General features: G+C 66.5%; 44 protein-coding genes, 1 other RNA gene and 1 pseudogene. 29 read left to right on the top strand and 17 right to left on the bottom strand.

Annotated features, from left to right (window positions below; genetic code table 11):
* Positions 1-272, top strand: a pseudogene (gene algP / locus HMPREF2914_RS32120) (alginate regulator AlgP); the annotation flags it as partial.
* On the opposite strand, the gene HMPREF2914_RS27920 reads toward algP, so the two are convergent.
* Entirely contained in the window at positions 269-748 is a 480-nt protein-coding gene (locus HMPREF2914_RS27920; RefSeq protein ID WP_003099227.1) for a TIGR02444 family protein, read from the bottom strand. The pseudogene algP and the gene HMPREF2914_RS27920 overlap by 4 nt on opposite strands.
* Before the next feature lie 45 nt (positions 749-793).
* Between HMPREF2914_RS27920 and HMPREF2914_RS27915 the strand changes: the two genes are divergently transcribed.
* The 6 genes from HMPREF2914_RS27915 to HMPREF2914_RS27890 all read left to right on the top strand — a co-directional run bounded on the left by HMPREF2914_RS27915 (position 794) and on the right by HMPREF2914_RS27890 (position 7,467).
* The gene (locus HMPREF2914_RS27915) at positions 794-2,710 is read left to right on the top strand and encodes an ATP-binding cassette domain-containing protein (RefSeq protein WP_009314490.1); all 1,917 of its coding nucleotides are present in this window, start codon (positions 794-796) and stop codon (positions 2,708-2,710) included.
* Positions 2,710-3,288 carry a mechanosensitive ion channel family protein gene (locus HMPREF2914_RS27910; protein WP_003123700.1) on the top strand — a complete coding sequence of 193 codons (579 nt, stop codon included), beginning with the start codon at positions 2,710-2,712 and terminating at the stop codon, positions 3,286-3,288. Before HMPREF2914_RS27915 ends, HMPREF2914_RS27910 begins: the two co-directional genes overlap by 1 nt.
* 6 nt (positions 3,289-3,294) lie before the next feature.
* Entirely contained in the window at positions 3,295-4,053 is a 759-nt protein-coding gene (locus HMPREF2914_RS27905) for a TerC family protein (RefSeq protein WP_003096367.1), read from the top strand.
* 229 nt (positions 4,054-4,282) lie between these two features.
* On the top strand, positions 4,283-4,912 hold the full coding sequence (locus HMPREF2914_RS27900; protein WP_003096365.1) for a LysE family transporter: 630 nt from the start codon (positions 4,283-4,285) through the stop codon (positions 4,910-4,912).
* A gap of 104 nt (positions 4,913-5,016) precedes the next feature.
* Complete coding sequence (locus HMPREF2914_RS27895; RefSeq protein ID WP_023980291.1) at positions 5,017-6,918, top strand: cytochrome c/FTR1 family iron permease; 1,902 nt, start codon at positions 5,017-5,019, stop codon at positions 6,916-6,918.
* A gap of 66 nt (positions 6,919-6,984) precedes the next feature.
* Positions 6,985-7,467, top strand: coding sequence for a YaiI/YqxD family protein (locus HMPREF2914_RS27890; protein ID WP_003136094.1), 483 nt, complete (start codon positions 6,985-6,987; stop codon positions 7,465-7,467).
* Here the strand turns inward: HMPREF2914_RS27890 and HMPREF2914_RS27885 are convergent.
* The 3 genes from HMPREF2914_RS27885 to HMPREF2914_RS27875 form a co-directional block, all read right to left on the bottom strand.
* Complete coding sequence (locus HMPREF2914_RS27885; RefSeq protein ID WP_003096359.1) at positions 7,452-7,925, bottom strand: thioesterase family protein; 474 nt, start codon at positions 7,923-7,925, stop codon at positions 7,452-7,454. The two genes, HMPREF2914_RS27890 and HMPREF2914_RS27885, sit on opposite strands and share 16 nt — an antisense overlap.
* Positions 7,926-8,020: 95 nt before the next feature.
* Positions 8,021-8,689 carry an isoprenoid biosynthesis glyoxalase ElbB gene (gene elbB / locus HMPREF2914_RS27880; RefSeq protein ID WP_023092747.1) on the bottom strand — a complete coding sequence of 223 codons (669 nt, stop codon included), beginning with the start codon at positions 8,687-8,689 and terminating at the stop codon, positions 8,021-8,023.
* A 164-nt stretch (positions 8,690-8,853) separates the two neighbouring features.
* Positions 8,854-9,444 (bottom strand): DedA family protein, encoded by a 591-nt coding sequence (locus tag HMPREF2914_RS27875; protein ID WP_003096354.1) that lies wholly within the window; start codon positions 9,442-9,444, stop codon positions 8,854-8,856.
* A 243-nt stretch (positions 9,445-9,687) separates the two neighbouring features.
* On the opposite strand from HMPREF2914_RS27875, the gene hemB reads away from it, so the two are divergent.
* Positions 9,688-10,701 (top strand): porphobilinogen synthase, encoded by a 1,014-nt coding sequence (gene hemB, locus HMPREF2914_RS27870; protein ID WP_003096352.1) that lies wholly within the window; start codon positions 9,688-9,690, stop codon positions 10,699-10,701.
* Between the two features lie 17 nt (positions 10,702-10,718).
* Positions 10,719-12,929, top strand: coding sequence for a polyphosphate kinase 1 (gene ppk1 / locus HMPREF2914_RS27865; RefSeq protein WP_003096343.1), 2,211 nt, complete (start codon positions 10,719-10,721; stop codon positions 12,927-12,929).
* Here ppk1 and ppx read toward each other — a convergent pair.
* On the bottom strand, positions 12,916-14,421 hold the full coding sequence (gene ppx, locus HMPREF2914_RS27860; RefSeq protein ID WP_003099207.1) for an exopolyphosphatase: 1,506 nt from the start codon (positions 14,419-14,421) through the stop codon (positions 12,916-12,918). The genes ppk1 and ppx overlap by 14 nt on opposite strands.
* Before the next feature lie 198 nt (positions 14,422-14,619).
* Between ppx and trxA the strand changes: the two genes are divergently transcribed.
* From trxA to HMPREF2914_RS27835, 5 genes are all read left to right on the top strand, one after another.
* Positions 14,620-14,946 carry a thioredoxin TrxA gene (gene trxA, locus HMPREF2914_RS27855; protein WP_003096336.1) on the top strand — a complete coding sequence of 109 codons (327 nt, stop codon included), beginning with the start codon at positions 14,620-14,622 and terminating at the stop codon, positions 14,944-14,946.
* Between the two features lie 244 nt (positions 14,947-15,190).
* The gene (rho, locus tag HMPREF2914_RS27850; RefSeq protein ID WP_003096334.1) at positions 15,191-16,450 is read left to right on the top strand and encodes a transcription termination factor Rho; all 1,260 of its coding nucleotides are present in this window, start codon (positions 15,191-15,193) and stop codon (positions 16,448-16,450) included.
* 70 nt (positions 16,451-16,520) lie between these two features.
* Positions 16,521-18,509, top strand: a complete 1,989-nt coding sequence (locus HMPREF2914_RS27845; RefSeq protein WP_003141952.1) for an acyltransferase family protein — start codon at positions 16,521-16,523, stop codon at positions 18,507-18,509.
* A gap of 78 nt (positions 18,510-18,587) precedes the next feature.
* Complete coding sequence (gene ubiD, locus HMPREF2914_RS27840) at positions 18,588-20,054, top strand: 4-hydroxy-3-polyprenylbenzoate decarboxylase (protein WP_003096332.1); 1,467 nt, start codon at positions 18,588-18,590, stop codon at positions 20,052-20,054.
* A complete protein-coding gene (locus HMPREF2914_RS27835; protein WP_003096331.1) occupies positions 20,054-21,022 on the top strand; it encodes a CDP-6-deoxy-delta-3,4-glucoseen reductase in 969 nt (322 codons plus the stop codon). Before ubiD ends, HMPREF2914_RS27835 begins: the two co-directional genes overlap by 1 nt.
* Before the next feature lie 33 nt (positions 21,023-21,055).
* Here HMPREF2914_RS27835 and glpT read toward each other — a convergent pair whose 3' ends face one another.
* Positions 21,056-22,405, bottom strand: coding sequence for a glycerol-3-phosphate transporter (gene glpT / locus HMPREF2914_RS27830; RefSeq protein ID WP_003110671.1), 1,350 nt, complete (start codon positions 22,403-22,405; stop codon positions 21,056-21,058).
* A gap of 249 nt (positions 22,406-22,654) precedes the next feature.
* A complete protein-coding gene (locus HMPREF2914_RS27825) occupies positions 22,655-23,632 on the bottom strand; it encodes an NADPH:quinone oxidoreductase family protein (RefSeq protein WP_003096329.1) in 978 nt (325 codons plus the stop codon).
* Between the two features lie 153 nt (positions 23,633-23,785).
* On the opposite strand from HMPREF2914_RS27825, the gene HMPREF2914_RS27820 reads away from it, so the two are divergent.
* From HMPREF2914_RS27820 to HMPREF2914_RS27805, 4 genes are all read left to right on the top strand, one after another.
* Positions 23,786-24,205, top strand: coding sequence for a flagellar basal body-associated protein FliL (locus HMPREF2914_RS27820; RefSeq protein ID WP_003096328.1), 420 nt, complete (start codon positions 23,786-23,788; stop codon positions 24,203-24,205).
* 206 nt (positions 24,206-24,411) lie between these two features.
* On the top strand, positions 24,412-25,485 hold the full coding sequence (locus tag HMPREF2914_RS27815; protein WP_003136086.1) for an HlyD family secretion protein: 1,074 nt from the start codon (positions 24,412-24,414) through the stop codon (positions 25,483-25,485).
* On the top strand, positions 25,482-28,232 hold the full coding sequence (rbbA, locus tag HMPREF2914_RS27810) for a ribosome-associated ATPase/putative transporter RbbA (RefSeq protein ID WP_023092746.1): 2,751 nt from the start codon (positions 25,482-25,484) through the stop codon (positions 28,230-28,232). The genes HMPREF2914_RS27815 and rbbA overlap by 4 nt, the downstream gene beginning before the upstream one ends.
* A 3-nt stretch (positions 28,233-28,235) precedes the next feature.
* A complete protein-coding gene (locus HMPREF2914_RS27805; protein ID WP_003110669.1) occupies positions 28,236-29,360 on the top strand; it encodes an ABC transporter permease in 1,125 nt (374 codons plus the stop codon).
* Positions 29,361-29,369: 9 nt separating this feature from the next.
* Here HMPREF2914_RS27805 and HMPREF2914_RS27800 read toward each other — a convergent pair whose 3' ends face one another.
* The 5 genes from HMPREF2914_RS27800 to HMPREF2914_RS27780 all read right to left on the bottom strand — a co-directional run bounded on the left by HMPREF2914_RS27800 (position 29,370) and on the right by HMPREF2914_RS27780 (position 31,548).
* Positions 29,370-29,828 carry an EVE domain-containing protein gene (locus HMPREF2914_RS27800; RefSeq protein ID WP_023092745.1) on the bottom strand — a complete coding sequence of 153 codons (459 nt, stop codon included), beginning with the start codon at positions 29,826-29,828 and terminating at the stop codon, positions 29,370-29,372.
* A gap of 366 nt (positions 29,829-30,194) precedes the next feature.
* Positions 30,195-30,806 carry a 5-formyltetrahydrofolate cyclo-ligase gene (locus HMPREF2914_RS27795; protein ID WP_003096321.1) on the bottom strand — a complete coding sequence of 204 codons (612 nt, stop codon included), beginning with the start codon at positions 30,804-30,806 and terminating at the stop codon, positions 30,195-30,197.
* A 9-nt stretch (positions 30,807-30,815) separates the two neighbouring features.
* Positions 30,816-30,994: non-coding RNA, 6S RNA (gene ssrS, locus HMPREF2914_RS27790), on the bottom strand.
* Between the two features lie 33 nt (positions 30,995-31,027).
* Positions 31,028-31,342 carry a cell division protein ZapA gene (locus HMPREF2914_RS27785; RefSeq protein WP_003096316.1) on the bottom strand — a complete coding sequence of 105 codons (315 nt, stop codon included), beginning with the start codon at positions 31,340-31,342 and terminating at the stop codon, positions 31,028-31,030.
* Complete coding sequence (locus HMPREF2914_RS27780) at positions 31,339-31,548, bottom strand: TIGR02449 family protein (RefSeq protein ID WP_003096314.1); 210 nt, start codon at positions 31,546-31,548, stop codon at positions 31,339-31,341. The genes HMPREF2914_RS27785 and HMPREF2914_RS27780 overlap by 4 nt, the downstream gene beginning before the upstream one ends.
* A gap of 188 nt (positions 31,549-31,736) precedes the next feature.
* On the opposite strand from HMPREF2914_RS27780, the gene HMPREF2914_RS27775 reads away from it, so the two are divergent.
* Genes HMPREF2914_RS27775 through HMPREF2914_RS27755 form a run of 5 tightly spaced genes read left to right on the top strand, consistent with a single transcriptional unit; the run spans position 31,737 to position 36,560 of the window.
* Positions 31,737-32,291, top strand: a complete 555-nt coding sequence (locus HMPREF2914_RS27775) for a YecA/YgfB family protein (protein ID WP_003099193.1) — start codon at positions 31,737-31,739, stop codon at positions 32,289-32,291.
* Between the two features lie 9 nt (positions 32,292-32,300).
* Positions 32,301-33,635 (top strand): Xaa-Pro aminopeptidase, encoded by a 1,335-nt coding sequence (gene pepP, locus HMPREF2914_RS27770; RefSeq protein ID WP_003096308.1) that lies wholly within the window; start codon positions 32,301-32,303, stop codon positions 33,633-33,635.
* Positions 33,636-33,642: 7 nt separating this feature from the next.
* Positions 33,643-34,827 carry a 2-octaprenyl-6-methoxyphenyl hydroxylase gene (gene ubiH / locus HMPREF2914_RS27765; protein ID WP_003096305.1) on the top strand — a complete coding sequence of 395 codons (1,185 nt, stop codon included), beginning with the start codon at positions 33,643-33,645 and terminating at the stop codon, positions 34,825-34,827.
* A 4-nt stretch (positions 34,828-34,831) separates the two neighbouring features.
* Complete coding sequence (locus HMPREF2914_RS27760; protein WP_003099189.1) at positions 34,832-35,314, top strand: hotdog fold domain-containing protein; 483 nt, start codon at positions 34,832-34,834, stop codon at positions 35,312-35,314.
* A gap of 28 nt (positions 35,315-35,342) precedes the next feature.
* Positions 35,343-36,560: a 2-octaprenyl-3-methyl-6-methoxy-1,4-benzoquinol hydroxylase gene (locus HMPREF2914_RS27755; protein ID WP_023092744.1), complete on the top strand. Its 1,218-nt coding sequence runs from the start codon at positions 35,343-35,345 to the stop codon at positions 36,558-36,560.
* Positions 36,561-36,596: 36 nt separating this feature from the next.
* On the opposite strand, the gene HMPREF2914_RS27750 is transcribed toward HMPREF2914_RS27755, so the two are convergent.
* Positions 36,597-37,418, bottom strand: coding sequence for a hypothetical protein (locus HMPREF2914_RS27750; RefSeq protein WP_003118038.1), 822 nt, complete (start codon positions 37,416-37,418; stop codon positions 36,597-36,599).
* Between the two features lie 38 nt (positions 37,419-37,456).
* Positions 37,457-38,650 carry an MFS transporter gene (locus HMPREF2914_RS27745; protein WP_023092743.1) on the bottom strand — a complete coding sequence of 398 codons (1,194 nt, stop codon included), beginning with the start codon at positions 38,648-38,650 and terminating at the stop codon, positions 37,457-37,459.
* 96 nt (positions 38,651-38,746) lie between these two features.
* Here HMPREF2914_RS27745 and HMPREF2914_RS27740 point away from each other — a divergent pair, with 96 nt between their 5' ends.
* The 6 genes from HMPREF2914_RS27740 (at position 38,747) to gcvP (ending at position 47,133) form a co-directional block, all read left to right on the top strand.
* On the top strand, positions 38,747-39,661 hold the full coding sequence (locus HMPREF2914_RS27740) for a LysR family transcriptional regulator (RefSeq protein ID WP_003110664.1): 915 nt from the start codon (positions 38,747-38,749) through the stop codon (positions 39,659-39,661).
* Between the two features lie 67 nt (positions 39,662-39,728).
* Positions 39,729-40,727 (top strand): extracellular solute-binding protein, encoded by a 999-nt coding sequence (locus HMPREF2914_RS27735; protein WP_003096289.1) that lies wholly within the window; start codon positions 39,729-39,731, stop codon positions 40,725-40,727.
* 67 nt (positions 40,728-40,794) lie between these two features.
* Complete coding sequence (locus HMPREF2914_RS27730) at positions 40,795-42,414, top strand: ABC transporter permease (protein ID WP_014604115.1); 1,620 nt, start codon at positions 40,795-40,797, stop codon at positions 42,412-42,414.
* Between the two features lie 150 nt (positions 42,415-42,564).
* Positions 42,565-43,647: a glycine cleavage system aminomethyltransferase GcvT gene (gene gcvT / locus HMPREF2914_RS27725; RefSeq protein WP_003136048.1), complete on the top strand. Its 1,083-nt coding sequence runs from the start codon at positions 42,565-42,567 to the stop codon at positions 43,645-43,647.
* A 46-nt stretch (positions 43,648-43,693) separates the two neighbouring features.
* On the top strand, positions 43,694-44,083 hold the full coding sequence (gcvH, locus tag HMPREF2914_RS27720) for a glycine cleavage system protein GcvH (RefSeq protein WP_003107397.1): 390 nt from the start codon (positions 43,694-43,696) through the stop codon (positions 44,081-44,083).
* A gap of 173 nt (positions 44,084-44,256) precedes the next feature.
* On the top strand, positions 44,257-47,133 hold the full coding sequence (gcvP, locus tag HMPREF2914_RS27715) for an aminomethyl-transferring glycine dehydrogenase (RefSeq protein ID WP_023980289.1): 2,877 nt from the start codon (positions 44,257-44,259) through the stop codon (positions 47,131-47,133).
* A 34-nt stretch (positions 47,134-47,167) separates the two neighbouring features.
* Here gcvP and HMPREF2914_RS27710 read toward each other — a convergent pair whose 3' ends face one another.
* The 3 genes from HMPREF2914_RS27710 to HMPREF2914_RS27700 all read right to left on the bottom strand — a co-directional run.
* Positions 47,168-47,497, bottom strand: a complete 330-nt coding sequence (locus HMPREF2914_RS27710) for a DUF2388 domain-containing protein (RefSeq protein ID WP_003096280.1) — start codon at positions 47,495-47,497, stop codon at positions 47,168-47,170.
* A 131-nt stretch (positions 47,498-47,628) separates the two neighbouring features.
* Positions 47,629-48,081: an NfeD family protein gene (locus HMPREF2914_RS27705; RefSeq protein ID WP_003109994.1), complete on the bottom strand. Its 453-nt coding sequence runs from the start codon at positions 48,079-48,081 to the stop codon at positions 47,629-47,631.
* Between the two features lie 221 nt (positions 48,082-48,302).
* A partial coding sequence (locus HMPREF2914_RS27700; protein ID WP_049266072.1) for a GspE/PulE family protein occupies positions 48,303-49,048 on the bottom strand: 746 nt, incomplete at its 5' end.

Raw genomic sequence — 49,048 nt, 5'->3', positions numbered from 1 at the left:
CGGCGAAGCCTGTGGCGAAACCGGCGGCCAAGCCTGTGGCGAAACCCGCGGCCGCGAAGCCTGCGGCGAAACCGGCGGCCAAGCCCGCGGCGAAACCGGCGGCCAAGCCTGCGGCGAAACCCGTAGCCGCGAAGCCTGCCGCAGCCAAGCCCGCCACCGCTCCTGCTGCGAAGCCTGCGGCGACTCCCAGCGCCCCGGCAGCCGCCTCCAGCGCTGCTTCGGCAACGCCTGCCGCGGGCAGCAACGGCGCCGCCCCGACCAGCGCCTCCTAAGGCGCTGTCTGCAAAGCCGCCGAGCCAAGCACCAGCAAAGCCCGGCGCTCTGCTTCCGTGCAGATGTCCCGGCTGCAGGCTTGCAGCCAGGCATCCGCACTGCGATTCGCTTCCTGGCCCTCCAGCCAGGCTGTGGCCAGGTCGGCCAGGCGTTGCAGGTGTTCCCGTTCCGCTCGTAGTTCCTGGGCCTTCATTTCCTCGCGGAGTTCGGCCAGGCAGGCGTCGTGGGTTGCCGCTTCGCGCCAGGCGCAACGCAATCTGCGCAGGGGTTCGATGACCGTTTCGCGCCAGGGACGCGCGGCGTTCTCCAGGATCTGGGCGCGTTCTTTCGAGCAGCTCACACCGCGCCTGCCAAGCCAGGCGGCGACCAGCAACAGGCAGACGTCCGCACCTTGCTCCTGAAGCGCGAGGCAAGCCGTTTCCACGCCCGGCCGGGCATAGACGTCCACCGCGAATTTCCAGACATTTCCAGTCATACAGCCTCACGCTCCGCAAGGGCGAAACTGATAAACTCCGCCGCCATGATCCGACTCCTCAATCTTACGCTACAGCGCGGGCCGCAGCGCCTCCTGGAAGCTGCTGAACTGACCCTGCACGCCGGCCAGAAAGCCGGTCTCATCGGGGCCAATGGCGCTGGCAAGTCCAGCTTGTTCGCGCTGTTGCGCGGCCAGCTCGGCCAGGATGCCGGCGACTGCCTGTTGCCCGCCGACTGGCGCATCGCGCACATGCGCCAGGAGGTCGATACCCTGGATCGCCTGGCGGTGGATTACGTGCTCGACGGCGACAGTCGCCTGCGCGAGATCCAGGCGGCACTGGCCGCCGCCGAAGCGGCGCACGACGGTTCTGCCCTGGCGCGCCTGCATACCGAACTGGACAACGCCGACGGTTACACCGCCGATGCACGGGCGCGCAAGCTGCTGGCCGGACTCGGCTTCAGCAGCGAGCAGATGGAGCGCCGGGTCGGTGATTTCTCCGGCGGTTGGAGGATGCGCCTGAACCTGGCGCAGGCGCTGATGTGCCCGTCCGACCTGCTGTTGCTCGACGAGCCGACCAACCACCTCGACCTGGACGCCATCCTCTGGCTGGAAGAGTGGCTCAAGGGTTATCCCGGCACTCTGGTGCTGATCTCCCACGACCGCGACTTCCTCGATGCGGTGGTGGACCATGTGGTGCATCTGGAAAACCGCAAGCTGACCCTCTATCGCGGCGGCTATTCCGCTTTCGAGCGGACCCGCGCCGAGCGGCTGGCTCAGCAACAGCAGGCCTACGAGAAACAGCAGGCGCAGCGTGCGCACATGGAAAGCTTCATCGCCCGCTTCAAGGCCAAGGCCACCAAGGCGCGCCAGGCGCAGAGCCGGATCAAGGCGCTGGAGCGTCTCGAGGAACTGGCGCCGGCACATGTCGATTCGCCGTTCAATTTCAGTTTCCGCGAGTCGGACAAGATCTCCCGGCCGTTGCTGGATCTCGGCGAAGGCCGTCTCGGCTATGGCGACAAGGCGGTGCTGGAGAAGGTCAAGCTGCAACTGGTGCCCGGTGCGCGGATCGGCCTGCTCGGTCCCAACGGCGCCGGCAAGTCGACCCTGATCAAGACCCTGGCCGGGGACCTGCCCGAATTGGGCGGCCGCCTGCTGCGCGGCGAGAACCTGGCCATCGGATACTTCGCCCAGCACCAGCTCGATTCGCTGGACCCACAGGCCAGCCCGTTGCTGCATCTGCAGCGTATCGCCCCCGGCGAGCGCGAACAGACCCTCAAGGACTTCCTTGGCGGCTTCGACTTCCGCGGCGTTCGGGTGGACGAGCCGGTATTGAACTTCTCCGGTGGTGAGAAAGCGCGCCTGGCCCTGGCGCTGATCGCCTGGCAGAAGCCCAACCTGCTGCTGCTCGACGAGCCGACCAACCACCTCGACCTGGAAATGCGCCTGGCCCTGACCTTGGCTCTACAGGAGTTTTCCGGGGCGGTCCTGGTGGTTTCCCACGACCGGCACCTGCTCAAAAGCACCACCGACGAATTCCTTCTGGTCGCCGATGGGCGCGTGGTGCCGTTCGATGGCGATCTCGACGATTACGCCCGCTGGCTGGTCGACTATCGCGCGCGCAAGGCGCCGCAGGCCGAGACCGCGCCGGGCGCGCCGTCCGAACGCACCGACAAGCGCGCCCAGCGCCAGGCAGCGGCCGCGCTGCGCCAGCAGCTGGCGCCGCACAAGCGCGAGGCCGACAAGCTGGAGCGCGAACTCGGCGGCCTGCACGAAAAGCTAGCCGCTATCGAGGCGCGGCTGGGCGACAGCGCCCTGTACGACGTATCGCGAAAGGACGAATTGCGCGAGTTGCTGTCCGAACAATCGAGCCTGAAGGTTCGCGAAGGCGAGCTGGAGGAACGTTGGCTAGAGGCCCTGGAAACCCTCGAAGCCTTGCAGAAAGAACTGGAGGCCAGTGAGTGATGGATAACCTGCAGATGTTGACGCAGACCTGGAGCGGGCCGCTGGTGGTGGCGCTGCAGATCCTGCTCATCCTGCTGGTCGCCTGGCTGCTCCAGCGCCTGGTCCGACGCACGGTGACCCGTATCGGCGAGCGTTATCCGGTGCCGCCGGAGCTGCTCCTGCCGCTGCGTGGCGGCCTGCGCTGGCTGATCATGGTCAGCGCACTGATCATGGTGCTGGAGCGCCTGGGCGTGTCCGCCGAAGTGCTGTGGACCGCGCTGACCGGTTTCGCCGCGGTGGCGGCGGTAGCCTTCTTCGCCATCTGGAGCGTGCTCTCCAACCTGTTCTGTGCGTTGCTGATCTTCACCGTCGGACCGTTCCGCATCGGCGACCGCGTGGAGCTGATCGATAGCGCCGACAAACCGGGCGTCACCGGACGCGTGGTTGCCATCAATCTCTTGTATACGACACTGGAAGAAACCCTCGAGGATGGCTCGCCGGGCCCGCTGCTGCAGGTTCCCAACAGCCTGTTCTTCCAGAAAGCCGTGCGTCGCTGGCGTGGGCCAGGTTTTTCAACTCCAACAAAAAACGGGAAATAACCATCTATGGAATGGCTCGCCAGTCCTGAAATCTGGGTCGCGTTCCTGACCCTGACCGCCCTGGAAATCGTCCTCGGCATCGACAACATCATCTTCATCTCGATCCTGGTCGGGCGCCTGCCGCCGGCCCAGCAACCGAAGGCGCGCTTCTTCGGCCTGGCCCTGGCCATGGGCACGCGGATCCTGCTGTTGCTCTCGATCACCTGGGTCATGCGCCTGACCACCGACCTGTTCCACCTGTTCGGCCAGGGCATCTCCGGGCGTGACCTGATCCTCTTCTTCGGCGGCCTGTTCCTGCTGTTCAAGAGCACCATGGAGATCTACCACAGCCTGGAAGGCGCGGAAGAAGAGCAGAAGAGCGGCGGCAAGGCCCACGGCTTCATGGGCATCATCGTCCAGATCGCGATCATCGACATCATCTTCTCCCTGGACTCGGTGATCACCGCCGTCGGTCTGGTGCAGAACGTGCCGGTGATGGTCGCGGCGATCGTCATCTCGGTCGGCGTGATGATGCTGGCGGCAGGCACCATCAGCGACTTCATCGAGAAACACCCATCGCTGAAGATGCTCGCCCTGTCGTTCCTCATCGTGGTCGGCACCGTGCTGGTGGCCGAGTCCTTCGAAGTGCACGTGCCGAAAGGCTACGTCTACTTCGCCATGGCCTTCTCCCTGGCGGTGGAGGCGCTGAACATCCGCTTGCGCGGGGCCATGGCGCGCAAGCGCGGCGAAGAGCCGGTGAAGCTGCGCAAGGGTTCGCCGGACTGAGAGCGTTCGGGGCCAGGGCGAATAGCCGCATCGCGGTGGTCCGCCCAACATGGCTGAGCGCGTATCCTCGGGAAAGCCCGGCATCTGCCGGGTTTTTTCTGTCCGCCAGGTTGCGCCCGCAAAGGTTGGGCGAGGCGCGTGGTCGGAAAACCTGTGCGGCTGCTCCGCCTTGGTGCACACTGGCTTTTTCGTTCCCGCCGCCAGCCGCGTTCGCTTTCCGAGGTGTGCAATGCTCGTCAGTACCTGGTTCGCCTTCTTTCTCGCCTGCTGGGCCATCAGCCTGTCGCCGGGCGCCGGAGCCATCGCCTCGATGTCCTGCGGGTTGCAGTACGGCTTTGCGCGAGGCTACTGGAACGCGCTGGGCCTGCAGATCGGCCTGGCCCTGCAGATCGCCATCGTCGCCGCCGGCGTCGGTGCGTTGCTGGCGACCTCGGCACTGGCTTTCAGCCTGATCAAGTGGTTCGGCGTGGCCTACCTGGTGTACCTGGCGGTGCGCCAGTGGCAGGCGCCGCCACAGGCCTTGAGCACCGATGGCGAACGGCCTTTGGGGCGACCGTTGACCCTGGTGCTGCGTGGTTTCCTGGTCAACGCCAGCAATCCCAAGGCGGTGATCTTCATGCTCGCGGTGCTGCCGCAGTTCATCGACCCGCACCAGCCGCTGCTGGCGCAGTACCTGATCATGGGCGGCACCATGATCGTCGTCGACCTGATCGTCATGGCCGGCTACACCGGACTGGCTGCGCGCGTGCTACGCGTACTGCGTTCGCCGCGCCAGCAGAAGCTGGTGAACCGTACCTTCGCCAGCCTGTTCGTCGGCGCCGCGGGGCTGCTGGCGACGGTACGCCGAGCGCCGCTCTGAGCCGCCCGACACGCCGACGGGCGTGATTGTTACAGAGTATTTCTTGCATGGGCGGGAAGGCGAAGGGACAATTTAATCTCTTCCATTCTCACTTCGTCTTCGCCATGCACCCTCCGAAAATCCTGCTGTGGCTGCTGCCGCTGGTCTGCGTGTTCAGCCTTGGAGCTATTGCCGACACGGCCGTCGACCCCTCCCAAGCCTTGCATCTGTTGAGTTACCTGGCGGCCGACTATCCGCCGACCGTGGCTGACGGCAAGATCGTCGACCCCAGCGAATACCAGGAACAGGTGGAGTTCGTTGGCAACCTGCAGGCATTGGTCCTGACCCTGCCGATGCGCCCCGAGCGCGCCGAGCTGGAGAGGGGGGTCGCCAGCCTGCGCCAGGCCATCGAGCAGCGCTTGCCGGGAAGGGACGTGGCCCTCCAGGCGCGCAACCTCGAGGCACGGGTGGCGGATATCTACCAGGTGGTGCAGACCCCCGCGATCACCCCCGACCCGAGCCGCGCAGCGCCGATCTATGCCCAGCAGTGCGCGATCTGCCATGGCGATGCGGGCAAGGGCGACGGCCCCGCCGGCATCGGCCTGGAACCGCCGCCGGCGAACCTCACCGATCGCCAGCGCCTCGACCACCTGAGCCTCTACGACCTGCGTAACGTCATCGGCCTGGGCGTGGCCGGCACCGACATGCCGGCGTTCGCCGACCAGCTCGACGAACGCCAGCGCTGGGACCTGGCCAGCTATGTGGCCGGCCTGAGCGCCGGCAGTGCGCAGCCGGACAAGGCCCATGCCTACCCGCTGGCGACCCTGGCCACGCAGACTCCGGCCGAAGTCGCCGAGCACGACGGCGAGGCCGCTGCGGAGAGCTTCCGCGCCCTGCGTGCGCATCCGCCGCTGGAGCAGCGCGGTCCTGGGCAATTGATCGACTATACCGCCGCCACCCTGGACAAGAGCTTCGCGGTCTATCGCGAAGGCGACCGCGACCAGGCCTACGACCTGTCGGTGGCGGCCTACCTGGAAGGCTTCGAGCTGGTGGAAAGCTCGCTGGACAACGTCGACGCCGATTTGCGCCGCTCCACCGAGAAGCAGCTGATGGCCTACCGCCAGGCGTTGCGCGATGGCCTCCCGGAAACCCAGGTGGCGCAACAGCTGGAGCTGGCCAAGGGCAAGCTGGCAGAGGCCGCCAAGCAGCTTGGCGGCGACTCGCTGAGTTTCTCCATCAGTTTCGTTTCCGCCCTGTTGATCCTGTTGCGCGAAGGGGTAGAGGCAATCCTGGTGCTTGCCGCCATCCTCGCCTTCCTGCGCAATACCGGGCAGGAAAGTGCCGTGCGTGGCGTGCACGTCGGCTGGGGGCTGGCCTTCGTCGCCGGCTTCGCCACCTGGGCGTTGGCCGCCTATGTGATCGATATCGGCGGTGCCCAGCGCGAGCTGATGGAGGGCTTCACCTCGCTGTTCGCCTGCGTGATGGTGCTCTGGCTCGGCGTCTGGATGCACGACCGCCGCCACGCGGCAGCCTGGCAGGACTACATCCGCAGCAGCCTGGTGGGCGGTGGTGGACGCTTCGGCTTCGCAGTGCTGGCGTTCTTCTCGGTCTACCGCGAGTTGTTCGAGGTCATCCTGTTCTACGAAACCCTCTGGTTGCAGGCCGGACCGGCCGGGCACAATGCCGTGATCGGCGGCGCGGCGACCGCCGTGGTCCTGCTGATCGGCCTGGCCTGGGTGATCCTGCGTGGCTCGGCGAAACTGCCGCTGGGGTTGTTCTTCAGCATCAACGCGGCGTTGCTCTGTGCGCTCTCGGTGGTGTTCGCCGGACATGGCGTCATCGCCTTGCAGGAAGCCGGGGTGATCGGCACCCGTCCGGTGCCGTTCTTCGACTTCGACTGGCTGGGGATCAAGGCCGACGCCTATTCGCTGTCGGCCCAGGCCATGGCGCTGGTGGCCATCGCGCTGCTCTACGGGCGTAGCCGGATCGTCGAGCGCCGGCGTGCGGCGGCCAACGCCGCCGACTGAGCGGGATCGCGCAACCACGACGGCCAGTGCGATACTGGCCGTCGTCATTTCTACGGAAGTCCGTTCATGCGTATCTGGATCGATGCCGACGCCTGCCCCAAGGCGGCCAAGGAACTGGTCTGCAAGTTCGCCCTCAAGCGCAAGCTGGAAGTCTGGATGGTCGCCGGCCAGCCGCAGGTCAAGCCGCCGTTCGCCTGCGTGCGTCTGGTGGTGGTGGAAAGCGGGATGGATGCGGCTGACGATTACCTGGTGGAGCAGGCCGAGCCGGGCGACCTGGCGATCTGCAGCGACGTACCGCTGGCCGATCGGCTGATCAAGAAACAGGTTGCCGCCCTCGATCCTCGCGGCCGCGAGTTCGACGCGCGGAACATGGGCGATAAGCTGGCCATGCGCAACCTGATGGCCGACCTGCGTGACCAGGGGCAGATGGGCGGCGGCCAGGCGCCCTACGCTGAGCGTGACCGCCAGGCGTTCGCCAACGCCCTGGACCGCCTGCTCACCCGCCTGCAGCGGGAAGCCGATCTACGCGCGAGTCAGCCGCACAGATAGGTACCGGTACCGACGGCGACCAGCGTGCCGTCGTCGCTATGCAGTTCCGAGCGCACCACTGCGACCTTGTTGCCCGAGCGAAGCGGCACCGCATGGGCGGTGAACGTCCGGCCGCGTCCCGGGCGCAGGTAGTCGACGCGCAAGTCGATGGTGCCGAGCTTCGACAGCCGCGCCATGCGCTCGTGGCCTGGCAGTTCGCGATGCCGTTCGAGGGCGCCGATCAGGGCCATCGCACCGCCGGTGACGTCGAGCAGGCTGGAGATCACCCCGCCGTGGAGAATGCCCTGGACGAAGTTGCCGATCAGTTCGTCCTTCATCGGCAGGTCGAGGACTACCCGCTCGCGGCCGAGGCTCGCCACGCGGATCCCGAGCATGCGGTTGAAGGGGATGCGCTGGAAGAAATCCGCCACCAGTTGGTGGACGTCGTCAGGCAGGGCGGGGGAGGGCGTTTCGCTCATCGCGGCGTCTCGATTCGATGGTTTCGAGACGCACGCTGGCGTAGCGGCACGGATTTGAAAAGGGCGGCGGCGCGACCGCCCTCGTGCTTGGCCGATCAGGCCTTGTCCTGGTCCACCAGTTCGAGCACCTGGTCGACCAGCTTGTTGATCCCGGAAGCGGCTTCGGCGATCGACTGGGCGAGCATGTAGGCCGGGGTGGTCACCAGCTTGCGCGCGCTGTCTTCGACGATCTCGTCCACCGGCGCGTCGATGTGCTCGGCACCCATCTGCTTCAGCGCGTCGGCGGTGTCGGCGTCGTTGCCGATGGTGCATTGGACGCCGGCGCCGTAGATCTTCGCCGCCATCGCCGGAGCGATGCAGATCAGCCCGACTGGCTTGCCGGCTTCGGCGAAAGCCTTGGCCAGCGCCAGCACGTCCGGCTGCACCTGGCATTGCGCGCCGTTGATGGCAAAGTCGCTGAGGTTCTTCGCAGCGCCGAAGCCACCGGGCACGATCAGCGCGTCGTAGTCCTCGGCGCGGGCTTCGCGCAGGTCCTTGACTTCGCCGCGGGCGATACGCGCGGACTCGACCAGGACATTGCGGCTTTCCGGCATTTCCTCGCCGGTCAGGTGGTTGACCACATGGTGCTGGGCGATGTTCGGCGCAAAGCATTGTGCCTCGGCGCCGCGCTGGCTGAGGCGGAGCAGGGTGATCACGCTTTCGTGGATTTCCGCGCCATCGTAGACGCCACAACCGGAGAGGATGACGGCAACTTTCTTGTGCATGAGGCTTACTCCTTGGGAACGCAGGATCCGGACCGGACGGGCCTGGCCGGGGTCGGTATCGCGCAAGCATAGCGAGCCGCCGGCCCCGGCGGCCAGCCGGAGCGGAGGGTACAAGGAGTTGGAGTGTGCGAAGGGGCCGGCTGTTCAGTCGCGCCGGCGCGGGTTCACTCGGATTTGTCGGCGTTGCCGCCCGCGCCGTTGCCGCGCGGTGTCTTGAAACGCCGCCATAGCCAGAGCAGCAGGCCCAGCACGATCAGGCCGCCGAGGACCATGAGTTCGTATTTCTTGATGTTGCCGAGCATGCCTTCCAGTACGCTGCCGAAATAGTAGGCGGCGGAGCCCAGCGCGGCGGCCCAGACGATGGCGCCGATGCCGTTGAGAAGAAGATAGCGGGCCGGTGGATAGCCGGACAGGCCGATGGCCACCGGCATCACCGTACGCAGGCCGTAGACGAAGCGGAAACTCAGCACCCACAGGTCAGGATGGCGGCGCACATGGTCCAGCGCCTTGTCGCCGAGCTTCTGCCAGCGCGGCTTGCGCGCCAGCAACCGGCGGCCGTGGCGGCGTCCGAGGAAGTACCAGAGTTGGTCACCGGCGTAGCTGCCGAGGAAGGCGGTGAGAATCACGGTATCCAGCTGCATGTAGCCGCGGAAGGCAAGGAACCCGGCCAGCACGAGAATGGTTTCGCCCTCGAAGAAAGTACCGAGAAAAAGGGCGAAATAGCCGAAGTCCTGCAGGAATTGTTGGAGCATCATCGGGGCAGCGAAGCGAAATGAACGCGCAGCCTAACTCGGTTGAGGGCGTGGGGAAAGCGCGATCGTCACGGCCCAGGTCATTGATTGTGCAATGAATGGCCTTTGCCGCTGGCTTTTTGCGATGATTGGCGGTGCGGCAGGATGCCGCGACCTTGAGTCACTGTCGTCGCTTGTTGCCAATCCGTCATAATCAGGGACTATAACTGTCACACTGTGCCCGTTATCTGGGCCCTGGAGTAAACCGTGAGCTTCACTCCCGCCAACCGCGCCTATCCCTACACCCGCCTGCGGCGCAATCGCCGCGATGACTTCTCCCGCCGCCTGGTCCGCGAGAATGTCCTCACCGTCGACGACCTGATCCTGCCGGTGTTCGTCCTCGATGGGGTCAACCAGCGTGAAAGCATTCCGTCGATGCCCGGCGTCGAGCGCCTGTCCATCGACCAGTTGCTGATCGAGGCGGAAGAGTGGGTGGCCCTGGGCATTCCGGCGCTGGCGCTGTTCCCGGTGACCCCGGTGGAGAAGAAGTCCCTGGACGCCGCCGAGGCATACAACCCGGAAGGCATCGCCCAGCGCGCCACCCGCGCCCTGCGCGAGCGCTTTCCGGAGCTGGGCATCATCACCGACGTGGCGCTCGACCCGTTCACCACCCATGGCCAGGACGGCATCCTGGATGACGACGGTTACGTCCTCAACGACGTCAGCATCGACGTGCTGGTACGGCAGGCGCTGTCCCACGCCGAGGCCGGCGCCCAGGTGGTAGCGCCCTCGGACATGATGGACGGTCGCATCGGTGCGATCCGCGAGGCTCTGGAGTCTGCCGGTCACACCAATGTGCGGATCATGGCCTACTCAGCCAAGTACGCCAGCGCCTACTACGGTCCGTTCCGCGATGCGGTCGGCTCGGCTTCGAACCTCGGCAAGGGCAACAAGGCCACCTACCAGATGGATCCGGCGAACAGCGACGAGGCACTTCACGAAGTGGCCGCCGACCTGGCCGAAGGCGCCGACATGGTGATGGTCAAGCCGGGCATGCCCTACCTCGACATCGTGCGTCGGGTGAAGGATGAATTCCGCGCCCCGACCTTTGTCTACCAGGTCAGCGGCGAGTATGCGATGCACATGGGCGCCATCCAGAACGGCTGGCTGGCCGAATCGGTGATCCTCGAATCCCTTACCGCCTTCAAACGTGCCGGCGCCGATGGCATTCTGACCTACTTCGCCAAGCAGGCCGCAGAACAATTAAGACGGGGGCGTTGACCCCCTCGGGAAGATGAATGAATACGCAGCAAGGACTTGATGAGATCGAACGTATCGCCGCCGACGAAACCGTAGTGGCGAACGTGGAAAGCGAAGCAGAAGTGAAGATGGCCGAAACGATCCCGGTGGAAACGCCACCTGCGGTGGTTCCCAGCGTGGATGACAGCAGCCTGTACATTCATCGCGAGCTCTCCCAGTTGCAGTTCAACATCCGCGTGCTGGAACAAGCGCTGGACGAGTCCTACCCGCTCCTGGAGCGGCTGAAGTTCCTCCTCATCTTCTCGAGCAACCTCGACGAGTTCTTCGAGATCCGCATCGCCGGCCTGAAGAAGCAGATCACCTTCGCCCGCGAGCAGGCCGGCGCCGACGGCCTGCTGCCGCACCAGGCCCTGGCGCGGATCAGCGAGCTGGTCCACGAGCAGGTATCGCGGCAGTACCGGATCCTCAACGAGACCCTGTTGCCGGAGCTGGCCAAGCACCAGATCCGCTTCATCCGCCGGCGTCACTGGACGCTGAAGATCAAGACCTGGGTACGGCGCTTCTTCCGCGACGAGATCGCGCCGATCATCACCCCGATCGGCCTCGACCCGACCCACCCGTTCCCGCTGCTGGTGAACAAGAGCCTCAACTTCATCGTCGAGCTGGAGGGGATGGATGCCTTCGGCCGCGACTCCGGCCTGGCGATCATCCCGGCGCCGCGCCTGCTGCCACGGATCATCAAGCTGCCGGAAGACGTTGGCGGCGAGGGCGACAACTACGTGTTCCTGTCGTCGATGATCCACGCCCACGCCGACGACCTGTTCCCCGGCATGAAGGTGAAGGGCTGCTACCAGTTCCGCCTGACCCGCAACGCCGACCTGTCGGTGGACACCGAGGATGTCGAGGACCTGGCCCGCGCGCTGCGCGGCGAGCTGTTCTCGCGTCGCTACGGGGACGCGGTACGCCTGGAGGTGGTGGATACCTGCCCGCAGAACCTGACCAACTACCTGCTCAAGCAGTTCGGCCTGTCCGAAAGCGAGTTGTACAAGGTCAGCGGCCCGGTCAACCTGACCCGCCTGTTCAGCGTCACCGGCCTGGAAAGCCATCCGGAGCTGCAGTACCCGCCCTTCACCCCGGCGATCCCGCGTCTTTTGCAGAAGAAGGAAAACCTCTTCAACGTCCTCAGCAAGCTCGACGTGTTGCTGATGCACCCGTTCGAGTCCTTCACCCCGGTGATCGACCTGCTGCGCCAGGCCGCCAAGGATCCGAACGTGCTGGCGATCAAGCAGACCCTGTACCGCAGCGGTGCCAACTCTGAGATCGTCGACGCCCTGGTCGAGGCGGCACGCAACGGCAAGGAGGTCACCGCGGTGATCGAGCTGCGCGCCCGCTTCGACGAAGAGTCCAACCTGCAACTGGCCAGCCGCCTGCAACAGGCCGGCGCGGTAGTGATCTACGGCGTGGTCGGCTTCAAGACCCACGCCAAGATGATGCTGATCCTCCGTCGCGAGGACGGCGAACTGCGCCGCTACGCGCACCTGGGCACCGGCAACTACCATGCCGGCAACGCTCGCCTGTACACCGACTACAGCCTGCTGACCGCCGACGTGGCGCTCTGCGAGGACCTGCACAAGCTGTTCAACCAGCTGATCGGGATGGGCAAGACGCTGCGCATGAAGAAGCTGTTGCATGCGCCGTTCACCCTGAAGAAGAACCTGCTGGAAATGATCAACCGCGAGGCGGCCCAGGCGGCGCTCGGCCAGCCGGCGCACATCATGGCCAAGGTCAACTCGCTGACCGATCCGAAGGTCATCCGCGCCCTGTACAAGGCCAGCCAGGCCGGGGTCAGGATCGACCTGGTGGTGCGTGGCATGTGCTGCCTGCGGCCAGGCATCCCGGGGGTCTCGCACAATATCCACGTGCGCTCGATCATCGGACGCTTCCTCGAGCACAGCCGCATCTACTACTTCCTCAACGGCGGCGACGAGAAGCTCTATCTCTCCAGCGCCGACTGGATGGAGCGCAACCTCGACATGCGCGTCGAGACCTGCTTCCCGGTGGAAGGCAAGAAGCTGGTGCAGCGGGTCAAGAAGGAACTGGAAACGTATCTGACCGACAACACCCAGGCCTGGGTGTTGCAGGCCGACGGTAGCTACCAGCGGCTCAGTCCCACCGGTAACCAGAACCCCCGCAATACCCAAGCGACCCTGCTGGAGAAGCTGGCCGCGCCGGTGCTTACCGCACGTTGAGGCTGTAGCCGACCCGCTTGAGCCATTCGGCTTCCTGGGCGAAGTCGGCCTGGGTCAGCGGGTTGGCTTCCAGCCAGCCCTCGGGGAAGGTCACCGAAAGGCTCTTGGGCTCTGCCTTCAGGCGCACCGAGGGCATTTCCTGGGTGCCGCGAATGTGGTGGAAGAGGATCGCGAAGCGCAGCACGATGCACAGGCGCACCAGCTTGTCGCCTTCCGCGGCGAACTCCGCCAGCTTGTCCGCCGGAATGTTGCGGCGGTGGCCGCGTACCAGTAGCGACAGCATCTGCTGGTCCTGGCGCGAGAAGCCAGCCAGGTCGGAGTGCTCGATCAGGTAGGCGCCGTGCTTGTGGTAGTGGTAATGGGCAATGTCCAGGCCGATCTCGTGGACCCGTGCGCCCCAGCTCAGCAGGTCGCGGTGCAGTTCGTCGTTCAGCTCCCAGGCGTCGCCGACTTCGGCAAGCACCTTGAGGGCCTTGGCCTCCACCCGCGAAGCCTGCTCCGGATCGACGTGGTAGCGCTGCATCAGCGAACTGATGGTGCGTTCGCGCACGTCCTCGTGCTGGTGACGGCCGACCAGGTCGTAGAGAACGCCTTCGCGCAGGGCGCCCTCGGAGTGAACCATCTGTTCCAGTTCCAGCGCGTCGAAGATCGCTTCGAGAATGGCCAGTCCGGCCGGGAAGATGGTCCGGCGGTCCGGCTTGATCCCCTCCAGATCGAGCTTCTCCACGTCGCCGAGCTTGAGCACCTTGCGCTTCAGCCAGGCCAGTCCGTCCGGGCTTATCTCGCCGTTGCCGTGGCCGCCGGCCTTGATCGCCAGCGCCACTGCGCGGATGGTGCCGGAGGCGCCGACCGCCTGTTGCCAGCCGAGGCGCCGCAGGCTGTTCTCGATGCCCATCAGTTCCAGGCGTGCGGCGGTGTACGCCTGGGCGTAGCGGGCCGGGGTGATCTTGCCGTCGCGGAAGTAGCGTTGGGTGTAGCTGACGCAACCCATCTGCAGGCTTTCCCGCAGCTCGGACTCGAAACCCTGGCCGATGATGAACTCGGTGCTGCCGCCGCCGATGTCGCTGACCAGCCGGCGACCGCCGCTGTCGGGCATGCTGTTGGCGACGCCGAGGTAGATCAGGCGGGCTTCCTCGCGGCCGGAGATGACTTCCACGGGATGGCCGAGAACCTCTTCCGCACGACGGATGAAATCGCTGCGGTTGCGCGCCTCGCGCAAGGCGTTGGTCGCGACCACGCGTACGGAACCCTGGGGCATGCCGCTGATGAACTGGGCGAAGCGGCGTAGGCAGTCGAGGCCACGCTGGGTGGCCTCCTCGCTGAGATTGCGCTCCTCGTCGAGGCCGGCGGCCAGTTGAACCTTCTCGCCCAGCCGTTCGAGGATGCGGACTTCGCCGTGGATATTGGCCTTGGCCAGACAGAGGTGGAAACTGTTGGAACCCAGGTCCAGGGCGGCAATCAGCGGGAATGCCTCGGCAGGTTTTTGCGGCATGCTTTGCAAGTCCATTGGAAAACTGCGCCATCCTGCCACGATAGGGCGAGGGTCGCCAATGCGGCAGCCGATCAATCGGGAATCAGCCGACCAACGATAGAGACTCTCAATCGGCTGCGCCTTCCGGCGAGGGTCAAGGCGGGATATGATGGTCGGCACTTTCGCGTTTCAATTCGCGTCCGACTACGGAGAGATTTCATGAGCGAACATATCGTCAACGTTACTGATGCCAGCTTCGAGCAGGACGTGCTGAAGGCCGACGGCCCTGTGCTGGTGGACTACTGGGCCGAGTGGTGCGGTCCGTGCAAGATGATCGCGCCGGTGCTGGACGAAGTCGCCAGGGACTATCAGGGCAAGCTGAAGGTCTGCAAGCTGAACATCGACGAGAACCAGGACACTCCGCCGAAGTACGGCGTGCGTGGCATCCCTACCCTGATGCTGTTCAAGGACGGCAATGTCGAGGCGACCAAGGTCGGCGCACTGTCCAAGTCGCAGCTGGCGGCCTTCCTCGACGCCAATATCTGAGCCGGGCCCAGGCCTCGCTGGAAAGCCCCGCGATTCGCGGGGCTTTTTTTTGCGTTTCTATAGACGCCACGCGGCCACGGTGTTAAATTCGGGTTCGCGACGTTTTTTCCGTCGCCTTCTGCATGCCGTCCCGGACGCACTTCCTACTCGAACTTTCTAGCGCTCCTGTCGCCCCCTTGCGACACGGCTTTCCCAAGCTCGACGCTTTCTCCAATTCCTCTTTCTGCGTACCTATCTCTTTCCTATGAATCTGACCGAACTCAAGCAAAAGCCGATTGCCGAACTGCTGGAAATGTCCGATGCCATGGGCCTGGAAAACATGGCCCGTTCGCGCAAGCAGGACATCATCTTCGCCCTGCTGAAGAAGCACGCGAAAAGTGGTGAAGAGATCTCCGGCGATGGCGTGCTGGAGATTCTTCAGGACGGCTTCGGCTTCCTGCGCTCCGCCGACTCTTCCTACCTGGCCGGCCCCGACGACATCTATGTCTCGCCGAGCCAGATCCGGCGCTTCAACCTGCGCACGGGCGACACCATCATCGGCAAGATCCGGCCGCCGAAAGAGGGCGAACGCTACTTCGCCCTGCTCAAGGTCGACTCGATCAACTTCGATCGTCCGGAGAATGCGAAGAACAAGATTCTCTTCGAGAACCTGACGCCGCTGTTCCCCAACGAGCGGATGAAGATGGAAGCCGGCAACGGCTCCACCGAAGACCTGACCGGCCGCGTCATCGACCTCTGCGCGCCGATCGGCAAGGGCCAGCGCGGCCTGATCGTGGCGCCGCCGAAGGCGGGCAAGACCATCATGCTGCAGAACATCGCCAGCAACATCACCCGCAACAACCCCGAATGCCACCTGATCGTCCTGCTGATCGACGAGCGCCCTGAGGAAGTGACCGAAATGCAGCGCACCGTGCGCGGCGAAGTGGTCGCCTCGACCTTTGACGAACCGCCGACCCGTCACGTACAGGTCGCCGAGATGGTGATCGAGAAGGCCAAGCGCCTGGTCGAGCACAAGAAGGACGTGGTCATCCTGCTCGACTCCATCACCCGTCTGGCGCGGGCCTACAACACCGTGATCCCCAGCTCCGGCAAGGTGCTCACCGGCGGTGTCGACGCCCATGCCCTGGAGAAGCCGAAGCGCTTCTTCGGCGCCGCGCGGAACATCGAAGAGGGCGGTTCTCTTACGATTCTCGCCACGGCGTTGGTGGAAACCGGCTCGAAGATGGACGAGGTGATCTACGAGGAATTCAAGGGTACCGGCAACATGGAACTCCCATTGGATCGCAAGATCGCCGAGAAGCGCGTGTTCCCGGCCATCAACATCAACCGTTCGGGTACCCGCCGCGAAGAGCTGCTGACCAGCGAGGACGAGCTCCAGCGCATGTGGATCCTGCGCAAGATCCTGCACCCGATGGACGAGATCTCCGCGATCGAATTCCTCATCGACAAGCTCAAGCAGACCAAGACCAACGATGAGTTCTTCGATTCGATGAAACGGAAGTAGTCTTCCAGGGAATTGAAGAAGGCGCTCCGGTTTGACCGGAGCGCCTTTTTTCATGCCTGGAGAAAAATAGATGTCGAGCCTGCCTTATCGAAGAGATATCGATGGATTGCGCGCACTGGCCATCTTGTCGGTGGTGTTCTATCACTTGGGCTTGGGCGGTTTCACCGGCGGCTATGTCGGCGTCGATGTCTTTCTGGTGATTTCCGGCTACCTGATCACTTCGATCATCCGGCGCGATCGGCAGGCCGGGCGTTTCAGCTTCGTCGATTTCTGGGCTCGCCGGGCGCGACGCATCCTCCCCGCTTTGTTCGTTATGATGGCCGTCAGCCTGGCGGCCGGCTGGTTCCTGATGGAGCCGCGGGACTACGAGCAACTGGGTCGTGCGGTGCGTTACCAGACGATGTTCGCCTCGAACATCCTGTTCTGGAAGCAGGATGGCTATTTCGACGCCGCGTCCGAATTCAAGCCGCTATTGCATACCTGGTCGTTGTCGGTGGAAGAGCAGTTCTACATTCTCTTCCCTCTACTGCTGGCCGCGATCTCCGGGCGTCTGCTGCGCTGGCGGCTCGCCATCCTCCTCGCGGTCCTGGCGCTATCGCTGGCGGCCAGCGTCTGGGCGGTGAACCAGCGACCTGGCAGTGCATTCTTCCTCCTGCCGATGCGCGCCTGGGAACTCCTGGCGGGTGCCGCGCTGGCATTGCTGCCGGGCGGTAGCCGCGGTCATTCGCAGTGGTCCCTGCAACTGGCGGCCACCCTCGGGATAGCGGCGATTCTCCTGCCGGTGTTCTTCTACGACAGCGACACTCCCTTCCCCGGCCTCGCGGCGCTGCCGGCGGTGCTTGGCACCGCCCTGCTGATCTGGGCCAACGGCGCCGGCGACACCTGGGTTCGCCGCCTGCTGGGCTGGCAACCGCTGGTCTGGTTCGGTCTGATCTCCTATTCGCTGTACCTCTGGCACTGGCCACTGTACGTCTTCGTCCAGTACCACGCACTGGAAACCCTGGGCCTGCCGGCACGTCTGGGGTTGCTGGCGGCGAGCATCGGCCTGGCGGCACTGTCGCTGTACTACGTCGAGGCACCGTTCCGCGAGCGCAAGCTGTTCGCCGGGCGCCGGCAGATGCTTGGCGCGGCGCTGTGCAGCTTGCTGCTGCTGGGAGTCGTCGGCCAGTTGGTGCGGCATTACGACGGCGTGCCGTCGCGTCTTTCCGAGGAAGCCTTGCGTTATGCCAAGGCGTCCAAATGGCGCGATGGGCAGACCGACTGCATGTTCGACAAGAAGGCGCTCAGTCAGGAAAGCATCTGCCGCTTCCCGGCGGAACTGGCTGCCGAACGACCGCTGCTGGTCAGTTGGGGCGACAGCCATTCCGCGGCGTTGAGCCCGCTGCTGCGCGAACTGGCTGCCAGTCGCCGACTGCCGATCTGGCAGGCTTCGCTGGCGGGCTGTCCGCCGTTGCTGGGGATGTTGGAAAAGGACAATTGCCTGCGTTTCAATCAGCAGATGCTCGAGTTCGTCGAACAGCAGCGGCCGGGCGGGGTGATCCTCGCCGGGCGCTGGGACATGTATGTCTACGGCGACTCGCAGGACGGCACCCGCAACATTCTCCGCGAGCCGGACGACACGCCGGACAGCTCGATCGCCGAGGCGCTGCTGCGGCAACGCCTGAGCGGGATGATCGAAAGGCTGAACGCGGCCGACGTACATGTCTGGCTGGTCAAAGACGTACCGCTGCTGCCATTCAAGGCACCGGCGCGGCTGGTGCGGCTGAGTCTGAGCGGGGAGGATGTCGGGCGCGCACGTTTTCCCTTCGCTGAGCACACTGCGCGCGTCGCCTACGTGAATGCGCTGTTCGATGCGCTGGCCGAAGGCAACCCGCGGGTGAGCGTGATCGACCCCTCCAGCGTGCTCTGCGATGGCCTGGATTGTTTCGCCGAACGTGATGGCTGGTCGCTGTACATGGATAACAACCACCTTTCGACCCAGGGGGCCCATGAACTCGGGCCTTTGTTCGAGCCGATGCTACAGAGCCTCGACGACTCGCGGATCGCCAGCCAGCAGTGACCGAATGCCGCGTTTGCCTGCTGCCGGATGGGCCGGGAGCAGGTAGGATGTGGGGTCTTGCAGTGAATGGTTAGGCCAATGACGTTCAAGGATCTCCGCGATTTCATCGCCCAGCTGGAGCAGCGCGGTGCGTTGAAGCGCATCCAGGTGCCGATTTCCCCCGTGCTCGAGATGACCGAGGTGTGCGACCGCACGTTGCGCGCCAAGGGCCCGGCATTGCTGTTCGAAAAGCCGACCGGCTTCGACATGCCGGTACTCGGCAACCTGTTCGGTACGCCGGAGCGCGTGGCGCTGGGCATGGGCGCCGAGGACGTCGGCGCGCTGCGCGAGATCGGCAAGCTGCTGGCGCAACTCAAGGAGCCCGAGCCGCCGAAGGGCCTCAAGGACGCCTGGGCCAAGCTGCCGATGTACAGGAAGGTCCTGTCCATGGCGCCGAAGGTGCTCAAGGACGCCCCCTGCCAGGAAGTGGTCGAGGAGGGCGAGGACGTCGACCTCGGCCGGCTGCCGGTCCAGACCTGCTGGCCGGGCGATGTCGGGCCGCTGATCACCTGGGGCCTGACCGTTACCCGCGGGCCGAACAAGGAACGGCAGAACCTGGGCATCTACCGCCAGCAGGTGATCGGCCGCAACAAGGTGATCATGCGCTGGCTCAGCCATCGCGGCGGCGCACTGGACTACCGCGAGTGGTGCCAGAAGCATCCGGGCCAGCCCTATCCGGTAGCCGTGGCGCTGGGCGCCGATCCGGCGACCATCCTCGGTGCGGTGACGCCGGTGCCGGACACCCTTTCCGAATACGCTTTCGCCGGCCTGTTGCGCGGGCATCGTACCGAGCTGGTCAAGTGTCGCGGCAGCGACTTGCAGGTGCCGGCCAGCGCCGAGATCGTCCTCGAAGGGGTGATCCACCCCGGCGAGATGGCCGACGAAGGTCCCTATGGCGATCACACCGGCTACTACAACGAGGTCGATCGCTTCCCGGTGTTCACCGTCGAGCGCGTCACCCGCCGGCAGAAACCGATCTACCACAGCACCTACACCGGGCGTCCGCCGGACGAGCCGGCGATCCTCGGGGTGGCACTGAACGAAGTGTTCGTGCCGATCCTGCAGAAGCAGTTCCCGGAAATCGTCGATTTCTACCTGCCGCCGGAAGGTTGTTCCTACCGGATGGCGGTGGTGACCATGAAGAAGCAGTACCCAGGGCACGCCAAGCGCGTGATGCTCGGGGTCTGGTCGTTCCTGCGGCAGTTCATGTACACCAAGTTCGTCATCGTCACCGACGATGACATCGATGCGCGCGACTGGAACGATGTGATCTGGGCCATCACCACGCGGATGGACCCCAAGCGCGACACGGTGATGATCGACAACACGCCCATCGACTACCTCGACTTCGCCTCGCCGGTCTCCGGCCTCGGCTCGAAGATGGGGCTTGATGCCACCCACAAGTGGCCGGGCGAGACCAGCCGCGAATGGGGGCGCGCCATCGTCAAGGACGAAGCGGTGACACGGCGCATCGACGCGCTCTGGTCGAGCCTCGGGATCGACTGATGCGTATCGTCCTGCAACCGTCCGGCGCCTGCCTCGAGCTGCTGCCGGGGGAACGCATCCTCGATGGCGCCCGGCGGCTTGGCTACGACTGTCCGCAGAGCTGCCGCAACGGCAACTGCCATATCTGCGCGGCGCTGCTGGTGGAGGGGCGGGTACGCCAGAACGGCGAGGTACGCGATCATGGCGAACTCTTCACCTGCCTCGCCGAGCCGCTGGAAGACTGCGTGCTGCATTGGGACGGGGTGCTGGCGCCGGGTGAACTGCCTCTGCGCAAGCTGACCTGCCAGTTGAGCTTCTGCGAAGAGGTCGGCGGCGACGTCTACCGGGTCGGCCTGCGCGCGCCGGCCGGCAAGCCGCCACGCTATCACGCCGGGCAGTACCTGTTGCTGGAGCGTGACGGCGGCGACAGCGCGGCGTTTTCCCTGGCCTCCGCGCCGCATGCGGGACGCGACCTTGAGTTGCACATCCTGGCCAAGGAAGACAGTGCCGTCGCGCTGATCGCGCAGTTGCAGCGCGAGCGCCTGGCACGGATCCAGCTGCCGTTCGGCGACGCGCACCTGGCGGAACTGCCCGACGGTCCGCTGGTGCTGATCGCCGCGGGAACCGGCATGTCGCAGATGCACAGCCTGATCGAGCACTGCCGCGCCGCCGGCTTCGCCCATCCTGTACATCTCTACTGGGGCGTTCGGCGTCCGGAGGATTTCTACCGACTGCCGCACTGGACGGAGTGGGAAGGCCTGCCGAACCTGTTCCTGCACCGGGTGGTCAGCGACCTCTGTGGCTGGGAGGGGCGTTGCGGCTTGTTGCACGAGGCGGTGCGCGAGGATTTCGCCGACCTGTCGAGCCTGCATGTGTATGCCAGCGGCTCGCCGGCGATGGTCTACGCGACCCTGGATGCCCTGGTCGAAGCAGGGATGGACGCGCACCAGATGCGCGCCGACGTGTTCGCCTACGCGCCGCGGGACTGAACGCGGCTCCGGCCTGGCGCCGGAGCCGCCGCGTCATCCGCCGGCTTGCTGCGGCGCGGCCTGGACCGCGGGTTTGCGCAGGGTCAGGCAGAGGAACAGGATGGCCAGCAGGCAGGCGCCGATCAGCAGCTTGAAGCCACCGTCCCAGCCGAAGTGGTCCACCGTGTAGCCGACCAGGGCGTTGGCCGCCACCGAGCCGCCGAGGTAGCCGAACAGACCGGTGAAGCCGGCGGCGGTGCCGGCCGCTTTCTTCGGCGCCAGCTCCAGGGCCTGCAAGCCGATCAGCATCACCGGGCCGTAGATCAGGAAGCCGATCATGATCAGCGCGGCCATGTCGATCGCCGGGTTGCCGGCCGGGTTCAGCCAGTAGATCAGGGTGCCGACGGTCACCAGGATCATGAACACCACGCCGGTGGCGCCGCGATTGCCCTTGAACAGCTTGTCCGACAGCCAGCCGCAGAGCAGGGTGCCGGGAATCCCCGCCCATTCGTAGAAGAAGTACGCCCAGGACGACTTGTCGACGTTGAAGTGCTTGGCCTCCTTGAGGTAGGTCGGCGCCCAGTCGAGCACACCGTAGCGCAGCAGGTAGACGAACACGTTGGCCAGGGCGATGTACCAGAGCAGCTTGTTGCGCAGCACGTAGGTGACGAAGATCTCCTTGGTCGACAGCTCGCGCTCGTGGTGTTCGTCGTAGCCTTCGGGGTAGTCGTCCTTGTGCTTCTCGATCGGCGGCAGGCCGCAGGATTGCGGGGTGTCGCGCATGGCGAAATAGGCGAACACGGCTACGCCCACGGCGACGATGGCCGGCACGTAGAAGGCCGAGCGCCAGTCGCCGAACAGCGCCAGGCCGAGCAGGAACAGCGGGCCGATCAGGCCGCCGCCGACATTGTGGGCGACGTTCCACACCGAGACCACGCTGCCGCGCTCCTTCTGCGACCACCAGTGGACCATGGTCCGTCCGCTCGGCGGCCAGCCCATGCCCTGGGCCCAGCCGTTGATGAAGAGCAGGACGAACATGATGGCGACGCTGGAGGTAGCCCAGTGTGCGAATCCGAAAATGAACATCACCGCCGCCGACACCAACAGGCCGAACGGCAGGAAGACCCGTGGGTTGGAACGGTCCGAGACCAGGCCCATGATGAATTTCGACAGGCCGTAGGCGATGGCGATGGCCGACATCGCGACGCCCAGCTGGCCGCGACTGTAGCCGTCCTCGATGAGGTAGGGCATGGCCAGGGAGAAGTTCTTGCGCAGCAGGTAGTAACCCGCGTAGCCGATGAAGATACCGGCGAAGATCTGCCAGCGCAGGCGCCGGTAGGTGCTGTCCACCTCGGCATCGGGCAGTGGCGCCTGGTGTGGCGCGGGACGAAAGATTCCGAACATCGCGAACTCCGCTTGTTGTTGTGTCGCGCCTTTTTACGCGGTTGCGAACACTACATTTTTCGTAAATGAAAAAATAGCGGAAATGTTACAGGTTGAGTGCATTGGTCGGAAATAAGAAAGCCCCGGTCGGAAACCGGGGCCTTCATAGGGGAAAAACATCTGACAGCGTGGGCCTCGGCCGGTGTATCGCTCCGGCCCGCCATGCCTTTCTCCGCAGGGGCGGGAGGCAATACTCGCCGCCTTCGTGGCTCAGCGAACCTCCACCACCACCTTGCCGACCGCCTTGCGCTGGCCGAGGGCGTCGATGGCGTCACCGGCCCGTTCCAGCGGGAAGCGCTGCGACACCAGCGGTTTCAGCTTGCCTTCGGCGTGCCAGGCGAACAGCTGGCGGAAGTTGTCAGCGTTGTCCTGCGGCTGGCGTTGGGCGAACGATCCCCAGAACACGCCGACCAGCGAGGCGCCCTTGAGCAGGGTCAGGTTGGCCGGCAGCGAAGGGATGCTGCCGCTGGCGAAGCCGACCACCAGCATCCGTCCGTTCCAGGCGATGCTGCGGAAGGCCTCCTCGAACAGTTCGCCGCCCACCGGATCGTAGATCACATCGACGCCCTGGCCGCCGGTCAAGGCCTTGAGCTGCTCGCGCAGGCTACCTTCGCTGTAGTTGATCAGTTCGTCGGCGCCGGCGGCCTTGGCCACGGCGAGCTTGTCGGGGGTACTGGCGGCAGCGATCACCCGGGCGCCCATGGCCTTGCCGATCTCCACGGCAGCCAGCCCGACCCCGCCGGAAGCGCCGAGCACCAGCAGGGTCTCGCCGGGTTGCAGGTTGGCGCGCTGTTTCAGGGCGTGCATCGAGGTGCCGTAGGTCATGCCGAAGGCGGCGGCGCTGGCGAAGTCCATGCCTTCGGGTATCGGCATCACGTTATAGCCGGGCACCTTGACCTGCTCGGCGAAGCTGCCCCAGCCGGTCAGGGCCATGACCCGGTCGCCGGGCCTGACGTGGGCGACCTTTTCGCCGACCGCGGCGACCACTCCGGCCGCCTCGCCGCCCGGGGAGAAGGGGAAGGGCGGCTTGAACTGGTACTTGCCCTCGATGATCAGGGTGTCGGGGAAGTTGACCCCGGCGGCGTGCACATCGAGGAGGATTTCGTTCTTCGCCGGGCTCGGGCTGGCGATTTCTTCCAGGACCAGGCTGCTGGCCGGGCCGAAGGCTTTGCAGAGGACGGCTTTCATCGGGACGCTCCAGTTTGCGGTCCGGCCAGTGTAGGAGGGAGACGCCGGGGGTCAATCAGCATCGCCACAACTGATGGTTGTCCATAAACCCCGGGCTTGGGCCCGGCCGAGAGTCTGGCTATGCTTGCCGGCATTCGTCGAGGAGATGCGCCCGTGAGAACCCCCATTGCCCTGTCGCTGGCCCTGTGCCTGAGTCTGTTCCCGTCGTTCGCCTCGGCCGAGGAGGCCGCGCCGGAAGGCGAGGGCGCGAACAAGCCGGTCTACGTCGACCTGACCCCGGCGCTGGTCGGCAACTACGGCAGCGGGCCGCGCCTGCAGTACTACAAGGCCGACATCGCCCTGCAGGTGGCCGACAAGGACGCGGCGACCAAGGTCGAGCATCACGAGCCTTTGATCCGCAACCAGTTGATCATGCTGTTCGCCCAGCAGACCGACCAGAGCCTGGGTACGGTCGAGGCCAAGGAAAGCCTGCGCCAGGAGGCGCTGAAGCAGGTCCAGCAGACCCTCGAGCAGGAAGAGGGCAAGCCGCTGGTGACCGACCTGCTGTTCAACAACCTCATCGTCCAGCCCTGAGGTCAACTATCCGTTCTGTCCCGCGCTCCCGGATGCGAGGCACCGGGGATTCTGCTTTCCTGTGAGGTTCGGTCGGGCGCGTCTGACGTGCATCAACACCTGCGCGCCGCCCTGGAGGGACAATCGAGCCAGTGAAGTCCGCGGCGGCCGCGCTTTCCAGCGTGAGCGTCATCGCCGCGGCCTGGCCGAACGTGCGAGGAGAAGGGATGAAACAGGAAAGCAAACGGTGGCTGAGCCGTGCCCTGGTCGTGGCGGCGCTGCTCGGCGTAGGCGTGCTGGTCTGGCAGGTATCGCGACCGACCGGCCTGGGCGAGGGATTCGCCAGCGGCAACGGACGCATCGAGGCCACCGAGGTGGACGTGGCGGCCAAGCTTCCCGGGCGGGTCGCCGAGATCAAGGTCGACGAGGGCGACTTCGTCAAGGCCGGCGAAATCGTCGCGCGGATGGATACTCAGGTGCTCGAGGCGCAGTTGGCCCAGGCCCAGGCCCAGGTGCGCCAGGCGGAGAACGCCAAGCTCACCGCGACCTCGCTGGTGGCCCAGCGCGAGAGCGAGAAGAGCACCGCCCAGGCCGTGGTGGCGCAGCGCCAGGCCGAGCTGACAGCGGCGCAGAAGCGCTTCACCCGTACCGAGGCGCTGGTCAAGCGCAATGCCCTGCCGCAACAGCAACTCGACGACGATCGGGCGACCCTGCAGAGCGCCCAGGCGGCGTTGTCCGCGGCACGCTCGCAAGTGATTTCGGCGCAGGCGGCGATCGAGGCCGGGCGTTCCCAGGTAATCGAGGCGCAGTCGGCCATCGAGGCGGCCAAGGCCAGCGTCGCCCGGCTCCAGGCGGATATCGACGACAGCCTGCTCAAGGCGCCGCGCAACGGCCGCGTGCAGTACCGCGTGGCACAGCCGGGGGAAGTGCTGCCGGCCGGTGGCAAGCTGCTCAACATGGTCGACCTGGCCGACGTCTACATGACTTTCTTCCTGCCATCCATGCAGGCCGGCAGGGTCGGACTGGGCCAGGAAGTGCGCTTGGTGATCGACGCGGTGCCGGACTACGTGATCCCGGCCAAGGTGTCCTATGTCGCCAGCGTCGCCCAGTTCACCCCGAAAACGGTGGAAACCGCCAACGAGCGGGAGAAGCTGATGTTCCGGGTCAAGGCGCGGCTCGATCCGGCGCTGCTGGAAAAATACATCACCTACGTCAAGACCGGCGTGCCCGGAATGGCCTACCTGCGACTGGACCCTGAGGTCGAGTGGCCGGCCAACCTGCAGATCAAGGTTCCGCAATGACCGCTGGCGGGAGCGGCGTGGCGAGCCTCCGGGGCGTTTCGCTGCGCTACGGCGAGACGCGCGCGGTGGACGATGTCAGCCTGGATATCCCGGCCAACCGCATGGTCGGCCTGATCGGTCCGGACGGGGTCGGCAAGTCCAGCCTGCTGGCGCTGTTGGCCGGCGCACGGAAGATGCAGGATGGCGAGATCCGCGTGCTCGATGGCGACATGCGCGACCGCCGCCACCGCCGGGCGGTCTGCCCGCGCATCGCCTACATGCCCCAGGGGTTGGGCAAGAACCTCTACCCGACGCTCTCGGTGTTCGAGAACGTCGACTTCTTCGGTCGGCTGTTCGGCCACGACAAGGCCGAGCGCGAGCGGCGCATCGCCGATCTGCTGCAAAGCACCGGATTGGCGCCGTTCGCCGAGCGTCCTGCGGGCAAGCTGTCCGGCGGCATGAAGCAGAAGCTCGGGCTGTGCTGCGCGCTGATCCACGATCCCGACCTGCTGATCCTCGACGAGCCGACCACCGGCGTCGACCCGCTGTCGCGCAACCAGTTCTGGGAGCTGATCGGCCGTATCCGCGCGGGCCGCGAAGGCATGAGCGTGCTGGTCGCCACCGCCTACATGGAGGAAGCCGAGCGCTTCGACTGGCTGGTGGCGATGGACGATGGAAAGGTCCTGGCCACCGGTACGCCGCAGGAGTTGCGCGAGCGTACCGGGACGCAGAGCCTCGAGTCGGCGTTCATCGCCCTGCTGCCGGAAAGCAAGCGCGCCGGCCACCATCGATTGGTGATCCCGCCGCGACCGCAGAGCGAAGGCGCGCCGCGGATCGCCATCGAGGCCGAGGGCCTGACCTGTCGTTTCGGCGACTTCGTCGCGGTCGATCACGTCAGCTTCCGTATCGAGCGTGGGGAAATCTTCGGCTTCCTCGGCTCCAACGGCTGCGGCAAGTCCACCACCATGAAGATGCTCACCGGCCTGCTGCCGGCCAGCGAAGGCACGTGCGCGCTGTTCGGCCAGGCGGTGGACGCCAGCGACATGGCGACCCGTCGCCGGGTCGGTTACATGTCCCAGGCCTTCTCCCTGTATGCCGAGCTGAGCGTGCGGCAGAACCTGGTGCTGCACGCCCGGCTGTTCCACCTGCCGGCGGATGGCATCCCGGCACGGGTCGGCGAAATGCTCCGGCGCTTCGACCTGGAGAAGGTGGCCGACGAACTGCCCGACGACCTGCCGCTGGGCATTCGCCAGCGCCTGTCGCTGGCGGTGGCGGTGATCCACAAGCCGGAGATCCTGATCCTCGACGAGCCCACCTCGGGGGTCGATCCGGTGGCTCGCGACGGCTTCTGGGAACTGATGGTCGAGCTGTCGCGCCGCGACGGGGTGACCATCTTCATTTCCACCCACTTCATGAACGAGGCCCAGCGCTGCGATCGCATCTCGCTGATGCATGCCGGCAAGGTACTGGCCAGCGATACTCCCGATGAGCTGGTGCGCCAGCGCGGCCTGCCGACCCTGGAGGCGACCTTCATCGCGTACCTGGAAGAAGCCGCCGGCGCCGCCGCGCCAGCGCAACCGGCCGAGGCGCCGGCCGTCGCGGAGCAGCCCGGCGATGGCCAGGGGCGCCAGGCGCAACGCGAACGCTTCAGCCCCCTGCGGCTGTTCAGCTATGCGCGCCGCGAAGCCATGGAACTGCGCCGCGACCCGATCCGCCTGACCCTGGCCCTGCTCGGCACCGCGCTGCTGATGTTCATCATCGGCTACGGCATCAACATGGACGTCGAGGACCTCTCCTGGGCGGTCCTCGACCGTGACCAGACCACCACCAGCCAGGCCTATGCGCTGAACATCGCCGGCTCGCGCTATTTCGTCGAACATGCGCCGATCACCGACCCGGACGACCTCGACCGGCGCCTGCGCAGCGGCGAGCTGAGCCTGGCGGTGGAGATCCCGCCGAACTTCGGGCGCGATCTCAAGCGTGGCTCCGATCCGGCCATCGGCGTGTGGATCGACGGAGCGATGCCGACCCGTGCCAACACCGTGCTCGGCTACGTGCAGGGCCTGCACACCAGCTACCTGGCGGACCTCTCGCGGCAGGTGGGTGGGGCCGAGGCCAGCGCGGCGGCCAGCACCGAGGTGCGCTATCGCTACAACCCCGACGTGGAAAGCCTGAAGGCGATGGTGCCGGCGGTGATCCCGCTGCTGCTGATCATGATCCCGGCCATGCTCACCGCCCTCGGCGTGGTGCGCGAAAAGGAACTGGGCTCGATCACCAACCTCTATGTCACCCCGGTGACGCGCCTGGAGTTCCTGGTCGGCAAGCAGTTGCCTTACGTCGCCATGGGCATGATCAACTTCCTGCTGATGCTGGTCCTGGCCATCGTGGTATTTCGCGTGCCGCTCAAGGGCAGCTTCCTGGCGTTGACCATCGGCGCTTTCCTCTATGTGGTCACCAGCACCGGCCTCGGGCTGTTCCTCTCGACGTTCATGCGCAGCCAGATCGCCGCTGTATTCGGCGTGGCGATCGCCACCATGATCCCGGCGATCCAGTTCTCCGGGCTGATCCACCCGGTGTCCTCGCTGGAAGGTGCGGCGGCCTGGATCGGCAAGCTCTATCCGACCTCGCATTTCCTGGTGGTCAGCCGCGGCGCCTTTTCCAAATCGCTGGGCCTGCCCGATCTCTGGGCCTACTACCTGCCGCTTGCCGCTTCCATCGTGGTGCTGACCCTGCTCAGCGTGGCCTGCCTGAAGAAGCAGGAGGACTGAGCGATGCGCAGCCTGGCCAACATCTTCAACCTGGGCATCAAGGAGTTCCGCAGCCTCGGCCGCGACTACGCGATGCTGGCACTGATCGTCTGGGCCTTCACCCTGGGCGTCTACAGTTCCGCTACCGGTATTCCGGAAACCTTGCATCACGCGCCGATCGCGGTGGTCGACGAGGACCGCTCGCAACTCTCGTCGCGTATCGTCAATGCCTTCCAGCCCCCGTACTTCCGGCCGCCGGAAATGATCGGGCATGCCGAGATGGATCGCGGCATGGACGTCGGCCTGTATACCTTCACCCTCGATATTCCGCCGGACTTCCAGCGCGACGTGTTGGCCGGGCGCAAGCCCTCGATCCAGGTCAACGTCGACGCGACCCAGACCGGGCAGGCGTTCTCCGGCGCGGGCTACATCCAGAACATCGTCGCCACCGAGGTGCGCGAGTTCGTCAGCCGCTACCGCGCGGAGCCGAGCATGCCGGCGCAGATCGAGGTGCGCATGGAGTTCAACCCGAACCTGACCCAGGCCTGGTTCGGCGGGGTGATGGAAGTGATCAACCAGATCACCATGCTGTCGATCATCCTCACCGGCGCCGCGCTGATCCGCGAGCGCGAGCACGGCACCGTCGAGCACCTGCTGGTGATGCCGCTGTCGGCCTTCGAGATCATGATGGCCAAGGTCTGGTCGATGGGGCTGGTGGTGCTGGTGGCGGCGGGGCTCTCGTTGCAGTGGGTGGTGCGTGGCTGGCTGGACGTGCCGATCAGCGGCTCGGTGGGGCTGTTCCTGCTCGGCGCCGGATTGCATCTGTTCGCCACCACCTCCATGGGCATATTCCTCGGCACGGTGGCGCGCTCGATGCCTCAGCTCGGGCTGCTGACCATCCTCGTGCTGTTGCCGCTGAACATCCTTTCGGGCGGCAGCACGCCACGGGAAAGCATGCCGGAACTGGTGCAGAACATCATGCTGGCGGCTCCGACCACGCATTTCGTCAGCCTGGCCCAGGCGATCCTGTTCCGCGGCGCCGGTTTCGACATCGTCTGGCCGCAGTTCGCCGGCATCGTGGCGATCGGTTCGGCGTTCTTCTTCGGCGCGCTCTGGCGTTTCCGCCGGACCATCTCGCAGATGGCCTGAGCGATGGCTTCAGCGTTTCGCCAGCGGCAGGATCGCCTGCCATTCCTCGGCGCTGACCGGCATCACCGAGAGACGGCTGCCCTTCTGCACCAGGGCGAGGTTGGCCAGGGCGTCCTGCGCCTTCAGCCGGGCCAGTGGAACGACCTCGGCGAAGGCTTCGACGAAGCTGACGTCGCGGGCGCTCCAGGGATTCTTCTCGGTGCTGGCCTTGGGGTCGTGGTAAGGGCTGGCGGGATCCAGGGCCGTGGGATCGGGATAGGCTTCGCCCTCGATGCGGGCGATACCGGCGATGCCGGGCTGCGGGCAACTGGAGTGGTAGAAGAAGAACAGGTCGCCGGGGTTCATGCTGCGGATGAAGTTGCGCGCCTGGTAGTTGCGCACGCCATCCCAGCGGGCGGTTCCGAGGCGCTGCAGGTCGCGGATCGAGAGTTCGTCCGGCTCGGATTTCATCAGCCAGTAGGCAGGCATGAACTTTGCTCCTCTTTCGTAGATGTACGTAGGAAACGTCTGCGCGTGACCACCGGTCGCCGGTGTAATTGCGTATGACTTCAGCTTATCGGAAAATGCCGTTTTTCAGCGGGGCAGGGTGCTCAGGCGATAAGATAATCGCAAGGACCGGCCTCGAAAATTGCCTGGAAGGGGGAGGCAATCGATGAAGCGCAAGCCAGACTTGCTGTGGGTTTTGGTCATCATCTTCGGACTTGGGGTCGTCACCACCGGTTATACCCAGAGCCTCTGGGAACGACAGGCCAGTACGCCCGCCCAGGTGACGCAACAGCCGTAAGACTCGCCGGGTATCGCATGGAACGCGGTACCCAGGGTTCTCCCTCCTTCCTAGCGTTTCCCTGCCACGTACCAGCCCGCATCGGTCACCGTTCCCGCCAGGGGAATGTCCCAGCTGGCCAGCGCCAGTCGATCCACCTTCTGACATTCATGGGCCAGGCCGATCAGCGTCGGTTTGTGACCATTTTTGCGCCTCGCCAGGTAGGCCAGGCTGCGGTCGTAGAAGCCGCCGCCCATGCCCAGGCGCCCGCCCTGTTCGTCGAACCCCACCAGCGGCAGCAGTACCAGGTCCAGCGCCCAGGCCTTGCGCTGGCGGCCGGCGTCGGCCAGCGGTTCGCTGATGCGGAAGCGGTTGCGGGTCCAGCGTTCGCCGCTGCCGACCCGCTGGAACACCATGCGCGTCCGCGGCCAGGGCGCCAGCACCGGCAGGTAGGTGGCCTTGCCGCGCTTCTGCGCCGCACGCAGCAGCGGACGCGGGTCGATCTCGCCGTCGTTGGGCAGGTACAGGGCGATATGGCGGGCACGGCGAAAAAGGGGATGCTGCGCCAGTTGTCGATAGAGGGCGCGGGCGGCGAGGCGTTGCTGCAGGGGGGAGAGCGCGCGGCGCGCCTGGCGGAGCTTGCGGCGCAGGGCCGGGCGGCTGAGGTCTTGCGATTCGATCATGTGGAAAGGTAGCTCCCCGGTCGTGCCGCTGTCGGGTTAGCCCTTGAACCCGAAAGTTCAAGGTGGCGGTTGCAGTAGACCTTAAGGCTTTCCGTCGTGCGGACATGCACACCGGTCCAACTGGCAACCTCCGTTGTTGCAGTTATCGGCTCAGGGACATCACCGACTGGCCAACACACCAGGGAGCGGAGGCCAGTATACCCGAATTGGCCGTGCCCGGGTCAGGCTTCGCCGGCATCGGCCGGATTCGCCAGGGCGCGGTCGACGCGATCGAGCAGTTCGCGCACGCGCTCGCGGGTCGAGCTGCTTTCCTGGTCCAGGCGCTCCTTGCGGTGCAGCAGGTCGTGGGTGATGTTGAGGGCGGCCATCACGGCAACCCGGTCGGCGCCGATGACTTTGCCGCTGGAGCGGATCTCGCGCATCTTGCCGTCCAGGTAACGGGCGGCGCTTTCCAGGTTGGCGCGCTCGTCGTCCGGGCAATTGATGCAGTATTCCTTGTCGAGAATCTGCACGGTGAGGGTATTCGACTGGCTCATGTGTCCTGCTCCAAGGCTTTCAGACGCAAAATCATCGCTTCGACCTTGTGTCTCGCCATTTCGTTCTTTTCGATCAGATGAGCGCGCTCTTCGCGCCAGGACTTTTCGTTCGCCCGCAGCAGCCGGTTCTCCGCCTTGAGCTGTTCCAGCTTCTGGAGCAGCTGGTCGAACTTGGCCGTCAACAATTGCAGATCGGCGTCTTCCATGGGCTCTCGCTTGGGAATTGGGGTGATTGGACAACTATATAGGATCGTCCCCGGTCGGGGCCAATGCCCCGGCCGGGCCGGCGCGCCGGCAACCGGTCGCATGGTCTTGCCGGGGCGGGCGGTGCTAGGATAACCATCTTCATTTCACGTGTAGCGCCCCAATGGCGCCCAGCCGTCAGGGTCCCGAGATGTCCACTCAGAATTCCGCCTACAGCGCCTTTTCCTCCCTTCTCGCCGAGGCGGCCATGCCGGTCTCGCCGGCCGAACTGCACGGCCATCTGCTGGGTCGGGTCTGCGCCGGCGCCGGCTTCGACGAGGCCGCCTGGCAACACGCTGCCGCCGAACTGCTCGGCGGCGCGCCGGGCGAACGACTCAAGGCCGCGTTGTCCGGCCTGCTCGGCATGGTCCGGCAGGACTTTTCCGCCGGCGAGGTCGCCGTCGTCATGCTCCTGCCCGACGACGAAACCCCGCTCGCCCAGCGCACCGAGGCGCTCGGCCAATGGTGCCAGGGTTTCCTCGCCGGCTTCGGCCTCACCGCCCGCGAAGGCAGCCTGACCGGCGAAGCCGAGGAAGTGCTGCAGGACATGGCCGCCATCGCCCAGGTCCAGGGCCAACTGGAAGACAGCGAGGACGGCGAGACGGACTATATGGAAGTCATGGAATACCTGCGGGTCGCTCCGTTGCTGCTGTTCGCCGAGTGCGGCAAGCCGCTGGAGCCCGCTCCCAAGCCTTCACTGCACTGAGGTTTCTGCATGATCCGTATCCCCAAGTCGGAGTACGCCCGTCGGCGCAAGGCGCTGATGGCGCAGATGGAACCCAACAGCATCGCTATCCTGCCGGCGGCGCCGATGTACATCCGCAATCGCGACGTCGAGCATGTCTACCGCCAGGACAGCGACTTCCAGTACCTCACCGGCTTCCCCGAGCCGGAGGCGGTGATGGCGCTGATTCCCGGCCGTGCCCACGGCGAATACGTGCTGTTCTGCCGCGAGCGGGATCCGGAGCGTGAACTGTGGGACGGCCTGCGCGCCGGCCAGGACGGTGCGATCGGCCAGTACGGCGCCGACGACGCCTTTCCCATCGGCGATATCGACGACATCCTGCCCGGCCTGATCGAAGGCCGCGACCGGGTCTACTACGCCCTTGGCGCCAATCCCGACTTCGACCGCCGGCTGATGGACTGGATCAACGTGATCCGCTCCAAGGCCCGCCAGGGCGCGCAGCCGCCGAACGAGTTCGTTGCCCTCGACCACCTGCTGCACGACCAGCGGCTGTACAAGAGCGCCAACGAAGTGAAGGTCATGCGCTACGCCGCCGAGGTCTCCGCCCGGGCGCACATCCGGGCGATGGAGGTGTGCCGGCCGGGGCTGTTCGAGTACCACCTGGAAGCCGAGCTGGAATACGAGTTCCGCAAGGGCGGGGCGAAGATGCCGGCCTACGGCTCGATCGTCGCCGCCGGACGCAACGCCTGCATCCTGCACTACCGCGAGAACGATGCGGCGATCAAGGACGGCGACCTGATCCTGATCGATGCCGGCTGCGAGATCGACTGCTACGCCAGCGACATCACCCGTACCTTCCCCGCCAATGGCCGCTTCAGCCCCGAGCAGAAGGCGATCTACGAACTGGTGCTGGAAGCCAACATGGCGGCGTTCGACTACATCGCCCCCGGTCGCCACTGGAACGAGGCCCATGAGGCCACCGTACGGGTCATCACCGCCGGGCTGGTGCGCCTGGGCCTGCTGGAGGGCGACGTCGACGAGCTGATCGCCCACGAGGCCTACAAGGCTTTCTACATGCACCGCGCCGGCCACTGGCTGGGGATGGACGTGCACGACGTCGGCGAGTACCGCGTCGGCGGCGAATGGCGGGTGCTCGAACCGGGCATGGCGATGACCGTCGAGCCGGGCATCTACATCGCCCCGGACAATACCTCGGTGGCGAAGAAGTGGCGCGGTATCGGCGTACGCATCGAGGACGACGTGGTGGTCACCCGCAATGGCTGCGAAGTGCTGACCAACGGCGTGCCGAAGACCGTCGCCGAGATCGAGGCGCTGATGGCCGCGGCCAAGAGCGAGGCAGCCTGAGGTGACGATGAGCAAGGTCAACCTGGCGATCATCGGCGGGGGCCTGGTCGGCGCCTCGCTGGCGCTGGCCCTGCAGGCCGGCGCTCGGGAGCGCGGCTGGTCGATCGTGCTGATCGAACCCTTCGCCCCCGGCAATGCCTACCAGCCCAGCTACGACGCCCGCTCTTCGGCGCTGTCTTACGGCAGCCGGCAGATCTACGAGCGACTCGGCCTGTGGCCGGCGATCGCCGAGCGCGCCGAGCCGATCCTGCATATCCATGTTTCCGACCGCGGCCGCTTCGGCGCCACCCGCCTGACCGCCATCGAGGAAGGCGTGCCGGCGCTGGGCTACGTGGTGGAGAACGCCTGGCTCGGCCAGTGCCTGTGGAAGGCGCTCGACCCCGAGGTGGTGCGCTGGCACTGCCCGGCCGAAGTGAAGACCCTGGAAGCCCGGGAGGGCGGTTACCGGCTTACCCTCGACGACGAGACGCAACTCGATTGCGAGCTGGCGATCCTCGCCGATGGCGGTCGTTCCGGGCTGCGCGAACAACTCGGCATCGCCGTGGAGCAGACGCCGTACCGGCAGACTGCGCTGATCGCCAACGTATCGCCCTCCGAGGCGCACCTCGGGCAGGCCTTCGAGCGCTTCACCCCCAGCGGTCCGATGGCCCTGCTGCCGTTGCCGGAGAACCGTTGCGCGCTGATCTGGACCCGCCCAGGCAAGGACGCCGAACGTCTGCGTGGCCTCGATGACGCGGCCTTCCTCGGCGAGCTGCAGGCTGCCTTCGGCTACCGCCTCGGCGCCTTCCGCCAGGTCGGCGCACGGCACTGCTACCCCTTGCACCTGGTCGAGGCCCGCGAGCAGGTGCGTCCGCACCTGGTGGTGCTGGGCAACGCTGCGCACAGTCTGCACCCCATCGCCGGCCAGGGCTTCAACCTGTCGTTGCGCGACACCCTGGCGCTGGTCGACGCCCTGCTCCACGACGACGCGCCGCTGGGCGAGTTCGCCGTGCTGCAGCGCTACCTCGATGGGCAGCGCCTGGACCAGCAGATGACCGTCGGCTTCTCCGACCGGGTGACCCGGCTGTTCTCCAACGACCGCGCGCTGCTCGGTGCCGGGCGCAACCTCGGCCTGCTCGGGCTCGACCTGCTGCCGCCGGCCAAGCGCTGGTTCGCCCGTCAGGCCATGGGCCTCGGCGCGCGGCCGCTGTAGCGCCATGCCGGTCTGGTCGAGGGCGCGCAAGGCCCGCCTGCTGCGCTTCGCCATGAACCTCTACCCGCCCTTCCTGGGGGCGGGCATCCGTGTGCGGCACATCGCCGGCGATTTCCGCGAGGTTCGGGTGCGCATGGGCCTGAACCGGCTCAATCGCAACTATGTAGGCACCCAGTTCGGTGGCAGCCTCTACGCGATGACCGACCCGTTCTTCATGCTGATGCTGATGGAGAACCTGGGCCGCGACTACGTGGTCTGGGACAAGGCGGCCAACATCGAGTTCGTCAGCCCGGGCAAGGGCCCGGTGCATGCGCATTTCAGCATCGACCAGAAGCTGCTCGACGAGGTCCGTGAGCGGACCGCCGGCGGCGAAAAGTACCTGCCCCGGCTGCACGCCGAAGTGCGCGACGACGCCGGCACCCTGGTGGCGCGGGTTCAGAAAACCCTGTACGTGCGGCTCAAGCCGCGCCTGCGGAACGCGGCCTGAAGAGGGCCCACGAGTGGAGAACGAGGATATGCACGCGGATCTGGTCATCGTCGGCGCCGGCATGGTCGGTAGCGCCCTGGCCCTGGCCCTGGAGGGCAGCGGCCTGGAGGTGCTGCTGGTGGACGGCGGCTCGCTCGACGTGGCGCCATTCAAGCCGGAGGCGCCCTACGAGCCGCGGGTCAGCGCGCTGTCCGAAGCCAGCCGGCGGATTCTCCAGCGCCTGCACGCCTGGGACGGCATCGTCGCGCGCCGCGCCGAGCCCTATCGCGAGATGCAGGTGTGGGATGGCTCCGGCACCGGGCGGATCGGCTTCAGCGCCGCCAGCGTGCACGCCGAGGTGCTCGGCCATATCGTCGAGAACCGGGTGGTGCAGGACGCCCTGCTGGAACGCCTGCACGATTCCACCACCGGCCTGCTGGCCAACGCGCGCCTGGAACAGATGCGCCACTCCGGCGACGACTGGCTGCTGACCCTGGCCGACGGCCGTCAGCTGCGCGCGCCGCTGGTGGTCGCCGCCGACGGCGCCAACTCGGCGGTACGCCGCCTGGCCGGCTGCGCCACCCGCGAATGGGATTACCTGCACCACGCCATCGTCACCAGCGTGCGCTGCGAGAACGCGCACCGCGCAACCGCCTGGCAGCGCTTCACCGACGACGGCCCGCTGGCCTTCCTGCCCCTGCCGGACCGCGGCGACGAACACTGGTGCTCGATCGTCTGGTCGACCACCCCGGAACAGGCAGAACGGCTGATGGCGCTGGACGAGGATGGCTTCCGCGCTGCCCTCGGCGAAGCTTTCGAACGGCGCCTGGGCGCCATCCTGCATGCCGACCGGCGCCTGTGCATCCCGCTGCGCCAGCGGCACGCCAAGCGTTACGTCGAGCCGGGCCTGGCGCTGGTCGGCGACGCTGCGCACACCATCCACCCGCTGGCCGGACAGGGCGTGAACCTGGGTTTCCTCGATGCGGCGGTGCTGTCCGAGGTCCTGTTGCACGCCCTGGAGCGCGGCGAACGGCTTGCCGACGAACGCGTGCTGAGTCGCTTCGAGCGGCGGCGGATGCCGTACAACCTGGGCATGATGACGGCAATGGAAGGCTTCGAACGCCTGTTCCAGGCCGACCGGTTGCCGCTGCGCTGGCTGCGCAACGCCGGCCTGCGCCTGGTCGACAGCCATCACGAGGCGAAGGCGCTGTTCGTCCGCCAGGCGCTTGGCCTCAGCGGCGACCTGCCGGCGCTGGCACGAGTCTGAGCGGGGCGGCTCCCCTGACGGGAGGGCCGCCAGTCCTCAGAACAGCGCCGCGCAGTCACGCATGACCTGCGCCTTGTTGCGCAGGTAGAGCCCGAACAGGTTGCGCGCGGCTTCTTCGTTCACCTCGATTTCCATCGCCTCGACGAAGGCGTTCACCGCCGCCGTGGCGTGGGCGAAGTGATTGCTCTCGGTGCCGCCGGTGTGCACCGTTACCCAGGCCACGGTGGCGCGGGCGCGTTCGGCGGGTACGCCCATGTCGCGGCTGAACCATTCCTTGTACAGCGGGTGGATGTACTCCACCTCGCCGTGGGTATAGACCTCGTGTACCAGCGTGGTCAGCAGTCCCTGCATCAGGTCGCGCTCGCGCAGGCGCTGGCGGTCGGTCCAGTCCTTGAACGCCTGCGCCGAAGGCAGGCAGTTCTCGCGCAGCAGCCAGCGGTCGTCGCCGCAAAGGGTGGTGGCCATGGTGTAGAAAAGATCGGCATGCACGGTGTTGCCGAGGGCGCCGAGGTCTTCGTCGGTGATCCGTTGCAGGCTGCCGCAGGCTCGATAGAGCTGGTCTGCCGCTGCCGAACCCTGTTCCGAACGGGCCAGCAGGGTAAGGCGATTGGCCAGTCCGGAAACGCTGGCCGCCGAGTTGTTGGTCTTCGACCAACTGGCGAAGAACTTGCGCAGCGGCTCGACCGCCTGGCGCCGGGCGGTGACCCGGGCGAAGGCGTCCTCAATGTCCAGCAACGACGCCGTCTCGTCCCAGAAGGCCCGGAACAGTGCGTGGCGCAGGGTTCCGGCGGGCATGTCGTTGAGGACCGGCTCGATGACGCCGAGCAGCTTGCTGTGGGGGGTGATGACATGGTTCATGGCTAACCTCCTGTCGGTTCTTGTTGTTCTTGCGATGGTTACGGTCTTCCTTGCGACGCGCGCAGGGCCGCGCGTTCGGCCTGTGGTGCGGACCCGCCGTAGCGGGTCATCAGCAACGGCAGCAACTGGGCCAGGAGGATCAGGCCCAGGCAGCCCGGCCAGCCCCAGCGGTCCCAGAATGGCGCCGGCAGCACCGCGCCGAGGCTGCCGCCGGCGTAGTAGCAGGTCAGGTAGAGGCCGACGGCGCCGGCCTTGTCGGTCCCGGCGTTGCTGGCGGTGAAAGCGTTGACCGTGGACTGCGCGAGGAACACGCCGGTGGCGCTGAGAGCCAGGCCGACGAGAATCGTCGGCAGGCCCGGCGCCAGGGTCAGCAGCGAGCCGCAGACGCCCAGCAGCGATGCGCCCAGCAGCAACTGGCTGTGCGGGCGGGCGCGGGCCAGGCGGCCGCTGGCGGGAATCACCAGCAGGGCGAGGAGGAACACCGCGTAGATCGAGCCGAGCTGAGCGGTGTCCAGGCTGTACGGCGGACGGCTGAGATGGATGCCGATATAGGTGAACATGGCGACCTGGGAAAAGAGGACACAGAACCCCACCGCGTAGGACGACAGCAGCGGAGCCCGGAACAGTTCACGGGATACTAAGGGGCGTTTCCCGGGTGCGGGCGAGTGCCTGCCAGAATTGGCAGGGAGCAGCGCGCGGATGGCGACGGCGATGAGCAGGGTCAGCCCGGCGAGGATCCGGAAGGCGACGTGCCAATCCCATTCCTCGCTCAGCAGGCCGGTGAGGAAGCGTCCGGCGAAGCCGCCGAGGATGGTCCCGGCGACATAGAGGCTGGTCAGCTCGATGACCGCGCCGCCGCTCCAGCGCTCGCCGATGTAGGCCACGCTGCTGGCGAACAGCAGGGGAATCAGCATCCCCTCGGCGAAGCGCCAGAGCAGGAAGGCGGCGAAGCTGCCGGCATGGGCGGCCAGCAGCATGGGCACGCAGAGCAGGCTGGCGGCGAAGGCGATCACCCGGCTGCGCTCGCGACCGCCGCTGAGCCGGCCGACGAAGGGCGCGGCGAGGGCCACCGCCAGGGTGGTGGCGGTGATGCTCCAGTTCGATTGATGGGCGCTGATGTGGAAGCTCGCCGCCAGTTCGTCGAAGATGCCTTGGGTGGTATAGAGATTGAGGAACGCAGCGCAACCGCAGAGAAACAGCGCGAGGCGGGGGAAACCCTGGGACGAATTCATGGAACGCTCTGCCTGGACGAGAAACCCCCTGTTATAGGGGCGCTCCCGACGGGCTGGCCAATACCGATTCAGGACCGATCGATACCGAGGAACCGCATGCTCGACCTACGCCGCCTGCGCTGCTTCGCAGCCGTTGCCGAAACCCTGCATTTCGGCCGCGCCGCCCAGCGCCTGCACATGGCGCAGCCGCCCTTGACCCGGCAGATATCCGCGCTGGAGGAAGAGCTGGGCTTTCGCCTGTTCGACCGCTCCAGCCGGGCGGTGACCCTCACCGCCGAGGGCAGCCTGTTCCTGCCTTACGCACGCGGCCTGCTGGACCAACTGGAGCGCACCGCCGGCTTCGCCCGCAAGCTGGCGCAGGGGCTGGCCGGCCACCTGACCCTGGGCTACGCCAGCTCCATCGCCCTGTCGGACCTGTTCACCGAGGCGATCCGACTGTTCCGCGAGCGCCACCCGGAGGTGCAACTGGAGCTGCTCGAAGGCGCTTCGGCAGCGCAATGGGCGCAGATCGCCGAAGGCGGCATCGATGTGGGGCTGGGGCGCCTGCCGCCGCCGGAAGGCCAGGTCGGCATCGAGGTGCTGGCCTTGGGCGGCGAGCCGCTGGTGGTGGCGGTGCCCAACGGCGATCCGCTGGCGCGGCAAGAGCGGATCGACCTGTACGATCTGCGTGATCGGCCGCTGATCCTGTTTCCACTGGACTACGGCTCCGGTCTCAACGAACTGATCGAGCGCCTCTACCGGAAGGCCGGGCTGGCGCTGACGAGGGGACCGGCCGGACGCCAGATCACCTCGATCATCGCCCTGGTCGCGGCCGGCCAGGGCGTTGCCCTGGTGCCGCGTTGCAGCACCGCGCTGGCCCGGGCCGGAGTCGTCTATCGCCCGCTGGCCGAGCCCGAGGCGCTGGCCGATTTCCTCGTCTTCACCCGCCGCCATGGCCGCAGCGCCGCGGTGGAGGCGTTTCTCGCCATCCTCGGCGGCCTGGACGCAGGCGAAACACCCCGACACATTTAGTCGCGCGGGTTCGCAAGCGAGATTTCTTATCATTCGTGCCTACGTTCCGCTGACGAGGCTGTTCTTCATGCAGGCAAGCAAAGCTCTACTCGCCGCCCTGGCCCTGGGCATCACCGGCTTGGCCCAGGCCGCCGACGAAGTGGTGGTGTATTCCTCGCGCATCGACGAGCTGATCAAGCCGGTGTTCGATGCCTACACCAGCAAGACCGGCGTGAAGGTCAAGTTCATCACCGACAAGGAAGCGCCGCTGATGGCGCGGATCAAGGCCGAAGGCGCGAACACCCCGGCCGACCTGCTGCTCACCGTGGACGCCGGCAACCTCTGGCAGGCCGAGCAGATGGGCCTGCTGCAACCGTTCAAGTCGGCCACCATCGAACGGAACATTCCCTCGCAGTATCGTTCCAGCACCGATAGCTGGACCGGACTGTCGCTGCGCGCGCGGACCATCGTCTACTCCACCGAGCGGGTCAAGCCGGAAGAGCTGAGCACCTACGAAGCCCTGGCCGACAAGCAATGGGAAGGCCGCCTGTGCCTGCGCACGGCGAAGAAGGTCTACAACCAGTCGCTGACCGGGACCCTGATCGAGACCCACGGGGCGCAGAAGACCGAGGAAATCCTCCAGGGCTGGGTGAACAACCTGGCCACCGACGTATTCGCCGACGACAACGCGGTGATCCAGGCGGTGGACGCCGGCCAGTGCGACGTCGGCATCGTCAATACCTACTACTACGGACGCCTGCACAAGCAGAACCCGAACCTGCGGGTCAAGCTGTTCTGGCCGAACCAGGCCGACCGCGGCGTCCACGTCAACCTGTCGGGCATCGGCCTGACTCGCCACGCACCGCATCCCGAGGCAGCCAAGGCGCTGGTGGAATGGATGACCGGGCCCGACGCCCAGGCGCTGTTCGCCGGGATCAACCAGGAATTCCCGGCCAACCCGCAGGTCGCGCCGTCAGCCGAAGTCGCCAGCTGGGGCAGCTTCAAGGCCGACAGCATCCCGGTGGAAGTCGCCGGCAAGCGCCAGGCCGAGGCGATTCGCCTGATGGACCGCGCCGGCTGGAACTGACCGCCGGTTATACTCGGCGCCCCGGCTCGTCCGAGCGGGGCGTCGTTCGTTCCGCACCGAGGATTTCGTGGCCCATCCCGCTCCCCGCCGCTGGTACCCCATCACCTTCACCGTTGCCGCGCTGGTGCTGCTGCCGCTCAGCGTGCTGCTGCTGAGCTGGCTGGAGATCGACCGGGAAATCTGGAGCCACCTGTGGGATACCCAGTTGCCGCGCCTGCTCGGCAACACCCTGACCCTGGTGCTCGGCGTCGGCATCGGCGTGACTCTGCTCGGGGTCAGCCTAGCCTGGCTCACCAGCCTCTGCGAATTCCCCGGGCGGCGCTGGCTGGACTGGGCGCTGATGTTGCCGTTCGCGATCCCGGCCTACGTCCTGGCGTTCGTCTTCGTCGGCCTGCTGGATTTCGCCGGACCGGTGCAGAGCCTGCTGCGCGAGTGGTTCGGCAGCGGCCTGCGGTTGCCGCGCGTACGCTCCACCGGCGGGGTGATCCTGGTCCTGGTGCTGGTGTTCTATCCCTATGTCTACCTGCTCGCGCGCAGCGCCTTCATCGCCCAGGGCAAGGGCCTGATGGAAGCCGCGCGGGTCCTCGGCCTGTCGCCCTGGCAGGCGTTCCTGCGGGTCGCCCTGCCGATGGCGCGGCCGGCGATCGGCGCCGGCCTGGCGCTGGCGGTGATGGAAACCCTGGCCGACTTCGGCGCGGTATCGGTGTTCAACTTCGATACCTTCACCACCGCCATCTACAAGACCTGGTACGGCTTCTACAGCCTCTCCAGCGCCGCCCAGCTGGCCAGCCTGTTGTTGCTCGGGGTATGCCTGGTGCTGCTCGGCGAGCGCCACACGCGAGGCCGGGCCAAGGCCGCCAGCGAGCGTCCGCGCGGCGCGCCGCTGTACCGCCTGCGCGGCGCCAGGGCGCTGGCGGCGAGCGCCTGGTGCGGGCTGGTGTTCCTCTGCGCCTTCGTGATTCCCGTGGCGCAACTGGTTGTCTGGTTCTGGCGCCAGGGCCGTTTCGACCTCGACGAGCGCTACTGGGACCTGATCGGCCATACCCTGACGCTGGGCGGCATCGCCGCACTGGCGACGGTCGCCGTGGCCCTGCTGCTGGCCTTCGCCGTGCGCCTGGCGCCGACCCGCGCTATCCGCGGCGCGGTGGGCCTGGGCAACCTCGGTTATGCGCTGCCGGGCTCGGTCCTGGCGGTTTCGATCATGCTGGCCTTCAGTTGGCTGGACAATCACTGGGTGATCCCGCTTTCCAGCGCCCTCGGCGGCGCCGGCAAGCCGCTGCTGCTGGGCAGTCTGTTCGCCCTGCTGCTGGCCTACCTGATCCGTTTCATGGCGGTGGCCTACGGGCCGCTGGAAAGCGGGCTGGCGCGGATCCGCCCGTCGCTGCCGGAAGCCTCGCGCAGCCTCGGCGTGGGCGGCCCGCTGCTGTTCCTGCGGGTCTACCTGCCGCTGTTGCTGCCGGCCTCGCTGAGCGCCGGGCTGCTGGTCTTCGTCGACGTGCTCAAGGAGATGCCGGCGACCCTGCTGATGCGTCCCTTCGGTTGGGACACCCTGGCCGTACGGATCTTCGAGATGACCAGCGAGGGCGAATGGGCGCGCGCCTCGCTGCCGGCCCTGACCCTGGTGCTGGTCGGCCTGCTACCGGTGGTCGGGTTGATTCGTCGTTCTGCCCATCATTCCGATCGCTGAGCCTAGTATCCATGCAGGCCGTAGGGTCTATGCACAGATCGCGGCACGCTTCCATGGTGTCCTGCTCCGGGGCTTGCGGCTACAATGCGCGCGATTTCGTGCCGGCGGCCCCTGCCGACGGCACCCGCTACGCCCGGAAGGAGAATACCCATGGGATTGCGCACCCCGCTTTACGAGCTGCACGTCGCGCTCGGCGCCAAGATGGTCGATTTCGGCGGTTGGGACATGCCGCTGCACTACGGTTCGCAGGTCGAGGAGCACCATCAGGTCCGGCGTGACTGCGGCGTCTTCGACGTGTCCCACATGACCGTGGTCGACGTCGCCGGCGAGCAGGCCACGGCCTATCTGCAGCATCTCCTGGCGAACGACGTGGCGCGCCTCGGCGAGACCGGCAAGGCGCTCTACAGCGCGATGCTCAACGAAGAGGGCGGGGTGGTCGACGACCTGATCGTCTACCTGACCGAGAACGGCTACCGGGTGGTGGTCAACGCCTCCACCCGCGACAAGGACATCGCCTGGATGCAGGCGCAGGCCGCCGGCTTCAAGGTCGACCTGCAGGAACGCGGCGACCTGGCGATGCTCGCCATCCAGGGCCCCAACGCCCGCGTGCACAGCTCCGAACTGGTATCCCCGGCACGCGCCGCGCTGATACGCGAACTCAAGCCGTTCCAGGGCCGTGCCGAGGGCGACTGGTTCATCGCCCGCACCGGCTACACCGGCGAGGACGGCCTGGAAATCATGCTGCCGGCCGCCGAGGCGCCAGGCTTCCTCAACGAGCTGGTTGGCGCCGGGATCTCCCCGGCGGGCCTGGGGGCGCGCGATACGCTGCGCCTGGAGGCCGGGCTCAATCTCTACGGCCAGGACATGGACGAAAGCGTTTCCCCGCTTGCCGCCAACATGGGCTGGACCGTAGCCTGGGAGCCGGTTGCGCGGGACTTCGTCGGCCGCCGCGCGCTGGAAGCGCAGAAGGCCGCCGGCGACCAGCCGAAGCTGGTCGGCCTGGTTCTGGAGGAGCGCGGCGTGCTGCGCGCCCACCAGGTGGTGCGGGTAGCTGGCATTGGTGAGGGGGAGATCACCAGCGGCAGCTTTTCGCCTACCCTGAACAAGTCCATCGCGCTGGCCCGCGTGCCGGCCGCCACCGGCGACCGCGCCGAGGTGGAAATCCGCGGCAAGTGGTACCCGGTACGGGTGGTCCAGCCCAGTTTCGTGCGTCACGGCAAGCCCCTGATCTAACCTGGCAATGGCGACCGCCGTCGCCCCCGACTTCGAGGAAAACAAGATGAGCAATATTCCCGCCGAACTGCGTTACGCCCAGAGCCACGAATGGGCGCGTCTGGAAGCCGACGGCAGCGTTACCGTGGGCATTTCCGACCATGCCCAGGAAGCCCTTGGCGATGTGGTCTTCATCGAGCTGCCGGAGCTGGGCAAGACCCTCGCCGCCGGTCAGGAAGCGGGCGTGGTCGAGTCGGTGAAGGCCGCCTCCGACATCTATTCGCCGATCGGCGGCGAAGTCATCGCTATCAACGAAGCCCTGGCCGACACCCCGGAAGACGTCAACAACGACCCGTACGCGTCCTGGTTCTTCAAGCTCAAGCCGAGCAATCCGGCCGAGCTGGACAAGCTGCTCGACGCCGCTGGCTACCAGGCCGCCGTCGACGCGGAAGGCTGAGCCGCCGCGTAGTCGCGACAAAACCCGCTATCCTTGGACAAGGCCTCGATCATTCGAGGCTTTGTTCTTTTTGCAGCGGCGAAATGCGTTTTCGCCGTCGTTGCTTTCTCATTCGATATCCGTTCGGCGACGATCGCTGGCAGGGCGATGCCGCCCTCAACGAGACCGAAGCCATGTCGCAGACGCCGTCCCTCGCCCAGCTCCAGCCCGCCGATGCCTTCCTGCGCCGCCACCTCGGCCCCGATCCGGCGGAACAGCAGGCCATGCTGGATTTCCTCGGAGTTTCCACTCGCGCCGAACTGATCGTGCAGACGGTGCCGCCGGCGATCCGCCTCAACCGGCCGCTGGAACTGCCCGCCGCGCTCGACGAACAGGCCGCCCTGGCGCGCCTGCGCGGCTACGCCGGGCTCAACCAGCGCTGGACCAGCCTGATCGGCATGGGCTACTACGGCACCGTGACGCCGCCGGTGATCCTCCGCAACGTGCTGGAGAATCCCGGCTGGTACACCGCCTATACGCCCTACCAGCCGGAAATCGCCCAAGGCCGCCTGGAAGCGCTGCTGAATTTCCAGCAACTGACCATCGACCTCACCGGACTCGACCTGGCCAGCGCCTCGCTGCTCGACGAAGCCACCGCCTCCGCCGAGGCCATGGCCCTGGCCAGGCGGGTGGCGAAGGCCAGGAGCAACCGGTTCTTCGTCGATGCGCATTGCCATCCGCAGACCGTTTCGGTGTTGCGTACCCGCGCCGAGGCGTTCGGTTTCGAGCTGGTCGTCGACGAGCCGGACAATCTTGCCGCCCACGCGGTGTTCGGCGCCTTGCTGCAATACCCGGACAGTCGTGGCGAGATCCGCGACCTGCGCCCGCTTATCGAGGCGTTGCACGGTCAACAGGCGCTGGCCTGCGTCGCCAGCGACCTGCTCGCCCTGTTGGTGCTGACCCCGCCGGGGGAACTCGGTGCCGACGTGGTGCTCGGCAGCGCCCAGCGCTTTGGCGTACCGATGGGCTACGGCGGGCCGCACGCGGCGTTCTTCGCCACCCGCGAAGGGTACAAGCGGGCAATGCCGGGGCGGATCATCGGCGTTTCCCGCGACGCCCGCGGCAACCCGGCGTTGCGCATGGCCCTGCAAACCCGCGAGCAGCACATCCGTCGGGAAAAGGCCAACTCGAACATCTGCACCGCCCAGGTGCTGCTGGCCAACATTGCTTCGCTGTATGCCGTCTACCATGGGCCGCAGGAGCTGAAACGCATCGCCCAACGCGTCCAGCGCCTGACCGCGCTGCTGGCGGCGGGCCTGGAAAGCAAGGGACTACGGCGGCTCAACCGGCACTTCTTCGACACCCTGACCTACGAGGTCGGCGAGCGTCAGGCGGCGATCCTCGAGCGGGCGCGGGCGGCGCGGGTCAACCTGCGCGTGGTCGACGACCGGCGGCTGGCCCTGAGCCTCGACGAAACCTGTGACGCGGCGACCCTGGCGACCCTGTTCGAGATCTTCCTCGGTGCCGGCCACGGGCTGGATGTCGCGCACCTGGATGGCGGGGCGGTGGCCGACGGCATTCCGGCGGTCCTGCAACGCACTTCGGCCTACCTGCAGCATCCGGTGTTCAACGCCCACCACAGCGAGACCGAGATGCTTCGCTACCTGCGCCAGTTGGAAGGCAAGGACCTGGCGCTGAACCAGGCGATGATCCCGCTCGGCTCCTGCACCATGAAGCTCAACGCCAGCAGCGAGATGATCCCCATCACCTGGCCGGAATTCGCCGAACTGCATCCGTTCGTGCCGCGCGAGCAGGCCGAGGGCTATCGCCGGATGATCGACGAACTGGAAGCCTGGCTGCGGGCGATCACCGGCTTCGACGCCATCTGCATGCAGCCGAACTCGGGAGCACAGGGCGAATATGCCGGGTTGCTGGCGATCCGCCGCTACCACCAGAGCCGCGGCGATAGCCAGCGCGACATCTGCCTGATTCCCGCATCGGCGCATGGCACCAACCCGGCCTCGGCGATCATGGCCAGCATGCGGGTGGTGATCGTCGAGTGCGATCCCCGCGGCAACGTCGACCTCGACGACCTGCGCCTCAAGGCGGCCGAGGCGGGCGACCGGCTGTCCTGCCTGATGATCACCTATCCCTCGACCCACGGCGTCTACGAGGAGGGGATAGGCGAGATCTGCGAAGTGGTCCACCGCCACGGCGGCCAGGTCTACATGGACGGCGCCAACCTCAACGCCCAGGTCGGCCTGGCGCGACCGGCGGACATCGGCGCGGACGTCTCGCACATGAACCTGCACAAGACCTTCTGCATCCCCCATGGTGGTGGCGGACCGGGCATGGGGCCGATCGGGGTCAAGCGGCACCTGGCGCCGTTCGTCGCCAACCACCCGGTGATCCGCGTCGAAGGGCCGAACCCGCTGAACGACGCGGTCAGCGCGGCGCCCTGGGGCAGCGCCAGCATCCTGCCGATCAGTTGGATGTACATCGCCATGATGGGCCCGCAGTTGGCCGACGCCAGCGAGGTGGCGATCCTCTCCGCCAACTACCTGGCGAACCGCCTGGACGGGGCGTTCCCGGTGCTCTACCGCGGGCGCAACGAGCGCGTCGCCCACGAATGCATCCTCGACCTGCGACCGCTCAAGGCGCAGACCGGGATCACCGAGGAAGACGTGGCCAAGCGCCTGATGGACTACGGCTTCCACGCCCCGACCATGTCCTTCCCGGTGCCGGGCACGCTGATGGTGGAGCCGACCGAGAGCGAGTCGAAGGCGGAGCTGGATCGCTTCGTCGAGGCGATGCTGAGCATCAGGGCCGAGATCGGCAAGGTGGAAAGCGGCGACTGGCCGGCGGAGGACAACCCGCTGAAACGGGCGCCGCATACCCTGGCCGACGTTACCGGGATCTGGCAGAGACCCTACGAGATCGCGGAGGCGGTGACCCCGAGCGAACATGCGCGGGCGTTCAAGTACTGGCCGGCGGTTAACCGGGTGGACAACGTCTACGGCGACCGCAACCTGTTCTGCGCCTGCGTGCCGCTGGACGACTACCGCGAGTGACCTCGCCTCCGGGCGGAGGCGAGGTCGCCGGGGCCTACTGCTGGACGGCGGACTGCTCGCCGCCGGCGAGGATCGCGCTGGCCAGTTCCATGTCGCTGGCCTGCAGGTCCGGGTTGTCGTTGCGCAGCTTCTGCAGGGCGGCTTCCAGGTACGGCCCGCGGATCGCGCCGTCGCTGGCGATGTAGCTGCCGGCGTCGTCCTGCGCGGCGACGATCAGCTTGTGGTCGTGGCGGAAGGTCAGGTAGGTGGAGGCCGTGGTGGCACCCGAGGAAATGATGTTGCGCCAGAAGGTATCGGCCATGGCCGAGCCCAGCGGCAGGGCGGCGATGACCAGGGTGGCGGCGGCGAGTTTGACGGAACGCATGGGGGAACTCCTGATAGGGGGCTGCGTGTTACATCAGATCGCGTTTGCCGTCCCGGAGTTCCAGCGGGGATGACCGTCCGGTCGCTTTTTCCGCTGCCGTACAGCCCCCGCCGGCCGGGAGCTACAGCGATTCAGGGCGCGGCAGGCTCGACGTGCAGCAGGGCGCCGTCCTGGCCGGTGACCCGGACCAGGGCGCCGCGCGGCAGGTCGGGACCGCTGACCAGCCATAACGCGTCCTCGACGCGCAGCTCGCCGAGCCCGCCGACGATCGCCCGGTGCAAGGGAAAGGTGCGGCCGAACAGGTCGTCGCCGCGTCGCTGCAACCCTGGCGTTTCCTCGACGCTACCGGCCTTGCGGCGACGGCGTCGATGCAAGGCGGCGACCAGCCCGGAGAGCAGGACGAACAGCCCTACCTGCCAGGGCCAGGCCAGTCCCGGCAGGAGCGCGCCGAGCGCACCGACACAAGCGGCGGTGAGGCCGACCCGCAGCAGATAGCCGCCGGCACCGAAGATTTCCAGGAGCAGGAGGACGGTACCGAAGGCCAGCCAGTCCCAGAAGTCCAGGCGTAGCAGCAGGATTTCCATCGGCCGGCCCTCAGCGCCGGCTCGGCGGCCGGCCGAGCCACATCGGGCCAGGGACGCCGCTCGCGGCTCGCCGCAGGTGCGGTGCGCCGGGGCTGGGGAGCGTCGGCGCGGGGACGGCGGGGGGAGCGCTCGTCATCGTCTACATCCTTGTCTGTGGGCCTGGCAGGCCCGTCCGGCGTTGTGCCGTGCAACCGTCGGAACTCCGCCGACGGGATGTGCCGCTACTTCTGTTCGCTCTGCGGGGTCACCCGCAGTACTTCCTCCAGCGTACTGATACCCGCGGCGACCTTCTGCGCGCCGGACAGGCGCAGGCTGCGGGTGCCTTCTTTGTACGCCTGGCGGCGCAGGGCGACCAGGTCGGTGTCGGCGGTGATCAGTTCTTTCAGGCTATCGCTGAGCAGCATGATTTCATAGACGCCGGCGCGCCCGCGATAGCCGGTGTCGCGGCACTCCAGGCAACCCACGGCCTGGTGCGCGCCGCTGGGCGGCGGGGCGCTCCAGGGGCGGGTCAGTTCGTGCCAGTCGCTGTCCGCCAGTTGCATCGGCGCCTTGCAGTGCGGGCAGAGCGTGCGCACCAGGCGCTGGGCCATGACCCCTAGCACCGTGGCGCGGATCAGGTAGTAGGGCACGCCCAGTTCGAGCAGGCGGGTGATCGCCGTGGGCGAGTCGTTGGTGTGCAGGGTGGAGAGCACCAGGTGCCCGGTGAGCGCCGCCTGGATCGCCATCTCGGCGGTCTCCAGGTCGCGGATCTCGCCGACCATGATGATGTCCGGGTCCTGCCGCAGCAGGGCGCGTACGCCGCTGGCGAAGGTCAGGTCGATGTTGTGCTGGACCTGCATCTGGTTGAACGAGGGCTCGATCATCTCGATCGGGTCCTCGATGGTGCAGACGTTCACCTCGTCGGTGGCCAGTTGCTTGAGCGTGGTGTAGAGCGTGGTGGTCTTGCCCGAGCCGGTGGGGCCGGTGA

It is taken from the genome of Pseudomonas sp. HMSC067G02 (assembly GCF_001813485.1).
In the GTDB taxonomy this organism is placed as follows: domain Bacteria; phylum Pseudomonadota; class Gammaproteobacteria; order Pseudomonadales; family Pseudomonadaceae; genus Pseudomonas; species Pseudomonas aeruginosa.
This window is presented reverse-complemented; position numbering and strand designations above follow the sequence as displayed.

What these genes read in the sequence shown, in the direction of transcription:
- HMPREF2914_RS27825 (WP_003096329.1), bottom strand. Translation starts at nt 23,632, where the DNA reads ATGAAAGCCGTCCTCTGCAAAGCCTTCGGCCCGGCCAGCAGCCTGGTC.
- HMPREF2914_RS27760 (WP_003099189.1), top strand. Translation starts at nt 34,832, where the DNA reads ATGCCGGTCTGGTCGAGGGCGCGCAAGGCCCGCCTGCTGCGCTTCGCC.
- HMPREF2914_RS27910 (WP_003123700.1), top strand. Translation starts at nt 2,710, where the DNA reads ATGGATAACCTGCAGATGTTGACGCAGACCTGGAGCGGGCCGCTGGTG.
- pepP (WP_003096308.1), top strand. Translation starts at nt 32,301, where the DNA reads ATGATCCGTATCCCCAAGTCGGAGTACGCCCGTCGGCGCAAGGCGCTG.
- gcvT (WP_003136048.1), top strand. Translation starts at nt 42,565, where the DNA reads ATGGGATTGCGCACCCCGCTTTACGAGCTGCACGTCGCGCTCGGCGCC.
- ubiD (WP_003096332.1), top strand. Translation starts at nt 18,588, where the DNA reads ATGACGTTCAAGGATCTCCGCGATTTCATCGCCCAGCTGGAGCAGCGC.
- glpT (WP_003110671.1), bottom strand. Translation starts at nt 22,405, where the DNA reads ATGTTCGGAATCTTTCGTCCCGCGCCACACCAGGCGCCACTGCCCGAT.
- HMPREF2914_RS27750 (WP_003118038.1), bottom strand. Translation starts at nt 37,418, where the DNA reads ATGAACCATGTCATCACCCCCCACAGCAAGCTGCTCGGCGTCATCGAG.
- gcvP (WP_023980289.1), top strand. Translation starts at nt 44,257, where the DNA reads ATGTCGCAGACGCCGTCCCTCGCCCAGCTCCAGCCCGCCGATGCCTTC.
- HMPREF2914_RS27835 (WP_003096331.1), top strand. Translation starts at nt 20,054, where the DNA reads ATGCGTATCGTCCTGCAACCGTCCGGCGCCTGCCTCGAGCTGCTGCCG.
- HMPREF2914_RS27800 (WP_023092745.1), bottom strand. Translation starts at nt 29,828, where the DNA reads ATGCCTGCCTACTGGCTGATGAAATCCGAGCCGGACGAACTCTCGATC.
- HMPREF2914_RS27815 (WP_003136086.1), top strand. Translation starts at nt 24,412, where the DNA reads ATGAAACAGGAAAGCAAACGGTGGCTGAGCCGTGCCCTGGTCGTGGCG.
- HMPREF2914_RS27915 (WP_009314490.1), top strand. Translation starts at nt 794, where the DNA reads ATGATCCGACTCCTCAATCTTACGCTACAGCGCGGGCCGCAGCGCCTC.
- HMPREF2914_RS27785 (WP_003096316.1), bottom strand. Translation starts at nt 31,342, where the DNA reads ATGAGCCAGTCGAATACCCTCACCGTGCAGATTCTCGACAAGGAATAC.
- HMPREF2914_RS27735 (WP_003096289.1), top strand. Translation starts at nt 39,729, where the DNA reads ATGCAGGCAAGCAAAGCTCTACTCGCCGCCCTGGCCCTGGGCATCACC.
- HMPREF2914_RS27740 (WP_003110664.1), top strand. Translation starts at nt 38,747, where the DNA reads ATGCTCGACCTACGCCGCCTGCGCTGCTTCGCAGCCGTTGCCGAAACC.
- gcvH (WP_003107397.1), top strand. Translation starts at nt 43,694, where the DNA reads ATGAGCAATATTCCCGCCGAACTGCGTTACGCCCAGAGCCACGAATGG.
- rho (WP_003096334.1), top strand. Translation starts at nt 15,191, where the DNA reads ATGAATCTGACCGAACTCAAGCAAAAGCCGATTGCCGAACTGCTGGAA.
- HMPREF2914_RS27745 (WP_023092743.1), bottom strand. Translation starts at nt 38,650, where the DNA reads ATGAATTCGTCCCAGGGTTTCCCCCGCCTCGCGCTGTTTCTCTGCGGT.
- HMPREF2914_RS27775 (WP_003099193.1), top strand. Translation starts at nt 31,737, where the DNA reads ATGTCCACTCAGAATTCCGCCTACAGCGCCTTTTCCTCCCTTCTCGCC.
- ppx (WP_003099207.1), bottom strand. Translation starts at nt 14,421, where the DNA reads ATGCCGCAAAAACCTGCCGAGGCATTCCCGCTGATTGCCGCCCTGGAC.
- ubiH (WP_003096305.1), top strand. Translation starts at nt 33,643, where the DNA reads ATGAGCAAGGTCAACCTGGCGATCATCGGCGGGGGCCTGGTCGGCGCC.
- HMPREF2914_RS27905 (WP_003096367.1), top strand. Translation starts at nt 3,295, where the DNA reads ATGGAATGGCTCGCCAGTCCTGAAATCTGGGTCGCGTTCCTGACCCTG.
- trxA (WP_003096336.1), top strand. Translation starts at nt 14,620, where the DNA reads ATGAGCGAACATATCGTCAACGTTACTGATGCCAGCTTCGAGCAGGAC.
- HMPREF2914_RS27895 (WP_023980291.1), top strand. Translation starts at nt 5,017, where the DNA reads ATGCACCCTCCGAAAATCCTGCTGTGGCTGCTGCCGCTGGTCTGCGTG.
- HMPREF2914_RS27845 (WP_003141952.1), top strand. Translation starts at nt 16,521, where the DNA reads ATGTCGAGCCTGCCTTATCGAAGAGATATCGATGGATTGCGCGCACTG.
- HMPREF2914_RS27875 (WP_003096354.1), bottom strand. Translation starts at nt 9,444, where the DNA reads ATGATGCTCCAACAATTCCTGCAGGACTTCGGCTATTTCGCCCTTTTT.
- HMPREF2914_RS27900 (WP_003096365.1), top strand. Translation starts at nt 4,283, where the DNA reads ATGCTCGTCAGTACCTGGTTCGCCTTCTTTCTCGCCTGCTGGGCCATC.
- HMPREF2914_RS27920 (WP_003099227.1), bottom strand. Translation starts at nt 748, where the DNA reads ATGACTGGAAATGTCTGGAAATTCGCGGTGGACGTCTATGCCCGGCCG.
- HMPREF2914_RS27710 (WP_003096280.1), bottom strand. Translation starts at nt 47,497, where the DNA reads ATGCGTTCCGTCAAACTCGCCGCCGCCACCCTGGTCATCGCCGCCCTG.
- elbB (WP_023092747.1), bottom strand. Translation starts at nt 8,689, where the DNA reads ATGCACAAGAAAGTTGCCGTCATCCTCTCCGGTTGTGGCGTCTACGAT.
- HMPREF2914_RS27755 (WP_023092744.1), top strand. Translation starts at nt 35,343, where the DNA reads ATGCACGCGGATCTGGTCATCGTCGGCGCCGGCATGGTCGGTAGCGCC.
- HMPREF2914_RS27795 (WP_003096321.1), bottom strand. Translation starts at nt 30,806, where the DNA reads ATGATCGAATCGCAAGACCTCAGCCGCCCGGCCCTGCGCCGCAAGCTC.
- ppk1 (WP_003096343.1), top strand. Translation starts at nt 10,719, where the DNA reads ATGAATACGCAGCAAGGACTTGATGAGATCGAACGTATCGCCGCCGAC.
- rbbA (WP_023092746.1), top strand. Translation starts at nt 25,482, where the DNA reads ATGACCGCTGGCGGGAGCGGCGTGGCGAGCCTCCGGGGCGTTTCGCTG.
- HMPREF2914_RS27805 (WP_003110669.1), top strand. Translation starts at nt 28,236, where the DNA reads ATGCGCAGCCTGGCCAACATCTTCAACCTGGGCATCAAGGAGTTCCGC.
- HMPREF2914_RS27705 (WP_003109994.1), bottom strand. Translation starts at nt 48,081, where the DNA reads ATGGAAATCCTGCTGCTACGCCTGGACTTCTGGGACTGGCTGGCCTTC.
- HMPREF2914_RS27885 (WP_003096359.1), bottom strand. Translation starts at nt 7,925, where the DNA reads ATGAGCGAAACGCCCTCCCCCGCCCTGCCTGACGACGTCCACCAACTG.
- HMPREF2914_RS27780 (WP_003096314.1), bottom strand. Translation starts at nt 31,548, where the DNA reads ATGGAAGACGCCGATCTGCAATTGTTGACGGCCAAGTTCGACCAGCTG.
- HMPREF2914_RS27890 (WP_003136094.1), top strand. Translation starts at nt 6,985, where the DNA reads ATGCGTATCTGGATCGATGCCGACGCCTGCCCCAAGGCGGCCAAGGAA.